Origin of the sequence: Dactylosporangium sp. NPDC051541 (genome assembly GCF_044454505.1) — a bacterium.
In the GTDB taxonomy this organism is placed as follows: Bacteria; Actinomycetota; Actinomycetes; order Mycobacteriales; family Micromonosporaceae; genus Dactylosporangium.
Window position 1 is genome coordinate 114,590 of sequence record NZ_JBITDU010000021.1, and the last position, 57,184, is coordinate 171,773.

The 57,184-nt window shown below is 69.9% G+C and carries 53 protein-coding genes (1 of these 53 only partly in view); 22 read left to right on the forward strand and 31 right to left on the reverse strand.

Going from position 1 to position 57,184, the window contains the following annotated elements; genetic code table 11:
• Together pulA and ACIA8L_RS49815 are read right to left on the reverse strand one after the other, a co-directional pair.
• Positions 1-2,919 carry the 5' portion of a pullulanase-type alpha-1,6-glucosidase gene (gene pulA, locus ACIA8L_RS49810; protein ID WP_395916284.1) on the reverse strand. Its footprint begins 2,841 nt before the window's first position, so the window shows 2,919 of its 5,760 coding nt (coding positions 1-2,919); the start codon lies at positions 2,917-2,919; the stop codon falls past the left edge of the window.
• Positions 2,920-2,988: 69 nt separating this feature from the next.
• Positions 2,989-3,438: a MarR family winged helix-turn-helix transcriptional regulator gene (locus ACIA8L_RS49815; protein WP_395916286.1), complete on the reverse strand. Its 450-nt coding sequence runs from the start codon at positions 3,436-3,438 to the stop codon at positions 2,989-2,991.
• 57 nt (positions 3,439-3,495) lie between these two features.
• On the opposite strand from ACIA8L_RS49815, the gene ACIA8L_RS49820 reads away from it, so the two are divergent.
• A complete protein-coding gene (locus ACIA8L_RS49820; protein ID WP_395916288.1) occupies positions 3,496-3,855 on the forward strand; it encodes an HAAS signaling domain-containing protein in 360 nt (119 codons plus the stop codon).
• A 40-nt stretch (positions 3,856-3,895) separates the two neighbouring features.
• On the opposite strand, the gene ggt is transcribed toward ACIA8L_RS49820, so the two are convergent.
• Together ggt and ACIA8L_RS49830 are read right to left on the reverse strand one after the other, a co-directional pair.
• A complete protein-coding gene (gene ggt / locus ACIA8L_RS49825; RefSeq protein WP_395916290.1) occupies positions 3,896-5,677 on the reverse strand; it encodes a gamma-glutamyltransferase in 1,782 nt (593 codons plus the stop codon).
• Between the two features lie 43 nt (positions 5,678-5,720).
• Positions 5,721-6,701, reverse strand: a complete 981-nt coding sequence (locus tag ACIA8L_RS49830; protein WP_395916291.1) for a GlxA family transcriptional regulator — start codon at positions 6,699-6,701, stop codon at positions 5,721-5,723.
• A 19-nt stretch (positions 6,702-6,720) separates the two neighbouring features.
• Here ACIA8L_RS49830 and ACIA8L_RS49835 point away from each other — a divergent pair, with 19 nt between their 5' ends.
• The gene (locus ACIA8L_RS49835) at positions 6,721-8,049 is read left to right on the forward strand and encodes an MFS transporter (RefSeq protein ID WP_395916294.1); all 1,329 of its coding nucleotides are present in this window, start codon (positions 6,721-6,723) and stop codon (positions 8,047-8,049) included.
• 172 nt (positions 8,050-8,221) lie between these two features.
• On the opposite strand, the gene ACIA8L_RS49840 is transcribed toward ACIA8L_RS49835, so the two are convergent.
• From ACIA8L_RS49840 to ACIA8L_RS49875, 8 genes are all read right to left on the reverse strand, one after another.
• Entirely contained in the window at positions 8,222-10,546 is a 2,325-nt protein-coding gene (locus ACIA8L_RS49840) for a hypothetical protein (RefSeq protein ID WP_395916296.1), read from the reverse strand.
• Between the two features lie 123 nt (positions 10,547-10,669).
• On the reverse strand, positions 10,670-12,229 hold the full coding sequence (locus ACIA8L_RS49845) for an aldehyde dehydrogenase family protein (protein ID WP_395916298.1): 1,560 nt from the start codon (positions 12,227-12,229) through the stop codon (positions 10,670-10,672).
• A gap of 53 nt (positions 12,230-12,282) precedes the next feature.
• Entirely contained in the window at positions 12,283-12,726 is a 444-nt protein-coding gene (locus ACIA8L_RS49850) for a T3SS (YopN, CesT) and YbjN peptide-binding chaperone 1 (protein ID WP_395916300.1), read from the reverse strand.
• A gap of 22 nt (positions 12,727-12,748) precedes the next feature.
• A complete protein-coding gene (locus ACIA8L_RS49855; protein ID WP_395916301.1) occupies positions 12,749-13,294 on the reverse strand; it encodes a hypothetical protein in 546 nt (181 codons plus the stop codon).
• Between the two features lie 401 nt (positions 13,295-13,695).
• Positions 13,696-15,723 carry a glycosyl hydrolase family 28-related protein gene (locus ACIA8L_RS49860; RefSeq protein ID WP_395916303.1) on the reverse strand — a complete coding sequence of 676 codons (2,028 nt, stop codon included), beginning with the start codon at positions 15,721-15,723 and terminating at the stop codon, positions 13,696-13,698.
• Between the two features lie 215 nt (positions 15,724-15,938).
• Entirely contained in the window at positions 15,939-17,210 is a 1,272-nt protein-coding gene (locus ACIA8L_RS49865; protein ID WP_395916305.1) for an adenosylmethionine--8-amino-7-oxononanoate transaminase, read from the reverse strand.
• A gap of 13 nt (positions 17,211-17,223) precedes the next feature.
• Positions 17,224-17,637, reverse strand: a complete 414-nt coding sequence (locus tag ACIA8L_RS49870) for a VOC family protein (RefSeq protein WP_395916307.1) — start codon at positions 17,635-17,637, stop codon at positions 17,224-17,226.
• Positions 17,638-17,724: 87 nt separating this feature from the next.
• Positions 17,725-18,717 (reverse strand): DUF5937 family protein, encoded by a 993-nt coding sequence (locus tag ACIA8L_RS49875; protein ID WP_395916308.1) that lies wholly within the window; start codon positions 18,715-18,717, stop codon positions 17,725-17,727.
• 66 nt (positions 18,718-18,783) lie between these two features.
• Here ACIA8L_RS49875 and ACIA8L_RS49880 point away from each other — a divergent pair, with 66 nt between their 5' ends.
• Positions 18,784-20,049 (forward strand): MFS transporter, encoded by a 1,266-nt coding sequence (locus tag ACIA8L_RS49880; RefSeq protein WP_395916309.1) that lies wholly within the window; start codon positions 18,784-18,786, stop codon positions 20,047-20,049.
• 25 nt (positions 20,050-20,074) lie between these two features.
• Here ACIA8L_RS49880 and ACIA8L_RS49885 read toward each other — a convergent pair whose 3' ends face one another.
• From ACIA8L_RS49885 to ACIA8L_RS49900, 4 genes are all read right to left on the reverse strand, one after another.
• Complete coding sequence (locus ACIA8L_RS49885; RefSeq protein WP_395916311.1) at positions 20,075-21,289, reverse strand: RNA polymerase sigma factor; 1,215 nt, start codon at positions 21,287-21,289, stop codon at positions 20,075-20,077.
• Between the two features lie 10 nt (positions 21,290-21,299).
• Positions 21,300-21,944, reverse strand: a complete 645-nt coding sequence (locus tag ACIA8L_RS49890) for a LysE family translocator (RefSeq protein ID WP_395916313.1) — start codon at positions 21,942-21,944, stop codon at positions 21,300-21,302.
• Between the two features lie 106 nt (positions 21,945-22,050).
• Positions 22,051-22,782, reverse strand: a complete 732-nt coding sequence (locus ACIA8L_RS49895) for a hypothetical protein (protein ID WP_395916314.1) — start codon at positions 22,780-22,782, stop codon at positions 22,051-22,053.
• A 14-nt stretch (positions 22,783-22,796) separates the two neighbouring features.
• Positions 22,797-23,339, reverse strand: coding sequence for a hypothetical protein (locus ACIA8L_RS49900; protein ID WP_395916315.1), 543 nt, complete (start codon positions 23,337-23,339; stop codon positions 22,797-22,799).
• 120 nt (positions 23,340-23,459) lie between these two features.
• Between ACIA8L_RS49900 and ACIA8L_RS49905 the strand changes: the two genes are divergently transcribed.
• Positions 23,460-23,939, forward strand: coding sequence for a hypothetical protein (locus tag ACIA8L_RS49905; RefSeq protein ID WP_395916317.1), 480 nt, complete (start codon positions 23,460-23,462; stop codon positions 23,937-23,939).
• 94 nt (positions 23,940-24,033) lie between these two features.
• Here the strand turns inward: ACIA8L_RS49905 and ACIA8L_RS49910 are convergent, their stop codons facing one another.
• From ACIA8L_RS49910 to ACIA8L_RS49945, 8 genes are all read right to left on the reverse strand, one after another.
• On the reverse strand, positions 24,034-24,810 hold the full coding sequence (locus ACIA8L_RS49910) for a DUF4142 domain-containing protein (RefSeq protein WP_395916319.1): 777 nt from the start codon (positions 24,808-24,810) through the stop codon (positions 24,034-24,036).
• Positions 24,811-24,926: 116 nt separating this feature from the next.
• Complete coding sequence (locus ACIA8L_RS49915; protein WP_395916320.1) at positions 24,927-25,574, reverse strand: hypothetical protein; 648 nt, start codon at positions 25,572-25,574, stop codon at positions 24,927-24,929.
• Between the two features lie 501 nt (positions 25,575-26,075).
• Positions 26,076-26,654, reverse strand: a complete 579-nt coding sequence (locus ACIA8L_RS49920) for a sigma-70 family RNA polymerase sigma factor (protein WP_395916321.1) — start codon at positions 26,652-26,654, stop codon at positions 26,076-26,078.
• Positions 26,655-26,667: 13 nt separating this feature from the next.
• Entirely contained in the window at positions 26,668-28,176 is a 1,509-nt protein-coding gene (locus ACIA8L_RS49925) for a ferredoxin (RefSeq protein ID WP_395916323.1), read from the reverse strand.
• Positions 28,173-29,705, reverse strand: coding sequence for a hypothetical protein (locus ACIA8L_RS49930; RefSeq protein WP_395916324.1), 1,533 nt, complete (start codon positions 29,703-29,705; stop codon positions 28,173-28,175). Before ACIA8L_RS49930 ends, ACIA8L_RS49925 begins: the two co-directional genes overlap by 4 nt.
• A gap of 471 nt (positions 29,706-30,176) precedes the next feature.
• Positions 30,177-32,477 carry a hypothetical protein gene (locus tag ACIA8L_RS49935; RefSeq protein ID WP_395916326.1) on the reverse strand — a complete coding sequence of 767 codons (2,301 nt, stop codon included), beginning with the start codon at positions 32,475-32,477 and terminating at the stop codon, positions 30,177-30,179.
• Positions 32,478-32,519: 42 nt separating this feature from the next.
• On the reverse strand, positions 32,520-32,960 hold the full coding sequence (locus ACIA8L_RS49940) for a MarR family winged helix-turn-helix transcriptional regulator (RefSeq protein ID WP_395916327.1): 441 nt from the start codon (positions 32,958-32,960) through the stop codon (positions 32,520-32,522).
• The gene (locus ACIA8L_RS49945) at positions 32,957-34,159 is read right to left on the reverse strand and encodes an FAD-dependent monooxygenase (protein WP_395916329.1); all 1,203 of its coding nucleotides are present in this window, start codon (positions 34,157-34,159) and stop codon (positions 32,957-32,959) included. Before ACIA8L_RS49945 ends, ACIA8L_RS49940 begins: the two co-directional genes overlap by 4 nt.
• An 81-nt stretch (positions 34,160-34,240) precedes the next feature.
• Between ACIA8L_RS49945 and ACIA8L_RS49950 the strand changes: the two genes are divergently transcribed.
• Positions 34,241-34,780: a TetR/AcrR family transcriptional regulator gene (locus ACIA8L_RS49950; RefSeq protein ID WP_395916331.1), complete on the forward strand. Its 540-nt coding sequence runs from the start codon at positions 34,241-34,243 to the stop codon at positions 34,778-34,780.
• 33 nt (positions 34,781-34,813) lie between these two features.
• On the opposite strand, the gene ACIA8L_RS49955 is transcribed toward ACIA8L_RS49950, so the two are convergent.
• Positions 34,814-35,836 carry a DUF1996 domain-containing protein gene (locus ACIA8L_RS49955; protein ID WP_395916333.1) on the reverse strand — a complete coding sequence of 341 codons (1,023 nt, stop codon included), beginning with the start codon at positions 35,834-35,836 and terminating at the stop codon, positions 34,814-34,816.
• A gap of 202 nt (positions 35,837-36,038) precedes the next feature.
• On the reverse strand, positions 36,039-37,499 hold the full coding sequence (locus ACIA8L_RS49960) for an FG-GAP repeat domain-containing protein (protein WP_395916335.1): 1,461 nt from the start codon (positions 37,497-37,499) through the stop codon (positions 36,039-36,041).
• Between the two features lie 147 nt (positions 37,500-37,646).
• Between ACIA8L_RS49960 and ACIA8L_RS49965 the strand changes: the two genes are divergently transcribed.
• From ACIA8L_RS49965 to cax, 4 genes are all read left to right on the forward strand, one after another.
• Complete coding sequence (locus tag ACIA8L_RS49965; RefSeq protein WP_395916337.1) at positions 37,647-38,156, forward strand: DinB family protein; 510 nt, start codon at positions 37,647-37,649, stop codon at positions 38,154-38,156.
• 75 nt (positions 38,157-38,231) lie between these two features.
• On the forward strand, positions 38,232-39,557 hold the full coding sequence (locus ACIA8L_RS49970; protein ID WP_395916339.1) for an NAD(P)/FAD-dependent oxidoreductase: 1,326 nt from the start codon (positions 38,232-38,234) through the stop codon (positions 39,555-39,557).
• Positions 39,558-39,731: 174 nt separating this feature from the next.
• Positions 39,732-40,943, forward strand: coding sequence for a reverse transcriptase family protein (locus tag ACIA8L_RS49975; RefSeq protein WP_395916341.1), 1,212 nt, complete (start codon positions 39,732-39,734; stop codon positions 40,941-40,943).
• Between the two features lie 21 nt (positions 40,944-40,964).
• Positions 40,965-42,047, forward strand: a complete 1,083-nt coding sequence (cax, locus tag ACIA8L_RS49980) for a calcium/proton exchanger (protein ID WP_395916343.1) — start codon at positions 40,965-40,967, stop codon at positions 42,045-42,047.
• Here the strand turns inward: cax and ACIA8L_RS49985 are convergent.
• On the reverse strand, positions 42,000-43,313 hold the full coding sequence (locus tag ACIA8L_RS49985; RefSeq protein WP_395916344.1) for a CehA/McbA family metallohydrolase: 1,314 nt from the start codon (positions 43,311-43,313) through the stop codon (positions 42,000-42,002). The two genes, cax and ACIA8L_RS49985, sit on opposite strands and share 48 nt — an antisense overlap.
• A gap of 98 nt (positions 43,314-43,411) precedes the next feature.
• On the opposite strand from ACIA8L_RS49985, the gene ACIA8L_RS49990 reads away from it, so the two are divergent.
• A complete protein-coding gene (locus ACIA8L_RS49990; RefSeq protein ID WP_395916346.1) occupies positions 43,412-44,299 on the forward strand; it encodes an expansin EXLX1 family cellulose-binding protein in 888 nt (295 codons plus the stop codon).
• Between the two features lie 44 nt (positions 44,300-44,343).
• Here ACIA8L_RS49990 and ACIA8L_RS49995 read toward each other — a convergent pair whose 3' ends face one another.
• Positions 44,344-44,961 carry a hypothetical protein gene (locus ACIA8L_RS49995; protein WP_395916348.1) on the reverse strand — a complete coding sequence of 206 codons (618 nt, stop codon included), beginning with the start codon at positions 44,959-44,961 and terminating at the stop codon, positions 44,344-44,346.
• Between the two features lie 27 nt (positions 44,962-44,988).
• On the opposite strand from ACIA8L_RS49995, the gene ACIA8L_RS50000 reads away from it, so the two are divergent.
• Together ACIA8L_RS50000 and ACIA8L_RS50005 are read left to right on the forward strand one after the other, a co-directional pair.
• Positions 44,989-45,432: a GyrI-like domain-containing protein gene (locus ACIA8L_RS50000; RefSeq protein WP_395916350.1), complete on the forward strand. Its 444-nt coding sequence runs from the start codon at positions 44,989-44,991 to the stop codon at positions 45,430-45,432.
• 161 nt (positions 45,433-45,593) lie between these two features.
• On the forward strand, positions 45,594-46,955 hold the full coding sequence (locus tag ACIA8L_RS50005) for a S8 family serine peptidase (protein WP_395916352.1): 1,362 nt from the start codon (positions 45,594-45,596) through the stop codon (positions 46,953-46,955).
• Positions 46,956-47,005: 50 nt separating this feature from the next.
• Here the strand turns inward: ACIA8L_RS50005 and ACIA8L_RS50010 are convergent, their stop codons facing one another.
• A complete protein-coding gene (locus ACIA8L_RS50010; RefSeq protein ID WP_395916354.1) occupies positions 47,006-47,143 on the reverse strand; it encodes a hypothetical protein in 138 nt (45 codons plus the stop codon).
• A 302-nt stretch (positions 47,144-47,445) separates the two neighbouring features.
• On the opposite strand from ACIA8L_RS50010, the gene ACIA8L_RS50015 reads away from it, so the two are divergent.
• The 5 genes from ACIA8L_RS50015 (at position 47,446) to ACIA8L_RS50035 (ending at position 50,625) form a co-directional block, all read left to right on the forward strand.
• On the forward strand, positions 47,446-47,949 hold the full coding sequence (locus ACIA8L_RS50015; RefSeq protein ID WP_395916356.1) for a SigE family RNA polymerase sigma factor: 504 nt from the start codon (positions 47,446-47,448) through the stop codon (positions 47,947-47,949).
• On the forward strand, positions 47,942-49,147 hold the full coding sequence (locus tag ACIA8L_RS50020) for a hypothetical protein (protein WP_395916358.1): 1,206 nt from the start codon (positions 47,942-47,944) through the stop codon (positions 49,145-49,147). The genes ACIA8L_RS50015 and ACIA8L_RS50020 overlap by 8 nt, the downstream gene beginning before the upstream one ends.
• Positions 49,148-49,209: 62 nt before the next feature.
• Positions 49,210-49,788: a dihydrofolate reductase family protein gene (locus ACIA8L_RS50025; RefSeq protein ID WP_395916360.1), complete on the forward strand. Its 579-nt coding sequence runs from the start codon at positions 49,210-49,212 to the stop codon at positions 49,786-49,788.
• Positions 49,789-49,947: 159 nt separating this feature from the next.
• Positions 49,948-50,130, forward strand: a complete 183-nt coding sequence (locus ACIA8L_RS50030) for a DUF4232 domain-containing protein (RefSeq protein ID WP_395916361.1) — start codon at positions 49,948-49,950, stop codon at positions 50,128-50,130.
• Between the two features lie 105 nt (positions 50,131-50,235).
• The gene (locus tag ACIA8L_RS50035; protein ID WP_395916363.1) at positions 50,236-50,625 is read left to right on the forward strand and encodes a DUF4232 domain-containing protein; all 390 of its coding nucleotides are present in this window, start codon (positions 50,236-50,238) and stop codon (positions 50,623-50,625) included.
• Positions 50,626-50,913: 288 nt separating this feature from the next.
• Here the strand turns inward: ACIA8L_RS50035 and ACIA8L_RS50040 are convergent, their stop codons facing one another.
• Entirely contained in the window at positions 50,914-51,267 is a 354-nt protein-coding gene (locus ACIA8L_RS50040) for a hypothetical protein (RefSeq protein ID WP_395916365.1), read from the reverse strand.
• Between the two features lie 93 nt (positions 51,268-51,360).
• On the opposite strand from ACIA8L_RS50040, the gene ACIA8L_RS50045 reads away from it, so the two are divergent.
• The gene (locus ACIA8L_RS50045; protein ID WP_395916366.1) at positions 51,361-52,239 is read left to right on the forward strand and encodes a helix-turn-helix domain-containing protein; all 879 of its coding nucleotides are present in this window, start codon (positions 51,361-51,363) and stop codon (positions 52,237-52,239) included.
• 62 nt (positions 52,240-52,301) lie between these two features.
• On the opposite strand, the gene ACIA8L_RS50050 is transcribed toward ACIA8L_RS50045, so the two are convergent.
• Entirely contained in the window at positions 52,302-52,502 is a 201-nt protein-coding gene (locus ACIA8L_RS50050; RefSeq protein WP_395916368.1) for a DUF397 domain-containing protein, read from the reverse strand.
• A gap of 108 nt (positions 52,503-52,610) precedes the next feature.
• Here ACIA8L_RS50050 and ACIA8L_RS50055 point away from each other — a divergent pair, with 108 nt between their 5' ends.
• The 4 genes from ACIA8L_RS50055 to ACIA8L_RS50070 all read left to right on the forward strand — a co-directional run bounded on the left by ACIA8L_RS50055 (position 52,611) and on the right by ACIA8L_RS50070 (position 57,139).
• On the forward strand, positions 52,611-53,555 hold the full coding sequence (locus tag ACIA8L_RS50055; RefSeq protein WP_395916370.1) for a BTAD domain-containing putative transcriptional regulator: 945 nt from the start codon (positions 52,611-52,613) through the stop codon (positions 53,553-53,555).
• A 188-nt stretch (positions 53,556-53,743) separates the two neighbouring features.
• The gene (locus ACIA8L_RS50060) at positions 53,744-55,753 is read left to right on the forward strand and encodes a hypothetical protein (protein ID WP_395916371.1); all 2,010 of its coding nucleotides are present in this window, start codon (positions 53,744-53,746) and stop codon (positions 55,751-55,753) included.
• A 40-nt stretch (positions 55,754-55,793) separates the two neighbouring features.
• Positions 55,794-56,690 carry a hypothetical protein gene (locus tag ACIA8L_RS50065; RefSeq protein WP_395916373.1) on the forward strand — a complete coding sequence of 299 codons (897 nt, stop codon included), beginning with the start codon at positions 55,794-55,796 and terminating at the stop codon, positions 56,688-56,690.
• Positions 56,687-57,139 (forward strand): hypothetical protein, encoded by a 453-nt coding sequence (locus ACIA8L_RS50070; RefSeq protein ID WP_395916375.1) that lies wholly within the window; start codon positions 56,687-56,689, stop codon positions 57,137-57,139. The genes ACIA8L_RS50065 and ACIA8L_RS50070 overlap by 4 nt, the downstream gene beginning before the upstream one ends.
• The last annotated feature ends 45 nt before the right edge of the window (positions 57,140-57,184 follow it).

A 57,184-nucleotide genomic window follows, 5' to 3' on the forward strand; every position in this document is an offset into this window, starting at 1 on the left:
CCAGTCGGTGCCGGTCGCGGCGCCGGTCCAGACGTGCAGCCCCCAGCCGTCGTAGTCGCCGGCCGGGCGCCGGTAGTGCAGCACCGCGGTGTGCTCGGCCGCGGCCCGGGTCGGGTGCACGGTCGCCTCGCCGGAGCGCACCCAGGCCTCACCCTGGGTGCTGGGCAGCACGGACTGGTCCGGGCCGGGGTCTTTCGTGTCGCCGTTGTGCACGATGAAGTTCACCGGTTTGCTCGGGTCGGAGACGGGGACGTGCCAGTAGGCGCCGAACGAGTCGGTGCCGTCCGGCGGGCGCGGGCTGGCCCAGTCGGTGGCGGTGCCGGCGGCGAGGCCATCGCCCCACAGGTGCAGGCCCCATCCGGTGTAGTTGCCGTCGGCCCGTCCATAGTGGACGGAAACACTGCCGGTGGCGGCCGCCTGGGAGGTGTAGATGGTCGCATCTCCTTGCTTGAGCCAGATCTCCGGATGTTTCGTCGGATCGAGCGAGCGGTCCGCCTCGACGTCCTTCACGCCGCTGCCGTCGACCACCAGGAACCCCATGTTGGTGGCCCCCGGCTTCAGCTTGACCCATGCGAAGCGCCCGTACGAGTCCTCTCCGGCAAATGGGGCGCCCTGCGGCCAGGTCATCGGGTCCTGAACGTCACCCCACGCGTACAGGCTCCAGTTGTCATACCCGCCGGCCGGCCGCTGGTAGTGCACGACCGCGTAGTCCGGGGCGGCGGCACTCGGCGGCGTGCCGACCTTCGTCGCGATTTTTGTTTCGCTGGTACGTCCTGAGGCGTCGCGAACAACCGCCTTGTACTCGAGCTTCGTGCCCGCCGCGAGCCCGTCGAGGTCGTGCGAGGCCGAGTACGGCGCGGCCTTGTCGGTGCCGAGCAGCTGCCAGGCGCCGTCGCCGACCTTGGCCGCGAACGTGACGGCGGACATCGGATCGCCGGTGACGCTGGCCTTGACCTGGGCCACGCCGGCCGGCGCGGGGTCGACCGACAGCGTGATCGTCGGCTTCGCCGTCGCCTTCTTGATCTGGCCGCGGGCCTTGAACACCACCGTCGTGAGCGCCGGGATGTTCACCTGCAGCGAGCCGTCCCCGGCGGTGGCCGCGATCGCCCCGGTCGACGGGTAGAGCTGGTCGAACGTCGTCGTGGCCATGTACGTCGGGATCGTGACCGTCTTCGTGCCCGGGCCGTTGTTGCTGGCCACGATGTATTCGACCCGCTGGTCGGGGTCGATGCGGGAGAAGGCGAAGACGTTCTGGTCGGCGTACCGCGTGACCTGCACGCCCTGGCGCAGGCCCGGGTTGCGCTCGCGCAGGTTCGCCAGGCCCGCGATGGTCCGGTAGATCGGGTGGTTCGGGTCGTAGTGCGCGGTGGCGTGGGTGGTGTCGGTGCCGAGGAGGTCGTCGTCCAGGTAGTCCGCCGTCTTCGTGGCGAACATGTCCTGCCGGGCGTCCTTGTCCCCGCCGGCGCCGGTGAAGCCCTGCTCGTCGCCCGAGTAGACGACGGGCTGGCCCCGGGTCAGGAACATCAGCTCGTGCCCGAGCTGGTCGCGGCGCAGGTGGGTGGCCGGGTCGGTGCCGCCGGTGGCGACGAAGTAGCCGATGCGGCCCATGTCGTGGTTGCCGAGGAACGTCGGGAGGTACTGCGCGCTCGTCCCCGGCGAGGTGTAGAGATCGTCCTGGGCGTACATGTCGGCGAGCTCCTGGCCCGAGCCGCTCCTGGCCACGAAGTCGGTCGCGGCCTGCTGGAACGGGAAGTCCAGGGTGGCCGGCAGCCGACCCTTGCGCACGTACTGCGAGTCGAACGCCGGGTTCGCGTCGTACACCTCGCCGAACATGAAGAAGTCGGGCTTGCCGGCCTTGGCCGCGGCCGCCTCGACGCCCTTGGTGAACTGGGGCCAGAACGGCATGTCGACGTGCTTCGTCGTGTCGATGCGGTACCCGTCGATCCCGCTGTCCTTGACCCAGTCCGAGTAGATCTTCGTCATGCCCTGCACGACCTCGGGCCGCTCGGTCCACAGGTCGTCCAGGCCGAAGAAGTCGCCGTACTCCGAGTTCTCCCCGCTGAACGTCGAGTCACCGCGGTTGTGATACATCGTCGGGTCGTTCAGCCACGCCGGCGTCTTCGCGGTCTTGTCGGCGTTCGTCGGGAACACCGGCGTATAGGGGAACGAGTTCAGATTGACCTGCGGGAATCCGTGCGTTCCGTCGGCATAGTTACGGTCGTCGAACTTGTTCCCGTTGGCGTCTTTGTACGGGTAGTCCGTCTTGTCGCGGTAGGAGTACTGGTTCTGCGTATACCGGATGATGTCGGCGGTGTGGTTCGTGATCACGTCGAGATAGATCTTGATCCCGCGGTCGTGCGCCTTCTTCGTCAGCACCTTCAGGTCGTCCCGGGTCCCGAAGTGCGGGTCGATCTGGGTGAAGTCGGTGATCCAGTACCCGTGGTAGCCGGCCGAGACGTCGGCCCCGCTGCCCTGCACCGGGTTGTTCTTGAACACCGGCGCGAGCCAGATCGCGGTGGTGCCCAGGCCCTGGATGTAGTCCAGCTTGTCGATGACGCCCTTGAGGTCGCCGCCGTGGTAGAAGCCCTTGTCCGTGGGGTCGTATCCGGTGCTCAGCCGGTCACCGGGCAGCCCGCCGGTGTTGTTGCGGGCGTCCCCGTCTGCGAACCGGTCGGCCAGCACGAAGTAGAACTGCTCGGCCCGCTGCGCCTTCTTGTTGCCATTGCCGTTGCCGTCGAGCAGGCCGTTGTCGAGCAGGCTCGCGATGGAGGGCTCGTTCGTCCACTCCGGCACCCCGGTCACGGAGTAGCTGGTCGGCTCCTGGGGCACGTCCGGTGTGCGGGGATTGTCCCCCGGCACCGCGGCCAGCACGGCGAGCGTGGTCAGGATGCCTAACGTCAGATGCTTTGCGGACGGCATGGCGGGCCTACCTCTCTGGCGAGGTGGGCACCGTATCGACCGATGGAGATCCTTACAAGCCTTGACAAACTAAGTTTTGAGGGTACTGCTTATCGCTTCACTGATCTGTTTGAGCTGCTCAACCTGTTGCGGCGTGAGTGGGTCGAACAAATGCGCCCGTACCGTCTCCACATGCCCCGGCGCCGCGGCGACGAGTGCCTCGAAGCCGTCGTCGGTGAGGTCGGCGAACTGGCCGCGCTTGTCGTCGTCGCAGTCGCGGCGCCTGACCCACCCGCGGGCCTCGAGCTTGGTGACGGCGTGCGACAGCCGGCTGCGCGAGGAGCGGGTCTTGACCGCCAGCTCACTCATCCGCAGCGAGCGGGCCGGGCTCTCGGAGAGCACGACCAGGATCTCGTAGTAGGCGTGCGGCATGCCGGCGTCGTGCTGCAGCTCGCGGTCGAGCCGGTCGATCAGCAGCGTGGTCGCGCTGTAGAAGGCGCGCCAGACGGCCTGCTCTTCCTCGTCGAGCCAGCGGGTCATGTCGTTTATTTTTGCACGAGCAGAAAGTTTGTTAGAGATTGTCGCGATGAGGCCCGCGTGAACACCTACGATGACCTGGTCAACGACTATCTCCGCGCCGTCGAGCAGGCACTCGCCGGCGTCCCTGCCAACCAGCGCGCGCAGCTGCTCGCCGGCCTCTCCGAGCACATCTCGGCCAAGCGGGCCGAGCTCGGGCCCGAGGGTGGCACCGAGGTCGAGGTCCGCTCCGTCCTGGACCTGCTGGGCGATCCGGCCGAGGTCGCCGAGGAGCTCGTCCGCGACGCCGAGCCCGTCCTGATCCAGCCGAAGGGCAAGCCGGCCGCGCTGCTGTGGGTCCTGATCACCATCGCCGCCGCGGCCAGCCTGTGCGTGCTCGGCGTCCTGGCGATCGGCCTGCTCGTGGTCCTGAACCGGTAGCCCCGGCCCCCTGCGCAACGGGAGCCGGGGCGCTCGTCGCCTAGCGGACGGTGCCGGCGGAACCGGTGCCGCGGCGGACCGGCTCGGCGCAGGCCAGGAGCTGGCCGTGGGGCAGGAACTCGATGGCCGTGGCCGCACCGATCTCGGCCATCGGGGTGAACGTGTGGCCGAGCGCGGCGAGGGCCGTCCCCTCCGGCGAGCTGATGAACGCCGGCTCCGCGGTCACCGACGCGGTGTTGCGCTGCGACGCCCGCGGTGCGGCCACCGCCTGCGGCAGCGTCATGCCGAGGTCGATCCGGTTGACCAGGATCTGCAGGACGGTCGTGATGATCGTCGATCCGCCGGGCGAGCCGACCGCGAGGAACGGCTTGCCGTGCTGCAGGACGATCGTCGGGGCCATCGAACTGCGCGGCCGCTTGCCGGGGCCGGGCAGGTTCGGGTCGGGCGCGGTGCCCTGGGTGGGCGTGAAGTTGAAGTCGGTCAGCTCGTTGTTGAGCAGGAAGCCGCGGCCGGGCACGACGATCGCGTTGCCGCCGATCTGCTCGATGGTGAGCGTGTACTCCACGACGTTGCCCCACTTGTCGGCGACCGTCAGGTTGGTCGTCGACTGGCCCTTGTCCGGGCTCGCGCCGCCGGTCGCCGTGGTGCAGTGCCGGTCGTAGCGCCCGTCCGGGTTGCCCGGGAGCACCGGCTTCGCCTGGGCCTTGGCCGGGTCGATCTGGCAGGCCCGCTCGCCCGCGAAGCCGTCGGTCAGCAGCGCGTCCAGGAGCCGGCGGGGCGTGTAGTCGCCGACGTAGCGATTGCGGTCGGCGAAGGACAGAGCGCTGGCTTCGAGGTACCGATGCAGCGCCTGGGTCTTGTCGAGTTTGGACAGGTCGGACCGCTCGAGGATGTTCAGCGACTCGCCGACGGTGGAGCCGCCGGACGACGGTGTGGCCATGCCGTAGACGTCGTAGCCGCGGTAGGAGATCTTCGTCGGGGCCGGGTTGCGCACGTCATAGGCGCGCAGGTCGTTCAGCGTCATGCCGCCGGGACGGATCTGGTACTGCCACGGCTGCCCCGGGTTCGCGGCGACCGGCGGGTGCTGCACGGTGCTCACGATGTCCCGGCCGACCTCGCCGTTGTAGAACACGCCGGTGCCGCGCCGCGCGACGAGGTCGTAGGTGGCGGCCAGGTCCGGGTTGCGCAGCGTGGTGCCGACCGCGGGCGGTGCGCCGCCGGGCAGGAACAGCTTCGCCGTCGGCTCGAACTGCGCGAACGCGGCCGCGTTGTCGGTGACCTGCTGGTTGAAGGTCGGGTCGACCAGGAAGCCGTCCCGGGCGACCTGGGCCGCGGGGCGCAGCGCCGAGGAGAGCGGGCGGCTGCCCCAGCGCCGGGCCGCCTCCTGCCAGGTGGCGAGGGACCCGGGCACACCGGCCGAAAGACCGCTGACGCGGGCCTCCTGGAACGGCAGGGCGGCGCCGGTGGCCGGGTCGACGAAGGCCTTCTCGCCCATCGAGCGCGGCGCGGTCTCCCGGCCGTCCAAGGTCGAGATACGGCCGGTGCGGGCGTCGTAGTACACGAAGAATCCGCCGCCGCCGATGCCGGACGAGAACGGCTCGGTCACGCCCAGGGTGGCCGCGACCGCGAGCGCGGCGTCGACCGCGTTCCCGCCGTCGCGCAGCACCTTGAGCCCGGCGGCCGTGGCGGTGGGGTCGACGCTGGCGACCGCGCCGCCGTAGCCGGTCGCGGTCGGTCCGTTGACCGCGGGAGCGCTCGCGGCCGCCGGTAAGGCGGGGATGAGCAGCGCCGGGGCCAGAACGAGTGGGATGAGCCTTCGCACAGTTGCCTCCCTGATGGGGATCGACGGCGATCGCTCCTCCTGCCTACCCGCCGTTGACCTCCGGCACAACCCGGAACGTGCGGCGGTATGCGCTCGGGGCGACGCCGATCGTGGCCTGCAGGTGCTGGCGCAGCCCGGCCGCGGTGCCCAGCCCGGAGCGGCGGGCGACCACCTCGACCGGCAGGTCGGTGCTCTCCAGCAGGGCCCGCGCATGGTCGACGCGCCGCTGCAGCAGCCAGCGCGCCGGGCTCACCCCGGTCTCCTCGCGAAACCGCCGGGTGAACGTGCGCACGCTCATATTCGCGTGCGCGGCCAGGTCCGGCAGCGACAACGGCGCATCCAACCGTTCGGCCGCCCACGAACGGGTGGCGGCGAGGGTGGCGTCGGCCGGCCGGGGCAGGGGCCGCTCGATGTACTGCGCCTGCCCGCCGTCCCGCCACGGCGGCACCACGCTGCGACGGGCCGCCCGGTTGGCCACCTCGCTGCCGAAGTCCGTGCGCACCACGTGCAGGCAGAGGTCGATGCCGGCCCCGACGCCGGCGCTGGTCAGCACGTCCCCGTCGTCGACGAACAGCACATCCGCGTCCAGCTTGACCTGCGGGAAGAACTCCCTGAACCGCTCCGCCCACCACCAGTGCGTGGTCGCCGGCCGCTCGTCCAGCAGCCCGGCCGCGGCGAGCACGAACGCGCCCGTGCAGATGGACATGACCCGCTTGCCGGCTTTGTGGGCCTTCTGCAGGGCGTCTCTTACCGCGGGGTCGACCGTGCCCCGCTCGACCGGGTCGCCGGCGTGAATCCCGGCCACGACTACGGTGTCCACCTGATCGAGCAGCTCAAGCCCGTGGTCGGGCATCACCTTGAAGCCTCCCGCCGTTTCGACCGGGCGGGCTCCAGGGCTACAGACCTGCGTCTTGTACTTCCGCTGCCCGGTCTCGTCTCTGGCTGTGCCGAAGATCTGGTTCGGCGTACCCAGGTCGAACGGCACCAGTCCGTCCATGACCAGGATGGCCACGCGATGCTTCATGGCTCAATTCTTGCGCATGATGGCTGTCGGGCCACTCGTCGGCGCGGGCCAGATCCGTTGCAATGGTCACGTGAAGAGACTGCACCCGGCCTGGCTCGTCGCCGCCGTCGCGTTCGTCGCCCTGGTCGGCGCCGCGGGCTTCCGCGCGACGCCGGGCGTGCTCATCCATCCGCTGCACGACGAGTTCGGCTGGTCGCTCGGCACCATCTCCCTGGCCGTCTCCATCAACCTGCTGCTCTTCGGCCTGACGGCGCCGTTCGCCGCGGCCCTCATGGAGCGCTTCGGCATCCGCCGGGTCGTCGCCTACGCGCTGCTGCTGGTCTCCGCGGGCAGCGGCCTGACGGTGTTCATGAAGCACAGCTGGGAGCTGATCGCGCTCTGGGGCGTGCTCGTCGGCCTCGGCACCGGCTCCATGGCTCTGGCCTTCGTGGCCACGATCACCGGCCGCTGGTTCGTCAAGCGCCGCGGCCTGATCACCGGCGTCCTGACCGCCGGCGGCGCGGCCGGCCAGCTCGTCTTCCTGCCGCTGCTGGCCCTGCTGACCGACGCGCACGGCTGGCGCACGGCCGCGCTCACCGTCGCCGGCGCCGCCCTGGCCGTGGTGCCGCTGGTCCTCTGGCGCCTCCGCGACCACCCCTACGACCTGGGCGTCACCGCCTACGGTGCCGACGGCGCGGTCACACCACCGCCCCCGGCCACGACCGGCGCGGCCCGCCGAGCCCTGGGCGCCCTGCGCACGGCCGCCCGCGTGCCCGCGTTCTGGCTGCTGGCGGGCGGCTTCGCGATCTGCGGCGCGACAACGAACGGCCTGATCGGCACCCACTTCATCCCCGCCGCCCACGACCACGGCATGGCCGAGCCGACGGCCGCGTCGCTGCTGGCCCTGATCGGCCTGTTCGACATCGCGGGCACCATCGCCTCCGGCTGGCTGACCGACCGGATGGACAGCCGGGTGCTCCTCGGCTGGTACTACGCCCTGCGCGGCCTGTCGCTGCTGGTCCTGCCCGTGCTGTTCGCGTCGACGGTCCGGCCCAGCATGCTCGTGTTCATCCTGTTCTACGGCCTGGACTGGGTGGCGACGGTACCGCCGACGGTCGCTCTTTGCCGTGAGTACTTCGGCTCCAGCGGCCCCGTCGTCTTCGGCTGGGTCTTCGCCTCCCACCAGTTCGGCGCCGCCATCGCCGCGACCGCGACGGGCCTGCTGCGCGACCGCCTGGGCAACTACGACCTGGCCTGGTACATCGCCGGCGCCCTGTCGATCAGCGCGGCCGCCTTGTCCCTGCTGCTCTTCAAGACCCGTCAGGCCGCACCGACCGCAACTCCCCAGGTCGCGGCGGCCGCCGCCTGACCCGCTTGAACACACGATCGGCCGGATCCGCTCCGGGATCCGGCCGATGTGTCGATCCAACCGATGTGTCCTCCGATAAGTCGGGCGCTCCGCGCCGCGACTTATCGGTTATTTCGTATTATTTCGCCTCACACGGTTTCCGCCCGTATTATCCGGCGTCGGCCGTGCGCCTTCAGCTCTGTCGCAGCGCACGACGCCGGCGGGTCGCGAACAGCAGCGCACCGCCGCCGAACACGGTCGCCAGCCCCAGCTGCAGCATCGCCACGATCGGAGCCCCGGTCACCGCGAGCCCGCTGCCACCGCTGCTGGCGGCGGCCACCGTGATCGCCATCTTCAGGCTGTGCGGCTGCCCGTTCGGCCCGACCCCCGCGGCGACGAGCGAGTGCGCGCCCACCACGAGGTCCGGCGGCACCCGCACCGGCTTGGTGAAGTTGCCCTGCGCGTCGGTGACCGCGGTGCCGAGCTCGATCGGCTGGGAGTACACGACGATCGTCGCCGTCGAGTAGGGCATGAAGCCCGTCCCGATCACCACGATGTCCTGCCCCGGCTCCGCCGTCTTGATGATCCCCTGGTCGGTGGTCAGCGTCAGGTCGGTGTCCGGCGGCGTGGCCGGAATGACCGGCGCGGTCGGCGTGACCTGATTGGACGGTCCGGCCTCGGCGGAGTCACCGAGCGGGTTGTTGGTGACGACCGTGATCGTGTATGTCACGCCCGCCGTCCCGCCCATGACGCACGACGTGGTGGCGGCCGAGCTCGTCATGCACTTGGCCGGCCCCGGCTTGGCATACGCCGTGTATCCGGTCACGCCACTGACATCGCCCGGCGCCGCCCAGCTCACGCTGATCGACGACACGCCGGCGGTCGCGGTGACCGACGACGGTGCCGGGATCGGCCCGCTGACCGTGAACGTGTGCGACACCTGCACCGCCGCGTCCCAGGTCGTGTTGCCGGCCTGGTCCGCGAGGATGGTGCACGGGCCCGCGCTGACCAACGTGACCGTGCTGCCGGAGACGGTGCACACGGGCAGGGTGGAGCTGGTGAACGTCACCGGCAGCCCCGAGACCGCCGCCGCGACGAGCCCGACCGTCCCCTTCGACACCGACCAGTTGGCCGGCGCGGTGAAGTCGATGGTCTGTGGCTTGAGCGAGACGTGCAGCGATGGCCCGCACTCCCCCTCGGTCCGCCGCTGCCCGTGCACCGCCCGGCGCTCGGCGCAGCCGCCGCTCATCCGGGCCTCGACACCGACCGGGTTCGCGATCACCGTGTCGTCGAGCGCGTAGTTGCCCGCGACCGAGCTGGTGATCGGCAACGTGATCGAGCAGTTGGCGGAGGCCCCGGTCAGCGACCCGCCGGCCAGCGTGAACGAGGTCGCGCCGGCCACCGCCGTGACCGTCCCCCCGCAGGTGTTGGTCACGCTGCTGCCGGTCCCGATGGTCACCCCGGTCGGCAGGTCGAGCCGAAACCCGAGCCCGCTGGACACCGCGGTCGGGTTCGCGTCGGTGCGGTCCAGCCCGACGTGCAGCGAGCTGGTCTCCATCACGATGATCTGCGACGGCGAGATGCTGGCTCCGACCCGCGGCGGCGCGGAGGTGACGGTCAGCGTCTGCGTGGTCTGACTGGCGGTGAGCCCGGTCAGGTTGCTGAACTGCGCCGACGTCATCTGATACGACCCGGACGCCTCGGCCAGGACCGGGAACGTGATCGTGCAGTCCTCCTGCACGTCGGGCATCGAAACGCCGGTCACGGTCAGCGTCGGGTCCCCCAGGCTGGTCGTGATACCGGTCGTGCTGCAGGTCGACACCTCACTGCCCTGGGCCCGCCACAGCGACCCACCACCGGGCAACGTGATCGTGAAGTCCATCCCGCTCACCGTGGAGCAGGTGATCCCCTTGTTGAGGGTCACCACCAGCGTCGTGGTGTCGTGATCGTCAACGGTCGCGTCACCCCAGACCGCCGACAGCGTGACCCCAACGCTCTCAGCACAGGCGAACGCGCGCGCATCACTCGTGCCCGCCGCCTGGCCCACGACGTCCGCCGCACCTTTGACGTCGCCCTTGACCGGCTGAGCGCCTTGGTCCTGCGAGACGTCCAGCCCCTTCTTGACGTCCAGGCCCTTCTTGACGTCCTTGCCCAGCGCGTCGCTCTTCGTATCCGCGCCGGCCTTGACCTTGACGTCCGCCTTGTTCCCGGTGTCCGCCTTACTCTTCGCGTCCGCCTTCTTCTTGGCGTCCGCCTTGCCCTTCACGTCCGCCACGCTCCCGGCGTCCGCCTTGCCTTTCACGTCCGCCATGTCCCCGGCGGCCGCCTTACCCTTCGCGTCCGCCTTCTTCTTGACGGCCGCCTTGCCTTTCAGGTCCGCCTTCTTCGCGGCGTGCGTGTCGCTCTTAGCGGCGACATGGCCGGTCCGGGCGCCGGCCGCGCCCTGGCCCGGCTTCGCCACCGCCGCGAAGCTCGTCTGTGGCACGGCCAGCACGCCGCAGGTGGCCAGCATCGCCACCGCAGCCCAGCGCGTCGGCCGTGCCCCTTTCTGCCGAAACATCCTTGGTTCCCCCCGTCCGGGGCGTCCGCATCGGCCTGAGCGCGGACCACCCCATCGGGGAATTTACGGCAAATATCCGATTTACTCCGGGTCGAGCCGATAATCCAGGTCCGGAGAAATGGTCAGCGTGTCCATCTGCGCCCGCTGCAGACGCCCCGAGTAGTCCCAGTTCATCGACTGCCACCGGGTGAACTGATCGAGCACCCACACCCCCGACTGCCGGCTGCCGTTGCCCGAACGCCCATTGCCCCCGAACGGGAGGTGCGCCTCCGCCCCCGACGTCGAGTTGTTGATGCTGACCATGCCCGCCCGGGTCCCGCGCCGGAACTCGAACGCCTTCCGCGGGTCGGTCGTATAGATCGCGGCCGACAGCCCATATCCGGGCGCGTCGGCGAGCTCGATGGCCTCCTCCAGCGTCGAATACCGCGTCACGCCCACCAGCGGCCCGAACGTCTCCTGCTGGAAGATCTTGTCCTCCGGCCGCACCCCGTGCACGAGGACCGGGTGGTAGAACAGCCCGGCCGCCGGGTCGCCGACGAACCCGGCCCGCGGGTTGTCCGCCGTGATCCGCCCCGTGCCCGACGAGCCGGAGACCCGGTGGTGGTCCTCGATCCAGTCCAGATAGTCGTCATACCGCTCGGCGAACCGCTCGCTCATCAGCGGCCCATAGAGCACCGACGGGTCCGCCGGGTCGCCGACAACCGCGCCCCGCACCGCGTCCTCCAGCCGCCGGGTGAACTCCTCGAGCACGCTGTCGTGGACGATCAGCGTGCCGAGCGAGGTGCAGCGCTGCCCCGCGGTGCCGAAGCCGGCGAAGAGCGCGCCGTGGACCGCGAGGTCGAGATCGGCGTCCTCGGTGATGACCATCGGGTTTTTGCCGCCGAGCTCCAGGCAGGCGCTCTGCAGGTGCCGGCCGGCCAACTCGCCGATGCGGGCGCCCACCTCGGACGAGCCCGTGAACCCGACCTTGTCGATCACCTGCTCCCGCAGTCCCGCCTCCAGCCCGGCGTATGTGGTCGCGCCGTCGCAATACACCACCTCGAAAACGCCTTCGGGGACGCCCGCGCGCCGGATCAGCTCCGCGAACGCCTCGGCGCACGCGGCCGCATACTCGGCCGGCTTCCACACGACGGCATTGCCGCACAGCAGCGCGGGCACGATGTACCAGCTCGGGACCGCCACCGGGAAGTTGCCCGCCGTCACGATCGCGGCCACGCCCACCGGCACCCGGAACGTGAACAGCTGCTTGTCGGGCATCTCGCTGGGCACGGTCTGCCCGTAGAGCCGCCGCCCCTCACCGAGGAAGAAGTCGCAGGTATCGACGATCTCCTGGACCTCGCCCCGGGCCTCGGCCAGCGTCTTGCCGACCTCGCGGGTGACCAGGGCGGAGAGGGCCTCGAAGTTGGCCTCGACCAGGCGGCCGAGGTTGGCCACGACCCGGCCGCGGACCGGCGCCGGCACGTCGGCCCAGGCCTTCTGCGCGCGCCGGGCCGAGCGGGCGGCGGCGACGAACGTGTCGGCATCGGCGAGCGCGACCTCGGCCACGACGTCGTCCAGGCGGGAGGGGTTGAGGGAGGAGACGCGGTTGCCGGTCGCCGCAACGGGTTGGCCGCCGACGGTCGAGGTGATGAGGCGCTTCATGGGTCCCATCTTGGACCCCGGGTCCGACAGATTCGGGGCGGGCGCGGCGATCGCTACGAAGCGTGGTCGGACGACTCCGCCGGGTCGAAGGCGAGCTGCCCGCCGAACTTGTCGCGCAGCCGCTCGTCGTAGTAGTCGGCCGTGTCGGCCACCCAGTCGCAGGCGTTGCTGAGCTCGATCGGGTCCAGCGTCGACGCCAGCATCTCCGCCGCCGCCAGCACGCTGCCGTCCCGCCAGAACAGCCGGATGAAGTTCAGCCGGCCGTTGAGCTCGTTGAGCTCCACCAGCAGCTCCGGCGTGCACTCCAGCTCGCGCAGCACCGGCGAGAACACCCGCACGAACGGCGGCTCGCTGGCGATCAGGCGCAGATACACCACTGCGGTCCCGCTGCGGATCGCGATCGGCTGCGTGACGAGATCCGCGGGGACCTCCGGTCCGCCGAGGTACTCCGTGACGAGCCCGTGCACCCTCGCCCGCAAGCCGTCGTCTATCGACACGCGTCCACGATACAAAAGGCTGTCACCCGCTCTTGCCTGGCCTTCCGGGCGGCAGGAACCCGCGCCGCCGGGCCTCTTTCACCCAGCGGTGGGCCGTGCTGACGGGCACGCCGTGCTGATCGGCCAGATCACAGGCCGGCCGCGGCGAGGCCTGCGCGTATTCGAGATACACGTCCGCGACCTGCCGGTAGAACACGTCGGGCCGCCCGCGCAGCCGCACCCCCTCGGGTGCCGCCCGCACGAACGCGAACGCGGGCTCGACCATCTCCCAGCCGATGTCGGCGGCGACCGGCGGCCCCGCGGGCGCCTCGCGAAGACTCACCACGGGAGCGGTACTGCCGGCAAAATCATCGGCCGCCAGTTGTGCATTGGCCGCCGCCTCGATCCGCCCGACCGGGATGGCCCGCAAGAGTTCCGCACTCGGCGTCCCGTCGATCCGCAGCCCGGTGAGCACCAGACGGCCGCCCGCCCCGACCGCGACGCGCACCAGCACGGTCCCGGCCAGCGGAGGCTCGTCCTGGCGCCATTCGTACCAGCCATCGGCGACTGGAAAGAGGCGGCCCCGCACGACGCCAGGCTAGCCACATTTCCTCAAATCAACAATTGCGCTCAGTTAGACGTCTAGATACGCTGATCTGGACCCACCAGCCAACAGGTGCTTTCGGGACCGGGGGGTCGGTCGTGCGCGCGGCATAAAACCAAGCTCACAACCGTGGCAGGCCGGTGGCATCGTCCGCGTCGAGATACGGGGGAACGGGGCGACGCGGACGATGGCCGCCGAGCGGGCCGTGTACAGGCACGGACCGCTCGGCGGCGTCCAACTCAAGAGCTGCGGTCGCGGGGTCTCGCCGGACCCCGCGACCGCTTCCTCTTTCCACCGACAAGACGCATGGACGTGAAACGCCCCCGCCGGTCCAATGACTCGACGGGGGCGCTTCGGCCTCAGTGCAGTACCACTAAAAAGGGCTTCTACCAGGGCTGTGGCGCCGGAGGCACCACGACCGGCGGGCGGTCGTCGCACGTGATCGTGTTCGGCAGCTCCCACGGCGCGAACCACGGACCCGTGGTGCCGCCGCCATCGTTGCCGCCCAGGTCGGTCAGGGAGAACTCCGAACCGGCCGGGGTGAAGTGGAACGATCCGCAGTTGTTCACGCCGACCGCACCCACGTTGCGGGCGTCGACGTTCTCGAAGGTCGCCGAGCCGGCCACCCGGGCCGAGACGACCGAGGTGCCAGTACCGTCGACCTTGATGTCCTTGAAGTGGACATTGGTGATCGAATACTGGTCCTTCACCGGGAAGTCGACGACCAGCATGATCGCGTTGTAGGTGTTGTCGAGGAAGTTGTCCCCCACGACCTGGATGTTGGCGTCCATGTTCTTCTCGAGCGCATACAGCCAGATCGCGCCCAGGCCGATGTTCCAGTTGAGCTCGTAGGTCCCGGCCCGGACCGTGGTGTTGTTCGTGACGTTGATCGTGCCGGCGAACGGCTGGGCGCCGAAGCGGGTGCCCAGGTGCAGCGCGCTGCCTTCCCGGATCGGGTCCGCGACGAGGTTGTTGGACACCGTGATGTCCTTGCCGCCGTAGATCGCGATGCCGTTGGCCAGCGTCGGGGTCTGCACGGTGTTGTGATCGAACGTGTTGTTGGCGTTCGTGGTCGTCTCCGCCCACATCGCCAGCGCGTCGTCGCCGGTGTTACGGAAGAAGCTGTTCGACACCGACGAGTTGGTGACGCCGGTGTGGAAGTTGACGCCGTCGGCGATCTGGTCGACGACCGTGGTGTTGGTGACCTTGGTGTTGTTCATCGGCCCGTCGAACCACAGGCCCACCTTCGTGTGCTGGATGTACAGCCCGTCGATGGTGGAGTCCGACAGCGCGCCGCCGATGCCGTTGACCTGATCGGTGTCGATGCGCTCGCGCACGTCACCGATGATCGAGAAGCCCGACAGGTGCACGTTGCGGCTGCCGCCGTCCGGCGCGTACTTGCCGTAGAACCCGACCCCGGTGTGGATCGACTTGTCCGGCGCGGGAGTGCTGAGCGCGACCTCGTGGCCCTTGATGATCGTGTACCACGAGCCGGCGCCCTCGACCGTCACGTTGTCGACGATGATGTGCCGGTTGACCTGGTACGTGCCCGGCGGGACGTACACCTTCAGATGCGTCCACTTGGCGAACGCGATCGCCATGTCGAACGCGTCCGCGGAGTCGCGCTTGCCGGTCGGGTCGGCGCCGAAGAACAGCACGTTCGACGCGATCAGGTTGACCTTCGGCGCGCCGACGACCTGCGAGTCGAGCAGGTCGATCGCGGTCCAGGCGGCCTTGCTGCCGGCCGGAACGCTCAGCCGGACCTTGTCGCCCGCCTTGTACGTCTTGCCGAGCAGCAGTCGCTGCTCGTCGTAGAAGTGGAAGGGCCGGAACGGCTTGGTGATCTGCGGCGTCGGCGTCGTGCCGGCCGGCACGCAGGCGCACTCCGTGATCCACCAATCGGGGTGCAGCAGGCCGGCGTTGGGGTCATTGCTGAAGGGGTACTGGTTGTAGAGCCACGAATACTGCGACGTCAACGTCATCGTCTGCTTGGACTTGCCGTTGACGGTCACATCCAGCGGGGCGGTGATGCCGCCGCCGTTCGCGGCGTCCGGGATGCTGTAGCGGACGTTGATCGCGTTCGCCGCGCTGGGCAGCGTGAACTCGACGTACTGCCCGGGCGCGAGCTTGACCGCGGACCGGCCGGAAGCCTCGGCCGGCAGCGTGTAAGCGGTGCGGTCCGGGCCGATGACCACCCCGTTGGTCGCGGCCTTTTCGGCCTCCTGCTCGGCGAAGCCGACGTTGGCGCCCCGGCCCGCGACCAGCGCGGGGTCCAGGCCCGCCCGCGTCACGGCCGGCGCCGCCGACGCGGCGAATGCGGTGGTGCCACCGGCGACGATGACCCCGAGGCCGACAGCGGCCGCGGTCGCCGCCGCGGACCACCGCGATGGTAATCCTGTGGTGCTCCGTGACATCGATTGACTCGTTTCTCTCGGGTAGGCGGCGCACCCAGATGCATCGAGTTGGCGGAACGTTCGAGCGGCGGTGTTGGGGTGCACCTCGACGCTCGAGGCGGGGTGGGGGCGGTCGCCATGAGGTGAGGTGACATTAGGGCGGCCGCACCTCCTTGCACAAGGTCTTGCGACATAATTGCGTAACACTGCCGCCTTCTTGCACAACGGGATGTCGGTTATGCCGCTTCCGCTGCCCCTACGACGGCCGCGCAGACGCGGGCCAGGTCGGCGTCATCGGTCACATACGGCGGCATCGTGTAGACCAGATCCCGGAACGGCCGCAGCCAGACCCCGAGCTCGACCGCGGCCTTCGTCGCCGCACCCATGTCGACGTCGTGGTCGAGCTGCACGACGCCGATCGCCCCCAGCACCCGCACATCCCGCACGCCCGGCACCGCCCGCGCCGGCTCCAACCCCGCCCGCAGTCCGGCTTCGATCCGCCGCACGTTGCCGGCCCAGTCCCCGCCGAGCAGCAGCTCGATCGACGCGTTGGCGACCGCCGACGACAACGGGTTGCCCATGAACGTCGGCCCGTGGGCCAGCACCGGCAGCTCCCCGCGGCTGATGCCCCGCGCCACCCGCGGCTGGCAGAGCGTCGCCCCCATCGACAGGTATCCGCCGGTCAACGCCTTGCCGACACACATCACGTCAGGCGCGACGCCCGCGTGATCGGCGGCGAACAACGCCCCGGTGCGCCCGAACCCGGTCGCGATCTCGTCGAAGACCAGCAGCACATCGTGCGCGTCCGCGAGTTCGCGCAGCGCGGAAAGGTACCGCGGACTATGAAATCGCATTCCACCGGCGCCCTGCACCACCGGTTCGACGATGATCCCGGCGATCTCGTCCCGGTGCTCGTGCAGCGTCTCGGCGATGAGGTCGACATACCCGGAGTCGTACTCGACCGGCGGCATCGGCACGAAGACCTGCTCGGGCAGCACACCGCGCCAGAGACTGTGCATCCCGCCGTCGGGGTCGGTCACCGACATGGGGTGGAAGGTGTCACCGTGGTAGCCGCCGCGCCAGGTGAGCATCCGGCGCCGCCCCGGCCGGCCCATCGAGCGGTGGTACTGCAGGCACATCTTCACCGCGACCTCGACCGACACCGAGCCGGAGTCGCACAGGAACACGTGGCGCAGCGGCGCGGGCGTGATGTCCACGAGCGTCTTCGCCAGCCGCACCGCGGGCTCGTGCGTCAGCCCGCCGAACATGACGTGGCTCATCCGCCCGAGCTGCTCGCGCACCGCCGCATCGAGGACCGGGTGTCGGTACCCGTGAATCGCCGCCCACCACGACGACATCCCGTCGACCAGCTCCCGCCCGTCGGCGAGCTGGAGCCGGACGCCCGATGCCGACGAGACCACCAGTGGCGGCTGCGTCGCCGGCATCGGAGCGTATGGGTGCCAGACATGCTCGCGGTCGAGCGCGACCAGGTCGTCCTCAGTCGACATGCCCTGACAGTAGTCAGCCCTGCGGCTGCGTGATGTTCACCATCCACTGGATGCCGAACTGGTCGGTGCAGGAGCCGAACTCGTCGCCCCACATCTGCTTCTCCAGCGGCATCGACACCTTGCCGCTGCTGGAGAGCTTCTCCCAGTAGCCCCGCAGCTCGGTCGCGTCGGTCCCGCTCAGGCTGATCGTGATGTGGTCACCCGGGTTGAGCGCCATGGTGGCCGGCGTGTCCGAAGCCATGATCGTGTATCCGCTCGGCGTCTCGAGCTGGCCGTGCATGATCTGCTCCGCGGTCGCGGCGTCGTCGGAGCCGTACTGGCCGAACGTATTGAGCCGTAGCTCACCGCCGAACACACCCTGGTAGAACTCCATCGCCTGTCGAGCGTTCCCCCGGAAGTTGATGTACGGGTTGAGCACCGAAGCCACAGCAAACTCCTTTGGTCGTGTGACGTGCGCGATTCACTGGCAGCCTAGTTCCGCCACCCGGCCCCGGCCCCGCTTTGCCGAGAAGGATCACGCCCAGGCCGCACCTTGGGCCGCGAGGGCGTCCCCGAGCGCCGTCCGCCGATACAGCACACTCCGCCCGGCCCGAGCGGAGTCCACCAGCCCGCATCGCCGCAGCACGGCCAGGTGATCCCCGACGGCGCCGACGGCCAGCCCGAGCCGCCCCGCCAGCTGCGTGGTGCTCCCCGGCTCCTCCAGTGCCAGCAGTACCCGGGCCCGGGACGGTCCGACCAGCTCACCCAGCGCGCCACCACCGACCGGTACCGGCTCCCACAGCGCCGCCACCCCTCGGGCCGGATACACGATCGCCCGCCGCCAGGGCGCCTCCGTGTACGCACCCACCCCCGGCCAGATCAACGCCGACGGCACCAGCAACAGCCCTTCCCCGTCCGACGGCACGACCCGTACATCACCGCTGCCGGAATCGGGCCGATCCGCCAGTTCGATGGCGCCGTCCCGCCATCGGACGCGCCGGTGCAGCCCCACGAACGCCGCCGCCCAGCCGCCCTCGCCGAGCCGCCCGGCGCGGTGCACCACATCGCTCTCACAGATCGCCCGCAGCTGCGGCCAGCCGGGCGCCAGCAGCTCCCGCCAGGCGACCTCCAGCGCCACGGCCAGCCGTTCGACCACGTTTTCGGACCGCAGCACCCGCAAGGCCTCCGCACCGACTCGCGGCCCCTGGGCCAGCGCCCGCTCGATCTCCCGCCGGGCCACGTCCAACGGTGTCGCCCGCACCGCGGCCAGATCAGCGGCGAAGGTCTGCTGCATACCGGTGGGCGGCGGCCCGACGAAGTCCGCCCCGTATCGGGCCGTGTGCAGCGCCACCACCGCGTCGAGCTCGGTCTCGGCACGCAGCCGCGCGTAGACGGGCCGCAGCCGCGCGAACGGCCCGAGCGGCGCCAGCCCGTTGAGCCGCCGCAGCAGGCCCCCGAGCTCGAACAGCGGCGAGACCGCGAACCGCGTCCGCAGCAGGTCCTCGGCGGCGACCTCGAGCCGGAACATGCCCCGACCTTACGTCCCTGGACGTAAGAGTCCCGTGGAGTCGCGACCACGGCCAGCCTGAACTTCATGACCACCTACACGGCGGTGCTGCGCGACCACACATTCCGCGTCCTGTTCGGCACCAGGACCCTGAGCATCCTGGCCGACACCCTGCGGATCGTCGCGCTGTCGCTGCTCGTCTACGCCGCCACCGACTCCCCGGCCCTGGCCGCCCTCGCATACGGCATCGGCTTCCTGCCCCAGCTGATCGGGGCCAGCGTCCTGGGCGCCCTGTCCGACCGGGTCCGCCCACGGCTGCTCATCGTGCTCGGCTACCTGGCCGAGGCGGCCGTGGCCGCGGTCCTGGCCACCGTTCACCTCCCGGTCTGGGCCGCGCTGGCGCTGGTTGCCGCGGCCGCGCTGCTCACGCCGGTCTTCATGGGCGCACAGAACGCGCTCATCGCCGAGACCCTCACCGGCGACGCCTACGTGCTGGGCCGCTCCCTGGCCAACGTCGCCTCATCGCTGGCCCAGCTGGTCGGCATGGCCGGCGCCGGTCTCGCCGTCGCCACGCTGGGCGGCCGCAACGCCATGCTCCTGGCCGCGCTCGGCCACGTCGTCGCCGCCGCCTGGACCCGGCTGGCCCTGCCCGACTTCCCGGCCCCCACGGCCGCCGGCCGCCGGCCCACGCCCAGGTCCGGTGGTCTGGCCGCGGTCAGCTGGCAGGGCAACGTGGCCCTCCTGCGCGACCGCACGGTACGCCGCCTGCTCCTCGTACAGTGGCTCCCGCCCGCGTTCATCACCGGCGCCGAGGCGCTCATGGTCCCCTACGCGGCCGAGCGCGGCTTCCCCATCGGCGCCGCCGGCTGGCTGCTGGCGGCGATCCCGGTCGGCATGGTCGCCGGCAACCTGATCGTCGGCCGGCTGCTCGCCCCCGCCCGCCGCGAACGGCTCGTCCCGACCCTGATCGCGCTGATGGGCCTGCCCTGCCTGGCCTTCGCCGCCCCGGCCGCCTGGGGCCTGTCCTGGCCGGTGCTGGCCGCAGCCCTGATCGTGGTCGGGACCGGCTTCGCGTTCGGCCTGGGCGTGCAGGCCGCGTTCCGGGACGCGCTGCCCGCCGACGGCCGCGGTCAGGCCTTCGGCCTGCTCAGCACCGGCCTGATGACCGCGCAGGGCCTGCTGCCCGCGCTGGCCGGCCTGCTCGCCGAGGCGCTGCCGGCCAGCCTGGTGATCGGCCTGCTCGGCGCGGCCACGCTCCTGGCCGCCGCGATCGCCACCGTGGGGCGGATCGGCTCCGGCGCGCCGTCGTACGCTGGTTCGTTGGCCGGGAAAAGTGTCGTACCTGGTGCCTAGACTCACGGCCGACAAACGCGTTGGTTCATAACTCAACAGGGATGGCAGCGGCCTTCCGCTCGAGGTATCGCTGCTCGGGAAGACTGGTGGTGCGCTTGGCGGCGAGGGCATACCACCGGCGGGCCTCCGCGTGCGATCCGGCCATCTCCAGCAGATGCGCACGCACCGCGGCCAAGCGGTGATGGCCGGCCATGCGGTCGTCGGTGTCGAGGGTGGCCAGCAGCTCCAGCCCCGCCTGCGGGCCCTTGACCATGGCGAGGGCAACGGCGTGGTTCAGGGTGATGACCGGGTTCGGGACGACCCTGGTCAGGAGCTGATACAGGGCGAGGATCTGCGGCCAGTCGGTCGCCGCGGCGTCGCCGGCCTCGTCGTGGACCGCGGCGATCGCGGCCTGGAGTTGATACGGGCCCGTCGGCCCCTGCGGCAGCGTGCGGGTGATGAGCTCGGTGCCCTCGTCGATCATCGGGCGCAGCCAGCGCGAGCGGTCCTGCTCGGCCAGCGGGACCAGGGTGCCGTCCGGGCGGGTGCGCGCCGGGCGGCGGGCGTCGGTCAGGAGCATGAGCGCCAGCAGGCCGGCCACCTCGCCGTCGGCCGGGAGCAGCCGGTGGACCTCGCGGGTCAGGCGGATCGCCTCGGCGGTGAGATCACCGCGCTGGAGGTCGGTGCCGGAGCTGGCGGTGTAGCCCTCATTGAAGATGAGGTAGAGGACGTGGAGCACGACCTCCAGGCGGGCGGCCCGCTCCGGCGCGGGCGGCGGGGCGAACCGGGCGCCCGCGGACTTGATTTTGGCCTTCCCGCGGCTGATGCGCTGGGCCATGGTGGCCTCGGGGACGAGGAAGGCGCTGGCGATCTCCGCGGTGGTGAGGCCGCCGACGGCGCGCAGGGTCAGGGCCAGCTGCGACGCCGGGGACAGGGCGGGGTGGCAGCACAGGAAGAGCAGGGTGAGAGTGTCGTCGTGGTCGGGCACCGCCTCGGACGGCTCGGGCTCGAGGGCGGCCACGGCCGCTTCCCGGCGCCGGCGAGCGTCGTCGGAGCGGAACTGGTCGGTCAGCCGCCGCACGGCGACCGTGATGAGCCAGCCGCGCGGATTGGCCGGCACACCGTCGGCGGGCCACTGCAGTGCGGCCGCGAGGAGGGCCTCCTGCACGGCGTCCTCGCAGGCGTCGAACTGCCCGTAGCGCCGGATCAGAATGCCCAGCACCTGCGGCGCGAGCGTGCGCAGCTCCTCCTCGACCGTCACATCACCATCTCTACACCACGACCGGCCGGGCCTTGTCGGTCGCCAGCTTCACCGCGATCAGCCCCAGCAGCGTGCCCGTGACGTACCGCTGCATCCGCAGCCACGTCGGCCGCCGCTCCAGGAAGGCCGCGATACTCCCGGCCGCGCACACGATCCCGGCGTTCACGAGCAGGCTGACGACGATCTGCACACCGCCGAGCAGGAACGCCTGGGCCACGAGATGGCCGGCGCGCACGTCGACGAACTGGGGGATGAGGGAGGCGTACATGATGGCGGCCTTGGGGTTGAGCAGGTTGGTCATCAGCCCCATCGTGAACAGCCGTCGGTTGGAGTCCGGCTCCAGCTCGACCGGCGCGAACACGGACGTGCCGCCGGGCCGGACCGCCTGCCAGGCGAGGTAGGCCAGGTATGCCGCCCCGGCCAGCTTGACCGTCGTGTACAGCGCGGGGACGGCGGCGAAGATCACGGACAGCCCGGTCGCGGCGAGCGCCAGGTAGACGAGGAAGCCGACCGCGACACCGCCGAGCGAGGTGATGCCGGCCCGGCGCCCCTGGGTGATGCTGCGCGAGACGAGGTACATCATGTTGGGCCCCGGCGTGAGCACCATCCCGAGCGCCACGAGCGCGACACCCACAACCGCACCAACAGAGATCATGTCCCCCACAATGCCCGCCTGGTGCCGCAGGCTGAACGGCCAATTCGCATCGACTGGCGGGGCCCGGACGAACCGCACCCCGCCGAACCGAGCGGGTGTCTAGGGCCTAGCGCCCGCGAGCCATGTTGATGACACCGCGGACGACCTGAATCACGCCCCAGATGATCGGGCCCCAGGCGACCACGTAGACGGGGATGTCCGCCACGTAGGTGCACACGGTGACGCCGACGCCGACCGCGATCCAGATCAGGCCGAAGATGATGTCCCGCTGGCCCTTCTGCGCCAGCGCGCTCTTGGCCTCGGTCCCCTGCTGCACCTGCATGTAGTGCGGCTGCCCGCCCGGCGCTCCCGGCACCCCGGGCGGCTGACCGTACGGCTGCTGCTGGCCGTAAGGCTGCTGTTGCCCGTAGGGCTGCTGTTGCCCGTAGGGCTGCTGCTGACCGTACGGCGGCTGGCCGTAAGCCGGCGGGGCGGAGTTCGGTGGCTGCCCATACGCGGGCGGGGCGGAGTTCGGCGGCTGGCCGTAGGACTGAGCGGGCGGGGCCGAGTCCGGCTGCGGGTAGGGCGGCGCCGAAGCGGGCTGCTGGCCGTAAGCCGGCGGAGCGGAGTTCGGCGGCTGGCCGTAAGCCGGTTGCTGGCCGTAGGACGGTTGCTGCCCGTAGGCCGGTTGCTGGCCATACGCGGGCTGCTGCCCGTGCGAGTCCGACGCCGGCGGTTGTCCGTAGGCGGGGGGCGCCGAGTAGGGCGGCTGGCCGTGCGGAGGTGTCGCCGGAGGCGGCTGCCCGTATGCGGGCGGCTGCTGCGGAGCGTTCGGGTCCGAGGGGTATCCAGGTTGCATAGCAGGGGTTCCTGTCAGGTGATCGGTCGGCCGTGGCGGCTCAGCGCCGCGATGAGGTGGTCCAGGAACTCGTCCCGCCCGTCGACGATGTCGATCGGGATCATGACGGGTGCGTTTCCCTGGAGCAGCAGGTTGTAGTGGCTCAGCTTGCCGGCCCCTTCGCCGCGCGTGCCGAGCACCGACTGCAGTCCGGTGGTCTCAGGCCACGAGTACGCCTGGACCTTCCCGTTGTGTCGGTAGATGAAGCCCTCGCTGAAGACAAAATACGAACGATTGCCCACAACCAGCTGCCGGATGGCGGTGACGAGAGCGCCGACCATGCCGAAGCAGAAGAACAGGCCGATGAATCGGACGATCGAGTACCAACCGCTGAAAATGCTGAGGCGACTGCCGAGCGCGCTCGTCGCTATCAGCAGGCCCAGGCACGCAATCGAGATCACCAGCCACAGAATGAACCGGTTGCGCGCGTTGGCCAGCTGCCGAAGGCTCACCAGCGGGCCGAACCCGCGAGCCAGTGCGGCCTGGCCGACATCGGCCGGCACCTCGCCGACAGGCAAGGTGTTACCCCCGTAGGTCACCGTGTCCTCCCCGTGTCCGGTAACCGGCGGCCCTTATGGGCCTAGCGCACGATAACAGTCGATGACGGGCCGCAAAACCGACGTGTTTAGGATCATCGGATGCTGTACGTCGTGTTCGACGACACAGGCCCTTACCTCGTCGGTCGCGATGATCCGGCCCGCGGGAAAAGCGCCGATCGGCGGGAATACGACGGCGTGATCGCCATCCGCCTCGACGGCGAACAAGCGGCCGGGCCGGACCTCTCCCGGGCCCGGTTGCTGACCGGGAGCGCGCTGGTGATCGTGGCCGGGGCCGGCCTCGCGGCCACCGCGCTGGTCCCTGCGCTGCTGGTGGTGCCGGTGGGAGTGGCGGTCGCGGCGTACCTCGGCCGGCGGCACAGCATCGCCGCGGCCGAGGTCGAGCGGCGCTGGGCGAGCCGTAACCGGTGGCTCGAGACGCGAGAAGCCCGGCTGCGAGTGCTGCGCGCCTTCAACGAAGGTGCCCAGGCCGCCCAGCTCTGGGAAGCCGCTGAAAACGGCGATAAGTCCGATATCTCCGAGCGTGAAGCACCCGGCATATCGGACAACAGTCACCTGTGACTGGGCTCGGCGCCGTCGAGGCCTTCCTTGCACTCGACGGCGCCGAGGTCTTCAGGGGGTTAGGGGAGTCTTCAGGGGTTGAGAAGAAGCGAGCTCAGAAAGCGGCCCGGCGCCGGCCCCGCGAGCCGCGGAACATGCGGAACGCGGCGATGGCACCGATGGCGACGGCCAGTCCGGCAACCGCCCAGATGGCATCCGGGTGGAAGGTCGCGTCGGGGGTTCCACTGGCCTTCGTCGCCGGATTGGCGGCGCTGACAGGCTCGGGAAGCGCCGCGAAGTTGACGTTGCCGATGCTCTCCAGCAGCGTCATGTGCTTCATGACGACGTTGACGGCGGTCTGGGCGAAGGTGCGGACGAGCTCGTTGCGGGTGCCGGCGCGAATCTGTGACACCAGCGCGAAAACCTTGCCATGGGCGGCCCGCAGGCGGTTCGAGAAGACGTCGTCGAACTGCTGCTGGGTCGTGGCCGCGCTCATCTCGTTGAGCCAGCCCTGCTGCTCATCGCTCGGTTTGTCCGGCAGCGGCACTCCCAGCTGCGCGGACGCCTGTCGCACCTGCGTGTCGAGGCCCTTGTGGTCGGTGGCCAGCTGGCGACCGACCTCCTTGAGGCGATCGTCACCGGACTTCGTCTGCGCCATGTTGCCGGCCGGGCCCTCCCAGAGGCCGGCCTGGCGCACCTTGACCAGGAACTCGCGATCGAGCGGGCCGAGCGGGCCGAAGCTGGTCATCGTGTAGCCCGCGGGCAGGGCCCCGCCGGTCGCCTGCGGACCGGTCGCGGCGACCTGCACGGGAGCCTTGGCGTTGTTGGCGGCCGGCACGTAGCCGGCCGGGTCCGCCGAGCCGGCCTGACCACCGGTCAGAGCAGCGCGCACGGAGGGCACAGCCATGCCGATGCCTGCGGCCACGACGATTGTCAGTAGCACCCAGGGCCACGTTCGGCGGCGTTGCCACGGCCGGGGTCCGGCGCCATCAGGCTCGACGGAGTACATCAGTAGCCGCCGGATCCGCCGTCACCGTTTGAGGTGGCCTCGGCCGAGGCGGCCGGCGGCTGCACCGCGGTGGGGGCGGGCGTGGGCAGGCAGGTCAGGTTCTTCTTGCCGGTGGGGTCCACGACGAACCAGACGCCGCCGACGTTCTGACCCTTCCAGGCACCCGGCTTCGGGTCGCCGATGTAGCGGTACACGGGCCAGCCGGCCAGCGTGATCTGGCGGGACCCGTCGGCGCGGGTGACGGTACCGACAACCGAGGCGTCGACACCGGAGAGGTCCGGGTTGCCGTCGGTGATCGCCGGCGGCCACACCTGCGCGCACTTGTCGACACAGTTGGACTTCGGCGGCTTGGCGGTGTCCTTGTCGAAGCGGTACAGGACGAAGCCGTCCTGGTCGGTGACAACCTTGCCCATCTTCGGGATCGACGCCGCCTTGAGCGTCGTGGTCAGCGGCACCGGCGGCGCGGTCGAAACCGGGGCGAGGCTCTCGCCGCCGACCTCGTTCAGGGCCGGGACCTGCTGCTGCGCCGCCACGTCGTTGGTGTTGTCGGTGTTCGCGCCGGGGGGCGCGCACGCGGTCAGGGCGGCCAGCGCGGCCGCCGCCGCGGCGCATCCCGCCACGGTGGCGGTGAGCCTGGTTGCTGCCACTGGATCCTCCTCGGTTGGCGTATTTCGTGTTCCGCCGAGTGGTACGTGGGGCGGGTGGGGCCGAGACTGAAGGGATCCACAGTGGACAAATTCACAAACATTGCTGTGAGTTTCTTCGAACCCTTGTGGCCTCGGCTCCGTACAACTGGGACGAAGCTCAGACGTTCTGACCTGCGGCGTTACTCGGAGGCCGGCAAATGCCCTGACGGGCGATAAGTCGGATATGTCGGGCGGAATGCTGGAGTGCGATGCGCCGTTGGGGCGCGGCGCGGTGGTGCCGGGCGGCGCGATGGTGCAGAGCGCGGCACGATGGTGCGAGGCGGTGCGGCCTACGTATCGATGCGACGAATGCTCGTGCTGTCGGTGCGACGAGCGATTGAGCTGTCGGTGCCGCGAGTGCGCCTGGCGTTGGTGTCGGTGTCGTTCGAACTGTTGATGCGGCGCCGGCGGACGGGTCGCTCGGCGGCGGGCAGGTGAACTGGCTCAAGGGGATGGCGGCGGTCAGCGGGTGGTGCCGTTGCGGGCGTCCAGGGCGGCTCGTAGGGAGCGGAGCGCGTAGTAGACGCGGGACTTCGCTGTGCCCAAAGGGAGGCCCAGCAGTTCGGCGACCTCGTTGACGGTTCGGTCGCGGAGGTAGGTCTCGACCAGGATTTCGCGGTGGGCGCGGGACAGGCTGCGCAGGGCGTCCATCACGACCATGTTGGCCAGGACGCGCTCGGTCTCGTCGGACTGGGTGGCCTCGGTCATCCAGAGTTCGTCGAGGTCCTGGCCGTAGGTTTCACCGACCCTCGCGCTCGCGCTGCGGTGCTCGTCGATGGCGATGCGCCTGGCCACCGTGAACAGCCACGGGCGCAGGGAGCCTACCGCGTTGTGATCGAAGCGGTCCGCGTTGCGCCAGGCCCGCAGGAGGGTCTCCTGCACGATGTCCTCGGCCCGCTGCCGGTCGCCGCCGGTCAGCCGGGCGACGAAGCGGAGCAGGGCGTCGGCGTGCTCGCGGTACAGCGCGACGAGCAGTTCGTCATCGGCATCGCGGGGTCCGGAGGCGTGCCGTTGAGTTCGGGAACCGTATGCCTCAATCATCAACGTCACCGTTTCACCGTTTCGGGGCAGCCATGCGGAGGGCGAGGGCCGGACACACCGCAACCGCTTGCGCGGCAACGTTTTCGAGTCGTACCGGCACTGGCGTATCGAGGAAGGCCGGATAGCCGTTGCCGTCCAGCTTGATGAGGTCCGGGGCCACGTCGGCGCACAGTCCGTGGCCGTCGCAGCGGGACCAGTCCACGTGCAGGCGCCGGGTGCTGAGCTCCTCGCGGGCCTCGGGCACCGGCAGCACCTTGGCGACCGGGCGTCCACAGTCGCCGGAGCGGGCGTGGCGGGCCAGGTCGTCGGCGAAGACTTCCAGAGCGGAGGTCGCGAAGCCGGCGGTACCGTCGGGATGACTGCACGCACCGCGCCCCTTGACGGCCGCCGCGGCCGCCCGGACCACGGCCGGGTCGCCGGCCCCCGAGTTGAGTCCGTCGACGGCCCGGGCCAGGTCCGGCAGGCCCAGCCGGCACGGGCCGCACTGGCCCGCCGACTCGGCCGCGAGGTACCGCACGACCCGCGCCACCTCGCCGACCGGGCACGTGTCCGGGCCGATCGGCAGGATGATCCCGGCGCCGAGCGCTCCGCCGACCGCGGTCATACCCTTGCGCGACACCATGGCCCGCGACGCGGCCGCCATGTCCAGCCAGCGGCCGTGGAAGCCGCCGGTGAGCACGGCCGGGCCGGCCGGCACGCCGCACAGGTCGAGCACCTCCTCCAGCGGGGTGCCGGTGGGGCACTCGACGACGGCCGGGTGGCGGGCGCTGCCGGTGACGCTGAGCAGGACCGTGCCCGGCTCCTTGTTCTCCGCGTCGCCGATCTCGCAGTAGCGCCGCGGCCCCATCCGGGCCGCGATGGCCAGCTGCGCGTAGGTCTCGGCGTTGGACAGCAGCGTCGGCTGCCCCTCCACGCCCCCCTCGGCGGCGCGGCGCTTGATGCCCGGCGGGATGTGCGGGAACCCGTTGATGCCCTGCACGAGTGCGCCGCCCTCACCGGAGATGAACCGGTGCGGTACTCGAACGACCCGGGCCGGCACCGGCATGTCCCGCTCGGCCAGGGCGTTGAGCAGCGAGCGCTCCCCCACCCCGTCGTCGGCGACACACAGGACGATCTCGACGGCCTTCAGCGCCCAGGCGACGAGCGCGGCACCGTCGAGGATGAGGTGCGGCGCGCGGGTCAGCAGGACCTTGTCCTTCCACGCCGCGGGCTCGCCCTCGGTCGCGTTGACCACGACGAACGGCGCGAGCATGCGCCGCTCGACGGCGTCGGCGACCGCCTTGATCTTCTTGTGGAACGGGAAGCCGGCGCCGCCGCGGCCGGTGAGCCGGATGTCCTCGCTGAGCTCGAGCATCGCGCGCAGCGAGAGCGGTCCGATCGGGCCGTGCACCTGCTGGTGGGCGCGGAGGTCGAGCCGCTCGGCCCGGTCCAGGCCGGCGGTGAGGCGGGCCGGACCAATCGAGAGGACGGTCGGGACCTGTGGCGCGGCAACGGCAGTACCGCCGCGGCTTCTCGAGCTCATCGCGCCTCGCCCCGGATCTGGTTCCAGAACGCGACATCGTCGTCATCGTCGTCGCGGTAGCGCCGGCCGCGGCGGCCGGTCCGCTCCTGCTCCCGCTCCTGCCGCAGCACCCGCCGGGTGTCGAGGTTGATCAGGGTCGGCGTGTCGTCGGCCGCGTAGAGGTCCGGCTCGACCTCCGGCTCCACGGCGGCGTGCGCGGCCCGGCGGGCGGCGAACCGGTCCCGCAGCGTCAGCGGCTCGTCGACCACGGGCTCGTTGTAGGACGGACGCTCGGCGTAGTCGGCGTAGGGGTCGTACTCGTCGAAGACCGGCGCCGACGCGACACCGCGGTAGGCGGGGACGGGCTCGTCGTAGTACTCGTCGGCGACGTACGGGTCCGGCTCGGCGAGGCGCTCGTCATACACCGGGCGCTCGTCATAGGCCGGCGGGGGCACGTCGTCCGAGAAGTGCGGGCGATCCTTGCCGAGGATCGGGCGCTCCTTGGTGGCGAAGCGCTCGCCGGCCGTGTAGACCGGGCGCTCCTTGGTGGAGAAGGTCGGGCGCTCGTCGCGGAGGATCGCGCGCTCGCGGGTCGAGAACGCCGGGCGCTCGGTGGCCGCGAACGGCTCGACGAAGCTCTCCTCGTAGGACGGGATCGCGGTCACCGGCGTGATGTCGACGGGAGCCGGCTCGCGGCGGTATTCGGCCCGCATGTCGCTCGGACCGTCCTGAGTGGACCAGGTCTGGTCGGCCGGCGGCGCGTCCCAGCGGAAGCGGCTGCCGAAGCGCGGCTGGCGGCGCTCGTAGCCGACCGGCTCCGACCGCACGGCCGCGATCTCGGTCGTGGTGCGGTCGGCGGCGAGCTTCTGCTGGCGGCGGTTGCGCTCGGCCGACAGCCGCAGTCCGAGCGCGGCGGTGGCGAGGAAGAGCAGCACCAGGTAGCTGGCCGTCACCCAGACCGCCGGCGGGCGACCGGCGTTGAGGCCGTGCCACATGGCGACGGGCCAGGAGAGGTAAGCGGTCGCGTGCAGGGGGCGCCACATCCACGGCCGGCCGGTCTGGGCGAAGCGGGCACGGACGATGCCGGTCCACATGACCATCACCATCAGGTAGGCCGCGATGGTGCCGGCCCCGACGGCGAACGGCGCGGTGGTGAACGGCACGAGCGCGCCGAAGACCCCGACGCGGGCGGCCGTCAGCTCGGTGCCGATGTGCAGGGCGAGGCAGGCGATGGCCACGATGCCGAGCGTGCGGTGCAGCGACTGGACCCAGACTCGGTGCCGGGCGACCAGGATGATGCGGTCGGTGGCGACGAGGCCGATGATGACCGTCAGCGACAGGGACACCAGGGTGAAGACGCCGCAGTAGAAGACGAGGAAGCTGAAGAGCTGGGCCAGCGTTTCGCGCCCGCCTCCGGTCGCAACACCGAGCAGCAGCAGCCCGGCCAGGACCGCGAGCGCGACGTTGCCCGCGGACGGCGGACCCCCCGGTGTGGATCGACCGCGCGGCGACTGGACCCCGTCGGAGCCCGACGGGTGCGGCTGAACCATTGCAGATCCTCAATCCTGTTGAGCTGGTTCCGGCGGTTTCCACCAACCGGCCAAACCAACGTAGGCAAGGCCTGAGGAATGGGTCAATTTAAGTTTCATCGAGCCCGGACAAGGGTGCGGAGCATGATCAACAGGCCGAATTCAAAGACTGTTAAAGTTCTTTATTGATCCACTAGCTCCAGCACTGAGCGCTCACCGGCCGTCCACCGTGGGTATTTGTCCGATTTGTGACTCGCCACCAGCACATGGTGCAACCGATAGGAATCGGCGTGACCAATCAACTTCGAACGGTAACCTTCTTCGATTTTGTGGGCTTTCTTAAGTAGCCTTTAGGGCTGCTTTCGGAAACCCTTGAGCCAGTGATTGATCTCGTCGTTCGGACCCACACAACCGGTGCGACACGGCACCCGCGAGGTTCGTACACACGTGCTATCCACAGCCTGTGGACGAACATGTGTACGACGGTGGAGATCAGATCCGGTAGACCGCGCAGGCTCCGGAGCGGAACATCAGCGTCGCGTAGCGTGACAGCTCCGGCGACGGCGGCATGATGTCGTCCTCGGTGAAGAGCCAGCGGACGTGGTACCGGTCGCGCAGGACGGCGATGGTCGCCGGGGACGGGTTGCTGAAGGCGTTGTCGTTGTCGGCCAGCAGCTGCGGGTCCCAATAGACGGTGTGCTCCTGCGGCACGCCCTGCAGGGCCTCCTGCTCGTGCGCGGCGGCGGTGTAGGCCCAGGACTCGACCAGGACCCGACGCTCGCTGTAGGCGGCGATGCCGAAGTGCCGGCGGTCGCAGGGCGAGTGGCCGCGGCGGCCCTCGTAGGCGCAGTGCATGTTGGTGGCGACGAGGTCGTTCGGGGACGAATGGTCGCGGAGCCAGCGGCCGGCTTCGAGGGTGCCCTGGGTGACGATCGGCCACAGGTCGGCCCGATCGCTCCAGCCGTTGGCGCGCCCGTCCTCGACCGCGTAGGCCACCTGCCGCACCGCGGTGGGCGCGGTGCAGCCCAGGAGAAACACCGCCATAAGGCCATACAAGACCGGCGTACGGCGCGCCAGCAAGAGCACTACAAGAGCGACGGCGGCCATCACGGCCCATGGCCACACGAGCGAAAGCGTTACAGCCGCCGCGTGACGTGAAGGCCCGATCACCGGCACCTCACCGCCCGTTGCAAAACGCAGTAAATACACCAAAACGCCACCGGCCGCGAAGGCCAGGAGTCCATAGCGCCACCGAAAAGAGCGAACTACCCCCCAAGCCGCCAACGCGGCCAGATACGGGCGCGCGCCCTGCAGGAAGAACCCCTCCGCCTGCCCGCCGGAGTGCCCGAACAGCACCAGAATCGAGAACCCGGCCAGGCCCAATCCCAGCAGCAGCAACGCATCCGAATGCAGGAGACGCCGCCGGAGACCGAAGGCGCCGCCCCAGATCGCCAGCCAGCCGAGGACGGTCAAAGCGAGGAGCACGAGCAGGCGGTACCCCCGCGGATCCTCTGTGTAATGCGTTGTGACCCCGGCCGGGTTGCGCCGCATGGCATCGAACGGCCCCAGACCCAGGCCCTGGCTCTTCCCGCCGAACAGCACGAGCTGCGCGAAGACCAGCCAGCCGAACACGACCGCCAATGCGGCGCCGGCCACCCGGTGCAGGCGGCGGTGCCGCACGAAGTGGACGGCGACCACGAGCAGCAGCGCGCAGAACAGTGTCGGCAGGAAGCTGGCCTTGGCCCCCATCACCGCCGCCGGCAGCAGCAGGAGCGCGATCCACCGGCGCCGATCGCCGCCGTGCTCGCGCAGGAGGTCGAGCAGGACGAGCATGAGCGGGACGAACAGCAGGGCGCCGAACGTCTGGGTCGGGCTGGTCCACAGGGTGAGCCGGAAGTTGGAGCCGTCCTCGGTCGCGTTGAAGCCGTAGTCGCGGTAGAAGAGGTCCTGGACCCAGCCGTACGGGTCCGGGGCGAGCGCGAAGAACGTGGCCAGCGCGGTGACCGCCCCCGCCGTCCACGAGCCGCCGACCCGCCGGCCGACGGCGGCCACGGCGACGACCAGCGCGTACATCACCGGGAGCATGGACAGCCGGGTCACCAGCACATAGGGCTCGATGCCGGTCGCCCAGCTGGTGGCGGCCATGTCGGCGTAGGCGAACCAGTGGTAGTAGATCGGCTCGCTCACCACCCACGGCGTGACCAGGCCCATGTGGTGCTTGAGCTCGCCGACCAGCGCGAGGTGGAAGGTCAGGTCGATGTCGGGCTTGCCGTAGCTGGGCCAGCCGAAGCCGTGGTGGCGGTAGTAGACCGTGCTCCAGAACAGCAGGACCAGGGCGATGCCGGCCAGGGTCCAGGAGTGCGCGGCCGGGGATCGTTCGGCGCACCGCCAGTACCCCCGGCGCAGGCTTTTGAAGAATGTGAAGGCACCGATGATCGCGACCGGGACCGCGAGGGCGGCCAGCGGGAAACCGAGCGCGCGGGCGGGCACGTAGGCGAGGACCTCGACGCCGTAGCCGACCGCCGTGCCCACCGCGAGGTCCTCGCCGAGCCCGCGGGAGCCGCGGTGGATGAGCCTCCAGAGCAGCAGGCCGGGCAGGGTGACGGCGAGCCCGACGTACACGGCGAACGCCAGATAGGTGACGAGGGAGACACCGTACGCGTGCAGGACGGCGCCGGTCGCGGCGAACACCAGGCCGGCCGGCCACCAGCCGGAGCTCCACCGCACCCGCAGGCGCCCACCGGCCCGCTCGGGGCGCGTGTCCGATCCGTCCCGTTCCGCCAGCAGGGCCATGAGAGGCTTTCCTACCGGGGTCGCGCGCTCGATGTCCGGCTTTTACGGCGCGTTCATCCTTTGGCGCGCGGCCACGCGGATCAGCACGGACTTGAACGCGGCGTAGGCCTCCGGGCCCACCTCCGCCGCGTGACCGGCCTCGATCTCGGCGAGGACGGCCCGCGACCGGGCGATGAAGTCCAGACCCTGCTCGGTGGGGACGACGAGCTTGGCCCGGCGGTCCTGCGGGTCGGGGCGCCGGGTGACGTACCCCAGCGCCTCCAACTCGTCCACCAGCGCCCCGATGACCTGCTTGTGCTGCCCCGACTGAGCGGCGAGGTCGGTGGCCCGGCGGCCGCCGGCGTCAAGGTAGGCCAGCACGGCACCGTGCCGGGGTCGCAGCCGCGGATGCCCCTGCTCGGCGAGGCGCCGGTAGAGCTCCTTCTGCAGCGCGAACAGCACCTGCGCGGAGAGGACGCCGAGATCGGTCGGTGTGGTGGTCACTGAGCCTGACTATAGGCCGGGCGCAGCTCGACGCCCTCGAGCATGGCGGCCGGCCCGCCACCGAACGACGTGAGCCGCTGCTGCAGCGCTCGGGGCAGCTTCGGGAGCACCTTCAACGCCTGCGCCATCGTCCACACCTGCAGCCCGCTGCGCGGAATCAGCGTCGCCAGGACCGACGGCCCGATCCTCCGGCTGCCGGCCACCGTCGCCACCATCGCCCGCTCATACGCCGGATACGCCACCGTGTGATCCCCGCCGGCCGCCGCCAGTTCGGTCGCCAGCACATACCCACCGACCAACGCGAGGCTGCTGCCGCCCCCGACCGCCGGCCCGGGCCCGTAGCCGGCGTCCCCGGCCAGCGTGACGCGCCCCCGCGACCAGCTGTCCAGCCGGATCTGACTGATCTCGTCGAAGTAGAAGTCGCTTGCCTCATCAAGGCTTTCCAGCAGCGTCGGTACTTCCCAGCCGAGCCCGTCCACAAGCGTCCGCAACACCCGCCGTTGCGCCGCGGGGTCCTTGTAGTCGTAGACGATCTCGGGGCTGCGCATGAGGAACGCGGCTCGGACCCGGCTCTTGTCGTTGGTCGGGTAGATGGCGACGGACCGGTCGACGGCGCTGTAGTTCAGGACCTGGTCCTCGAGGCCCATGACGTTCGGCAGCGTGTAGACGGCGAGATACGCGCCGAGGAAGTGCCGGTAGTTCCGCTCGTCCCCGAACACCAGCCGCCGGACGCCGGAGTGCAGCCCGTCCGCCCCCACGATCAGGTCGAACCGCTCCCGCGACCCGTCGCTGAACGACACCGAGTCGTCCTCGATCCCGGTGATGGTGCAGCCGAATTTGTACTCCACGTGCCGCGCGGTGGACTCGTGCAGAATCTGCGCCAGGTCGCCCCGCATGATCTCGATGTGCCGGTCGGAGACCCCGGCCAGCAGCTCCGCACCGTGAATGGTGACGTCCGGCTTGCCCGGCCGGATCAGGGTCATGAGGTCCGTCGCGGTCCGGCGGGCCCGGACGACGTCGCCGAGCCCCATCCGATCCACCACCTCGACGGCCGGCCCGAGCAGGTCGACCGGGTGCCCGCCGGTCCCGGTGCGCAGCGACTCGGTCCGCTCGACGACGGTCACTTCGAACCCGGCCCGGTGCAGCCAGTAGGCCACCACAGGCCCGGCGATGCTGGCCCCGCTGATCAGTACGCGCATCTCGCTTCCTCCCCCTCGCTCGTTTATTTACTTACCGGACGGTAAGCCCTTACCGCCCGGTAAGTCAACTAAGCTGTGGGGGTGCCAAGACCAAGGACGAGCGAAACCGCCGACCGCATCCGCGCGGCCGCGATGGACCTGATCGCCGAGAAGGGCGTGCAGCAGGCCAGCCTGCGCGAGATCGCCGAACGCGTGGGCATCACCAAACCGGCGCTGTACTACCACTTCGCGTCCCGCGAGGAGCTGCTGCGCGGCCTGGTCCAGCCCTTGGTCGACGAAATGGAAGAACTCCTGGCCGCGGAGGAGTCCGCCCACGAGGAAGACCCCCGCCGCCTCCTGGCCGACTACTTCGACGTCACCTACCGCCACCGAGCCATCACCAGCATGGTGATGACCGACCCGAGCGTCCTGGCCCACCTCAACCTCGCCGCCGAGGTGGACGGCTGGCGCCGCCGCTTGACAAGGTTGATGTACGGCCCGACCCCGACCATCGCCCAACAGGTCCGCGCAACGGTGGCGATCGGCGGCCTGGGCGACTGCACAGTTCTGCACCTCGACGCCACCCCGGCCGAAGTCCGCCAGGCCACCCTGGACGCCGCCTACGCCACGCTGGGCTTCTGACCCGCCCGGGGCGGGCGTCGGAAATCGGCGGCCCTACTGCTGGTAGCCGTTGTTGTCGCAGGTGCGGCGCTGGAGGAGGCAGTTCTTCGTGCGCTTGTTCATGGTGGTGGCGTCCCACATCACGAAGGCGTCGCCGTGCATGGAGGAGGCGCTTCGGCCCTGCTTGTCGGAGGACAGGTAGTAGCCCTCCGTCGTGCCTTTGGCGCCGTACTGGATGTCGAAGGTTATCGCCGGGATTTTGACCGGGTGGGTTTTCGGGCAGGTGTTGTTGGCGCCGAAGGCTACGTGGTCCTTGTGGTTCGGGCTGTCCAGGTTCTTGCCGTCCCAGCAGTCCGGGAAGGCCAGCATGAAGTGCAGGGTCGCGTCGCCGCCGCAGATGGGCCAGTTGCCGTTGGTGCTGCGGGCTATGCCGTCCAGGTCGCCGGGGCCGTAGAAGGCGCAGTAGAACTGGCCCTGCGAGCCGCGCGGGGTGGGGACGCTCTTCTTCGCGTCGCCGGCGATCATGCGCAGGCCGTTGGGCATCGGGAGCTGGCCGGTCGAGGTGTTCATGCGGGTGCGGTAGTACACGCGGAAGCCCGTCGTCTCGACCGGCTGGTTCGTGCCGGCCTCGTAGAGGGTCGGGACCCAGTATGCGGAGTGGTCCAGGGTCGGCTTGCAGCTCGTGGCCGTGAACTTGGTCAGGTCGGCCGGGGTGGTGCCGGCGTTCGTGGCCTTGTTGCCGACGAACGAGTGCATGTGAGAGGCGCCCGGCAGCCCCGGGAAGACGATCGGGTCGTCGGCGGCCGAGTGGCTGTACTGGCAGTCGGCCCGGAACTCCGCGAGGTTGCCGACCCCGGCGGGTACCGGGTCGGGTGACAGGGCCTGATAGGCGTCGACCTGGGCTTTCCACGCCGCGGGGTCGATGGGGACCCAACCGCCTACGGCCGCCGGGGCCTTGGTGGAGCCCGAAGCGGACGCCGCAGCAGCGGAGGCCGCCGGGGAGGAGAGCCCGGCCGCGCCGTCAGAAGGGAGGGGTGACGAGGACGAAAGAGCGCTCACCGGCTCGGCGGAGGGCACAGAGGCATCGTCACCGGACCGGAAGTACAGCGCCCCAGCCACCACCGCCAGTGCTAAAACCGCAGCACCACCGGCCAGAACACCCCGCGAAAGCCTCGTCGACACGGGCGGAATGGTAGATGGCTCCCGGCCACGGCCGGGAGCCATCTAAGCAGCACTTAAAGCAGCCCAAAGAGAGCGCTCTCCCAGCTTGAGCGGCGGCTCACGCCCCGGTCGGGATGGTCGTGGCCGGCAAGTCGTTGCCCCCGCCGTACTGGTGCGAGGCCAGGAGCTGCACTCCCCGGTGCGGCGACAGGATGTTCCACTGCCCGGTGGTGACCCGGAACAGCGCGAAGTCGGCGTATCCGTCCCCGTCGTAGTCACCGGTCAACGGAATGTCATCGCCGCCGCCGTACTGGTAGGAGGCGAACAGCTGCACCCCGCGGGCCACGGACTTGATGTTCCACTGCCCGGTTGTGGTCCGGAACAGCGCGATGTCGTCCTTGCCGTCGTTGTCGAAGTCACCGGCCATCGGAATGTCGTCGCCGCCGCCGTACGGGTACGACGCCACGATCTGCACGCCCCGGTGCAGCGACAGGATGTTCCACTGCCCCGTGGTCTTGCGGAAGAGCGCGATGTCCGAGTAACCGTCCCCGTCGAAGTCACCCGCGAGCGGCACGTCGTTGCCACCGCCGTAAACATACGAAGCCACGATCTGCACGCCCCGATGCACCGAGAAGATGTTCCACTGCCCCGTCGTGTGCCGGAACAAGGCGATATCGGTGTACCCGTCATTGTCGAAATCCCCGGTGAGCGGAGTGTCATCGCCGCCGCCGTACGGGTACGACGCCACGAGCTGCACGCCCCGCTTCACGCTCTTGATGTTCCACTGGCCCGTGGTCTTGCGGAACAGCGCGATATCGGCGTACCCGTCGGCGTCGAAGTCACCGGTGAGCTGGATGTCGTCACCGCCGCCGTACGGGTAGGAGCCGTACAGCTGCACATTGCGCGCGGCCGACTTGATGTTCCACTGCCCCGCGGACGGCCGGAACAGCGCGATGTCGCTCTTGCCGTCGGCGTCGAAGTCGTTGACGACCGTGCGAGGGCCGGAGCCGGCGTTCCACAGGGCCTCGGCGATGCGCTGACCGTCGGCCGCCTGCGGCTGGTACCGCTCCGGGTAGTCGGAGCGCTGCACGCCCTGGCAGATGTCGCCGATGACGCCGCTCATCCAGCCGGTGTCCCCATACTTGCGGATCATCGCGTCCAGGAACGCGTTGGTGGCCCACGTCGGATTGGTCCGCTGCGCGAACGTGCCCCAGGCGTTGATCTGCTGGAACAGCCCGACGCTGCTGTCGTCGCCGCCGTCGAGGTTGGAGATGCTGGACTCGACGATGGTGGTGGTCAGCGCGATCGTCGCGGCCCGCACGGGCAGGCCGCGGGCCTTCACGGCCTGGACCACCATTCGCGCGCAGGACACGTGGTAGGCGTTCATCTGCCCGTCCATCTTGGCCGTGAGCACGCCGTTGAGTTGGGTGGCCAGCTGGGCGTCGGCGGTCGTCTGGGTGTCGCAGGCGAGCGGGCTCAGCGCCAGCGCGTCGACGGAGGCGTTGGCGGCCGGGGAAGCGGCGAACAGACTGACGGCGGCAAGGGTAAAGGCAGAGGCCAGCAGGCGCTTGGCGAACATCGAGGGGTTCCTTTCGCCCGGGTACGTTGACAGGGCGAAACGCTATGAACGGGCGCTGCAGCGCCGCTGCAGTCCGGCTGTAGAAGCATTGCCGCGCGCTCGTGGGGTACCAGTGCGGCAGTCGTCATTTGAAAGGGGTGTCAACGGATGCGGGTGAACGATCTGCTGGCCGAGGGGTTTGGCCGGCTGCCGGACCTGGTGCGGGAGGCCGTCGACGGCCTGAGCGCCGAGCAGCTGCACTGGGCGCCGAAGCCCGGGGCCAACTCGATCGGCTGGCTCGTGTGGCACCTCACCCGGGTGCAGGACGACCACATCACCGACCTGCTGGACGGGGCGCAGCAGCTCTGGGTCACCGGGGACTTCGCGGCCAAGTTCGGGCTGAAGGCGCAGGCCGGCGACTCCGGCTACGGCCACGATGCGGACCAGGTCGACGCCGTCCGGCCGGAGTCGGCCGAGGCGCTGCTGGAGTACTTCGACGCCGTCCACGCCCGGACCCGCTCGTTCCTGGCCCACCTCAAGGACGACGACCTGGACCGGATCGTCGACGAGCGCTGGGACCCGCCGGTGTCGCTGGGTGTGCGGCTGGTGAGCATCCTCGACGACGACGTCCAGCACGCCGGCCAGGCCGCCTACGTGCGCGGCCTGCTGCCCCGGTGAAGCGACCTGAGTAACCGCACAGCAGGTAGTGCAGGACACACAGTCAGAGCGACCTAACGGTGGTGTACTTGATTTATGGACGAGCATGAGCAGCCGCGACACCGGGTGGTCGTCATCGGCGCCGGCTTCGGAGGCCTCTTCGCGACCAAGGCGCTGAAGAACGCCCCGGTTGACGTCACCCTGATCAACGGCACGGCCTACCACCTGTTCCAGCCGCTGCTGTATCAGGTGGCGACCGGCATCCTGTCGGAGGGCGAGATCGCCCCGCCGATCCGGGAGGTGCTGAAGCGCCAGAAGAACGCCAAGACGCTGCTCGGCACCGTCACCCACATCGACCCGGTGGCCAAGCGGGTCGACGTCGTCGCGCCCACCGTCGCCTACAGCGTCGAATACGACTCGCTGATCGTCGCGGCCGGCGCCTCCCAGTCCTACTTCGGCAAGAACGAGTTCGCCGAGTTCGCCCCGGGCATGAAGAGCATCGACGACGCGCTGGAGCTGCGCGGCCGGATCTTCGGCGCGTTCGAGCTGGCCGAGGTGCACACCGACCCGGCCGTGATCGAGCGGCTGCTGACCTTCGTCGTCGTCGGGGCCGGGGCGACCGGCGTTGAGATGGCCGGCCAGATCGCCGAGCTCGCGCACCGGCACCTGCCGGGGCAGTATCACAACATCGACCCCCGGCAGGCCCGCATCATCCTGGTCGACGCGCTGCCGACCGTGCTCTCCACGTTCGGCGACCACCTCTCCACCCAGGCCCTGCGCCAGCTGCACAAGCTCGGCGTCGAGGTCGAGCTGAGCACCAAGGTGGTCGACGTCGACGAGGACGGCATCGAGGTCGAGACCAGCAACGGGCGGCGGCGGATCGAGTCGACGACCAAGATCTGGGCGGCCGGGGTGGCCGCACCGGCGCTGTCGGTGCAGCTGGCCGAGGCGGCCGGGGCCGAGACCGACCGGGCCGGCCGGCTCAAGGTCAACCCGGACACCACCGTGCCCGGACACCCGGAGATCTACGCGGTCGGCGACATGATGTCGCTCGACCAGCTCCCCGGGGTCGCCCAGGTCGCGATCCAGAGCGGCCGGCACGCCGCCGGGCAGATCAAGAAGCGCCTGGCCGGGCAGGAGACCGGGCAGCCCTTCAAGTACTTCGACAAGGGCAGCCTGGCCACCGTCTCCCGGTTCTCGGCCGTGGCCAGCGTCGGCAAGTTCCACTTCGCCGGCCTGCTCGGCTGGCTGCTGTGGCTCGTGGTGCACCTGCTCTACCTGGTCGGCTTCAAGAACCGGGTGACCGCGGTGCTGCACTGGTTCGTGAGCTTCATCGGCCGCGGCCGCTCGGAGCGGGTCGCCACCTTCCAGCAGGTGTTCGCCCGCCGGGCGTTGCAGGAGTACCAGGGGAAACTGCCGTAAGGTAACGCCCGTGGCAGCGCGTCCCGAGCTGATCGCGGCTCGCCGTGATCGCTCCGGGGCAACCCCGGGGGCGCAGTTTTGAGCACCGCAGCACACCGCCGGCCCTCCGCCGCGCTTCGCGCGAGACCGGGCAGGCACGACCGGGCAACGTCGGGGCGCGCTGCCGCCCATGCTTTGGCGCTGTCGTTCCTGGCCGCGCCCGAATGGACTCGCACCGCGCTGTTGGAAGCCGGCACCGAGACCTTCGGGCGCCGCCGGCGTTTCCTCGACGCCGTTGTTTCAAGCGTTTTGCGGGGGTACTCCCACAAGCCCGCCGACCGCCCCAATGAGCTCGCCGGTTTCATCGCGGCGCACCTGCCCGCCCGGGTGCCGGCCCGCATTGTCTCGCGCCGGGTCGTGCCGACGCGGACCGTGCGAATGCGGTGGGACACGCCGGTGCTCGACGACCTCGCGGCCCTGGCGGACTTCCTGGAGCTGGACGGGGATCGCCTCGACTGGTTCGCGGACCGCCGGGAGCTGAACCGGAAGACGCGTTGTGAACCGCTCCGGCACTATCGGTACACCTGGATGGGCCGGCGTTTGATCGAAGCGCCGAAGCCGCTCCTGCGCGATTTGCAACGGCGACTCCTGGACGAGGTGCTCGGGCGCGTTCCGGTGCATCCGGCGGCGCACGGTTTCGTGCCGGGGCGGTCCGTTCACACATTCACCGCTCCGCATGCCGGTCAGCGGGTGGTCGTCCGGCTCGATCTCGCGCAGTTCTTCCCGAGCATTTCGGTGCGGCGGGTGTACGGACTGTTCCGTTCGATCGGCTACCCCGAGCCGGTCGCACACACCCTTGCCGCGCTGTGCACGACGAGCACACCGTTCGATGTTGCCCGGGGCTCCATTTTCCTGCGTACTCCGCACCTGCCGCAGGGCGCCCCGACGTCGCCCGCGCTGGCCAATCTGTGCACGTTCCGGCTCGACCGGCGGCTGGCCGGATTGGCGTTGTCGTTCGGGGCCGAATACACGCGCTATGCCGACGATCTCGCGTTTTCCGGTTCGTTCGAGGCGAGTGGATTGGTGCGTGCGGTTTCGGAGATCGCCGCGGACGAGGGTTTTCGCGTGCATCCGGCGAAGACCCGGGTGCGCGGGCGGGGCGATCAGCAGCGGCTGGCCGGGCTCGTCGTGAACGAGCGGCCCGGGGTGGCGCGGGCGGAGTACGACCGGCTGCGGGCGATCCTGCACGCCGCCGCCCGCGACGGCCTCGAGGTGGCCAATCGGGACGGACACCCCGATTTTCGTAATCACCTGCTCGGGCGGATCGCCTGGGTCGGCCACGGCCGTCCGGCGCGGGCCGCCAAACTGCGGGAACTTTACCGGGCGGCCGCCGCGACAGGCTTGTGATCGTCTGTCATATTCGACGACGTGACTGTCGAGGCCGCACCCCGTTCTTCAGTTTTCGTCCGCTCGGACTTCATGGTGTTCGGACTCTGCGCCGTGGCCGTCGGGGCGGCCGCAGTGACCCGCTACGCGGGTGTGCCGTCGGTGGTCGCGTTCATCGTCGCCGGCGCGGCCGTGGCCTGCCTCGCCTCGCTGGTCGGCCGCAGCGTCGAGCAGCTCGGCGACCGCTTCGGCGCCGGCGCCACCGGCGTGCTGCAGGGCGCGCTGGGCAACCTGCCGGAGCTGTTCATCGGCTTCTTCGCGCTCAAGGCGGGCCTGGTCTCGGTCGTCCAGTCGGCGATCATCGGCTCGATCCTGTCCAACATCCTGCTGGTCCTCGGCCTGGCGTTCGTCGCCGGCGGCCTGAAGCACGGCACGCAGAAGTTCAACTCCGAACGGGCCCGGACCACGATGGTCCTGATGGTGCTGGCCACGGGCGCGCTGGTGCTGCCGAGCCTGGCGCAGTACGTCCACACGCCGGCCGAGCCGCACGAGAAGACGCTCTCCATCTTCGTCGCGATCATCCTGCTCATCGTGTTCGCGCTCTCGCTGCCGGCCAGCCTCAAGCGCTCCGCCGACGCGGGGGCCGACGCCCACGTGGAGCCCCCGCGCTGGCCGGTCTGGCTGGCCGTGGCGATGCTGGCCGTGGCCAGCGGCTGCGCGGCCCTGGTGTCGGACTGGTTCGTCTACGCCCTCGAGCCCGCGATCGAGGCCCTCGGCATCTCCCAGGCGTTCGCGGGCCTGGTCATCGTGGCCATCGCCGGCAACGCGATCGAGAACGTCATCGGCATCAAGCTGGCCTGGAAGAACCAGTCGGACTACGCGCTGAGCGTCATCATCAACAGTCCGCTGCAGATCGCCCTGGTCCTGGCGCCCGCCCTGGTCCTGCTGTCGCTGCTCACGGCCACGACGCTGACCCTGGTCTTCGCCCCCATGCTGATCATGGCGGTGGCGATCACGGTGATCGCGGTCGCGTTCATCGTCTTCGACGGCGAGTCGACCTGGCTGGAGGGCGTCTGCCTAGTCGCGCTCTACGCCATCATCGGCGCCGTGTTCTGGTGGGGTTAGCCAGATCGGGTTGGACAGCGCCACCATTCTCCGGGTGTAGCGCTGTCTTACCTCGGCTCGTATGAACCTGTGCCCTCTTGTGTCCGCTTCGACGTGGCCCTCGCCCTTCGCGATCCGCCCGTTCTCCGTGATCAAGGACAGCGTCGTGTTGGGAGCGCCGGTGACGGTCGCTTCGGCGGTCCCGCCGTCCGCTCCGAGCTCCAGAGTGATGGCGCTCGACTCGGCGATGTAGGCCCGGCCGCGCTTCAGGCCCGCGATGAGCGCCTCCGGCGTCAGCCCGTCGGCGTGCACAGCCGTCTGCGGCCGCCCGACCGGCTGGTGCGGGGCGTGCGAGTCGCTGCCGCCAACGGCCACGATCCGCCGGCCGCGGCGCAGCTGCCGGTGCCAGATCCGCAGGGCGATCTCGTCGTCGACGTTCCAGGCCCCGTTCCACACCTCGATCGCGTCCACCGCCGCGAACCCGAACTCCCACGCACACCCCGGCATCGGCACCGCGGGGTGCGCGGCCACGACCAGCCCACCGGCCCGGCGGACCTGGGCCGCGTATTGCGGGAAGCGCCCGTCGCGGGGCCCGTAGCGCCAGTCCACCCAGTCGCTGGTGCCGAGGGCCAGCCAGTGCCCGTGCCGGGTGGTGACCTCCTCGCCCGGTATGACCAGCAGGCCCGCCGTTGGCTGCCGCCTCCAGGCCGCGTGCGCGGCGCTGGTGTTGTGCTCGGTGGAGGCGATGAAGTCCAGCCCGGCCGCGCGCGCCTCGGCGGCCAGCTCGCCCGGCTCCCGTACGCCGTCGGAGTGCACGGTGTGGAGGTGGAGGTCGCCCCGGAACCAGCCGGTCCGTTGATCGCCGGTTCGATCGCCCGGACCAAGCGCAAGTGCGACCGGCTCGTCCTCGCCGTGCTCGAGCGTGACCCGCGCGCGCCAGCGCATCCCGAGCGGGTTCAGCACCACCGGCCCGAACGCCAGCGACCAGCGCCCGGGCGTGATCGGCCCCGGGAGGTAGCCGGGGGTGGCGTCGCCGGCGGCCAGCGTGAACCGGTCCCGCGCCCCGCCCGACCAGCCACGAAACCCGTCCGGCCCGAAGATCCCCAGGTCCAGCACGTTGCGCGCGACCCCGAGCAGCGAAAACCGCTCGTGCCAGGTCCGCACGGTAATCCGGCGGACCCCCGGCGGCACGTCGACCGGCCGGTATGCCCACCGGTCGATCCCGGGCCCGAACCGCCCCCGGAAGTCCAGAACGGTCCGCTTGACCTCCCGTAGCGTCGTCGTCACTCAGACAGCCTCCCCGATCCGGGCCAACGCGGGGTTACGTTCTTAAGGTTTGCTTTGGTACCGCCCCCACCCGCACACCCGTCGGTACGCTGCGGCTCGTGACCGAGAGTGCGTGGTGGCGTTCGCGGAGGATGCTGATCGGGGCCGGAGCCGGCGTGGTGGTCGCCGGAGCCGCGACAGTGGCCCTGGTCGCCCAGGCCTCGGGTGCCGCGTGCGCGGCCACCGTCCAGTCGAGTGCCGGCCAGGCCACCTACTACGCGGCCGACGGCGGCGGCAACTGCAGCTTCGACAAGGTGTCTGACCCGCTGGTGGTCGCCTTGGGCAACGCCGAATACCAGTCCGGCGCCGCGTGCGGCGGCTACCTGGACGTGAAGGGCCCGAAGGGCAGCGTCCGCGTGAAAATCACCGACCGCTGCCCCGAATGCGCCGCCGGCCACATCGACCTGAGCCAACCGGCCTTCGCCAAGATCGGCACAATCAGCGACGGCATCATCAAGGTCACCTACACGCAGCCCACCAGCCCCGCCGTCCCCGGCCCGGTAACGGTCCGCGTGAAAGAGGGCGCGTCGCAGTACTGGCTGGCCTTGCGCTTCGACAACACCGGCAACCCGCTGAGCACCGCCGAGGTCCAGTCCGGCAGCACCTGGAAGCCGCTGACCCGCACGGACTACAACTACTGGATCGCCGAATCCGGCGCCGGCAAGGGCCCATTCACGGTCCGCATCACCGACACCGCCGGCCGCAAAACCACCCTGACCGGCGTCGCCTTGACGGTCGGCACCGTCCAACGCCCGGGCGCCTCGACCACGTCCGGCCCGACCACCGCAACGAAGACGACCACCGCGACCCGCACAACCGCACCCCCGTCGTCAGCGGCACCGTCACCGACGGCGGTCGATGTCCAGCCCGAACTCGCGACCGACTCGTCGCCGTCATCGGGCCCGGCGGCGGCCCCGGCCGCGAGCCCGTCCGCCAATAGCTGCTAGGGATCCGCGTTACCAGGGCGCTCTACCCGCGGGGGCGGGAGCGTTTACAGGTCCACGTACTCGAGCGGGACCGACGTGCGGAACTCGACCTGGGAATCGGGGTCCCACCGCTCCTCGTCCTCGGCCACCCGCTCGATCATCGCGAAGAACTCGGCCTCGACCCGGCGGAGGCCGGCGACCGTCGGCGTCAGGTCTCCGCGGCCCACGAAGCGAGCGCCGGTCGGGGCGACCTCCAGTGCCGCCATCCAGCCTTCGTCGTCGGGCTTCCAGAGGCTGCCGCCGGTCTCGGCCCAGAACAGGACGAGTGCTTCGCGGGCCGGCTCGGTGGCGGCGAACGCCAGGAGCGCCGCCTGGACCGCGGCCGGGTAGTAGCCCACGTCGAACAGGTAGGCCTCGACGGCTTCATCGCGGTACCGCAGAATTGTCGCGCTCGACGAGGTGCAGGCGTCCTCGACCCGCTCGCTCAGCCATTCGCGGACGGTCCGGCCCTCGGCGGCCTCGTCCCAATCTTCGGGGGCGGACTGGCCGTGCCAGTACCAGCCGTCGAACATCGCGTCCGGGTTGGCGATCGCCGACCGGCCCGGCAGGGGCGTGTCCAGCCACCGCTCGAACGCGGTGCGGCTCATCGGGACTCGCGCGGCTACGAGGAAGCTGTCCGACATCGGCGCAGTCTAGAGGAGGGGCTTCAGGTGCAGTACGACGTCAAGGTCCTGAATGCACAGGCCAGGCCGACGGCGGTGGTTCCGGCGATGACCACCTGGGATCGGTTCCCGGCGCTGTGGCCGGAGCTGTCGGGCGAAGTGTGGGCCTGTCTGCGCGCGGGCGGGATCACCGGCGGCTGTCGCAACGTCATGCTGTATCGGGATTCGGGGGGTGTCGCGCTGTCCGTGGAGGTCGGCGTCGAGCTGACCGCGGACTGCCCCCTGACCGGGCGGGTCGTCGCCTCGGCTCTGCCGGCCGGGCGGGCCGCGGTCACCGTGCACCGCGGCTCCTACGCCGAGCTCGGCGCCGCCCATGCCGCCGTGGCCGAATGGTGCGCGGCCCATGGTGAGCGAGCGGCCGGGGTGCGGTGGGAGGTCTACGGGCCCAACGAACCCGTGCCCTGGGTCGAGGTCGCCTGGTTGGTCGAGTAGACATCGTCACGTGATGGTGGCGGGATTATTCCGGGCCGATGTCTGATTTGGAAGGCCATAGATATTGAGAAAGGGTAACGAATAGGGTTCAAGCCATTCCGTGGCGGCGGGTTGACCGGTTCCGATGGGCTGGTCCTTGTTGGCCAGCACAAGAGGTGCCGATGAAGCTCATCTCCATCGTGTCCCGGGCCGCCGTCGCGACGGTCGTGACCACCACCGTGGCCGGCGTCGCCGCCGTGGCCGCGCCGGCGGCGGCAACGGCCGCGGTGCCCGCGTTCAAGCTCCGCCCGGCGATCACCGGGCATGTCGAAAGGGTCTCCCGGACCGCCCCGCTGTCGACGTCCGACTGCCTGACGCAGATCGGCATCCACTGCTACTCGCCGCTGCAGTACCGCACGGCGTACAACCTGAACCCGCTGTATGCACGCGGTGTCACGGGCAAGGGCCGCACGATCGTCATCGTCGACTCGTTCGGGTCGCCGACGATCCAGCACGACCTCGAGGTCTTCGACGCGCAGTTCGGCCTGCCGAACATCAACGTCCAGGTGGTGAAGGCGGGCAACGTGCCCGCGTTCGACCCGAACAACGCCGACCACGTCGGCTGGGCCCAGGAAACCACCCTCGACGTCGAGTACGCGCACGCGATCGCCCCCGACGCGAAGATCGTGCTCGTCGAGACCCCGGTCGCCGAGACCGAGGGCGTCACGGGCCTGCCCGAGATGATGAACGCCGAGAAGGCCCTCATCGACAAGGGCGTCGGCGACGTGATCTCCCAGAGCTTCGGCGCGACCGAGAACACGTTCCCCGGCTTCGACAAGGGCGACTTCCGCAGCATCCAGAACCTGCGGTACGCATTCACCGACGCCGCTCTGCACGGTGTCACGGTGCTGGCCGCCTCCGGCGACGCCGGCGCGACCGACTACCAGGCCAACGGCGAAGACCTTTACACGTTCCCGGTCAACTCCTGGCCCTCGTCGGACCCGTTGGTTACTTCCATCGGGGGTACTCAACTGAACCTGGACAACACCGGCAAGCGCGTCGCGGACGACGTCGTCTGGAACGACGGCTACGGCGCCGGTGGCGGCGGCCTGTCGCACGTCTTCCCGCGCCCGCTGTTCCAGGCCGGCGTGAAGAACGTGGTCGGCAACCACCGCGGCACGCCCGACATCTCGATGAGCGCGGCCGTCGACGGCGGCGCTTGGGTGTACTACTCGTTCGTCGGCGCCGACTCGCCGTGGCACATCTTCGGCGGGACCAGCGAGGCCACCCCGATCTTCGCGGGCATCGTGGCCCTGGCCGACCAGCAGGCCGGCCGCCGCCTGGGCGACCTCAACGCCGCCCTCTATCTGCTGGGCGCGGGCAGCACCCACACCCACCTGCCGACCGGCCTGGTCGACGTGACCTCGGGCGACAACAGCTTCGAGGGCGTCACCGGCTTCCCGGCCAAGCCCGGCTACGACCTGAGCACGGGCTGGGGCACCATCGACGCGAACAAGTTCGTTCCGGCGCTGGCGTTCCTGTAGCAGCTCACGAACCGAGTGGCCCCCGGCGCTGCCGGGGGCCACTTCGCGTTTTACTCGGACTTCGAGGGCGTCTGCGAGAGCGCGCTGCCGGCGGCCTTCTTGTCGGCCTTGGTCGCCTCGGGGTCGCGCAGCACCTCGCTGGCCGCCGAGGCCGCCTGCTCGCTGGTCTGCTTCGTGTTCTCCGCCATCACCGCTCCTTCGCCGTCGCCGGGCAAGATCCGTTGCCAGAAGTGGTGCCCCATTGACGGCCGGCTCAATCCCGCGTTTGGCAATTGTCGCGGGCTCAGGGCAGTACCAATGCGAAGGGCCGTTTCTGAGGAGGCGGCCCTTGCTTCATGCTCGTCGATGGATGTCGGCTGGGCGACACAGGTTCTCTGCAACCGTGCGGTGTGGCTCGGCGTGTTCTCGCCGTAACGGCCGGACACACCGGTCGCCATTGGGGAGGAAGGGCAGTGTGGTGACCTTGCTTGACGGGGGCGCACTCGGGAGGTTGTCCGACAGCGGACCACCGCGCAGCGTCGTTTTCGAGGAGTTCTACGCGGCGTACTTCCGGCCGCTGACCATCCAGTTGTTCGCGTATACGGGCGACATGGCCACCGCGCAGGACATGGTGCAGGAGGCGTTCTGCCGGGCGCTGGCCCGCTGGAAGCGGGTATCCACCATGGACGATCCGGCCGCCTGGGTGCGCCGGGTCGCCTGGAACCTGGCCACCAGCCGCTGGCGGCGGGCGCGGACGGCGATGCAGTTCGCGCAGCGGCAGCGCGAGGAGTATGCGGCGGCGCCGAGCCCGGACCGGGTGGCGCTGGCCCAGGCGCTGACCGCCCTGCCGGCCCAGCAGCGGCGCGCGGTGATCCTGCACTACCTGGCCGACCTGCCCATCAATGCCATCGCGCGCCAGGAAGGCGTGGCCGAGGGGACGGTCAAGTCCTGGCTGCACCGCGGGCGCGCGGTCCTGGCCGCTCAACTGACCGAGAAGGAGAACTACCGTGGCTGACTTCGATGACGAGCTGCTGACCGGCGCGTTCGCCGAGTTCCGCAATGAGGTCGCACCACACATCAAGCCCGCCGGTACCGTGGCCGCCCGCGAAACCGTGCACCGCCGGCACCGGGTGAAGATGCTGGCCGCGACCACCTTGGCGGTCTTGGCCATCGCCGCCCCGGTCGTCGCCTACGCGGCCGTCAGCGGCGACCCGCACGGCCCGCCGAACATGACCGCCGAGTCGGCCAGCCCCACGCCCAGCGAGGCACCCGTGCCCCCGTCGGCCGAGCCGAGCACGCCGGCCACGACCGCGAGCTCGCCGGCCGCCCCGGACGGCCGGATCAGCCAGGCCGACCTGAACAAGGCGACGCTGGACATCCCGGACTGGCCCGGCGGCCAGGACGCCCAGCAGCTCTGCCCGGACGGCAAGGTGAAGCTCACCGACAAGCCCGACATCCTGCGGTTGATCGGTGACCCGGTGTATGTGGACATCGACCACGACGGGGCGCAGGAGACGGTCGCGCTCCTGCGGTGCACCCCGCAGGGCGCCGACTTCCAGGTCCTGGCCTTCGACCGGGACGCCGGCGGCAAGATCGTCACGCTCGGGCGGGTCGTCGCCAGCCTCGGCCTCTCCGGCCGGGAGGGCACCGACATCATGACGATCTGGGCCGTCGCCGCCGGTGACAACGGCCAGGTCCGGGTCGACGTGGGCGAATACCGGCCGTGCTGCGGCATGGCGCAGGCGTCCCAGCACCAGTGGCGCACCTACGGCTGGAACGGCACCCGCTTCACCCAGACCGGCGGCCCGGCCACGTTCGGCGCCAACCCGCTCGTCACCGACCTCGTCATCACCGCCGACAAGGTGACGATGACCAAGGCGGCCGACGGCTCGCGGACCGGCACCATGAAGGTGAAGCTGCACAACGCGGCCAAGTTCGCCACGCCGGGCCGGCTGCAGTTCTCGCTGCGCATCGACCCGGCCTACCAGACGGACGCGGGCGCGGACTGCCAGCTCGGCACCGAGGACTCGCGCAGCTGCTGGCTGAGCGGTCTGGCCGCGGGGGCGGACCGGATCATCACCATCAAGCTCGCTCTGAGCTCCGGACAGCTCACCGCATGTGGTATTTATGCGAACGCCGTCAGCGATGGCGACGGGGCCTATCCGAGCCGCAAGCAGGATGGCGAGCTGACCGTGCAAATCGTCGACGCGTAAGTGTCGAACGGTGGCGGTCGTGTTCGTAGCTTCGGTGAGAGCTACGAACTAGGAGGACGAACATGACCGCCACCTACACCTTCGACGCCTTCTGCAGCCTCGACGGCTTCGGCACCGCCAGCAGCGGCTGGAGCGGGTACTGGGGCAAGCAGGGCCCCGAGCTGCTGGAGCACCGCCTGTCGCTGTACACCGGCGAGCAGCGGATGGTCTTCGGGGCCAACACCTACCGGGCGTTCGCGCAGATGCTGGCCGAGAGCACCGAGGACGCGGACGTCCGCGACCCCTGGGTGACCCGGATGCGCAACCTGCCGACCACGGTGGTGTCGAGCACCCTCGCCGCCCCGCTGGACTGGCCGGACGCCACCGTGGCGGCCGGCGACGGAGTCGAGGTCGTCGCCCGGCTCAAGGCCGAGTCGGACGTGCCGCTGCGCTCGCACGGCAGCCTGTCGCTGAACCGGGCCCTGATGGCCGCCGGCCTGGTCGACTTCGTGCAGGTCACCGTCTTCCCTGTGATCACCGGCCGGACCGGGACGGAGCCGATCTTCGCGGGCGCGGCCGACTTCGACCTGGAGCTGGTCTCGAGCCGCACGCTGGACGGCCGCACCCAGGAGCTGACCTACCGGCCGACGCTGCACGTCTAGGCATTCACTGCTGGGGACCGGTCGGTGGGCAACGAAGACGCGCGCCGCGACTTCTTCGCGGCAACCACGGCCGGCTCGCCGGCTGGGTGCGCCGGCAGGTCTACGACGACGAGACCGCCCACGACATCGCGGCCGACCCCGACCGCCGCGGCGACTTGCGTGCGATGCTCGAACCGTTACCCGAGCATCTACGCCCCCGGCAGCGGCGCGGCCGGCAACTGCTTCGAGTGGCTCGTATTCACCAACGTGTCCACCAAGTCCTGCACCCTGCATGGCTTCCCGGCCGTCTCCTGGGTCACCGGGGATCGGGCCAGCGGGTCAACGACCCCTCGGCACGCATGACGGACCTGACGCCGACCTGTTTCCCGCTGGCCCTCAGGCGCCGGCCACGCGACGCCGCAGCGCGCCCGCGCGGAGGGTTTCGAGCCCGAATGCCACGCGGTCGACGTGGCCGGCGGCTATCCACCCCCTTCACCGGCAACGTCATCACCAACCCGCTCCCAGCCGGCGCCCTCGCCGCTCACGTCGGCCCAATCCACCCGCTGGCACACGAACGATCTGCGAATAACCGCGCAGGGCAGTCCCGGCGGCGGTGCGGCGGGCACCAAATGGGGCTGGCTGGTCTTCACCAACGTCTCCAAGCGCACCTGCACCCTGTACGGCTACCCCGGCGTCTCCCGCCTGACCGCCCCGACCGGAACGCAGATCAACGCACCTCTGACCCGCGCACCGGACGAGACGGCCGCGGTGTTTACCGCGTGGTCCGAGCAGGCCTGTTCAGTCAACGGCACCAACGTGAGCGCGGTCTTCCCGATCGTCGCCGGCCTCAGCGAATGACATGAACTCGGAATGACGCGCACGGTTGGGCAAACCGTAGGCAGACTCGGCCAAGTTCACTGGACGAATTGGTTTCGACCCGTCACCGGAAGGTCGCCGAGGGTCCCGATTGCTATCAAGATTTCCTGACGAGGTGTGCACCGCATGCACCCTCAACAGCGGAGCCGTTCTCGATTCACAATCAGCCAAACTGATGCGGTGAACCGAGGCCCACACGACGCAAGCGGAGCGATGAGCAACCCGGCCGCAGGAGCGATGCACCCCTGCGACCGGGTCGTCACCGCAGCTTCACTTGGGCCAGATGGTGAACGCCCCGGCAACCAGTGCCGCCACGACAACCCCAATCGCCCCGATCGCGGCCGTGACGATCGACACGCGTCCACTGCGGCGAGGTGCCGGGGCGTCTCCGGCCGAAGACGTGGCCGTCGGTCCGGCTTTCGAGACCAGGCACTGCGTCGGCAGGGCTATCTGAACGGAGTCGGCCTGGACGACAAAAGCATGTTGACCATCAATGTGGATCACGGCTCGCCCATGGTGCCCCGGCTGCACGCCCACGTCTTCGGCCGGTCCACAGACCGAGCACCACGTGATCGATCCCTGGGCACGTCCAAGCCCTTGACAGCTTGCATCAATCTGGTTCATTGTGAATCGCTCCTACATTTGATTCATGATCGACGAATCACTTTGCATCGGTGGATGATGGCGGGACCTTGGTTCGTGAGTGATGGAGGGCTGGTGACCGAGCGCGCTTCGGGGTGGTCCCGCGACGATCGCCGTCGGCGATTGGCCGACGAGCTCAAACGTGCCCGCACCAGAGCGGGCATGTCTGGACGCGATCTCGGCCAGAAGATTGACATCAGCCAGTCCAAGATCTCTCGCATCGAAGCGGGCACAGCCGTGCCGTCTCTGCCCGAGGTTCGCCTGTGGGCCGACGCGGTGGACGCCACCGACGAGCTGCGAGAGATGTTGTTCGCACTCACCGATGCTGCGCATGGCAGTGTCCAGCGGTGGTGGCCCGAGCTCGCGACCCATGGTCATCTGCAGGATGAGATCGAGGCGACGGAGCGCGGCGCGGCCAGAATTCTGACCTTCCAGTCCTCTGTCGTCCCCGGCCTCCTGCAGACGGCCGACTACGCCAGGCGCATCTTCGAGCTGTTCGAGCAGGTGCCGTATGGTCCCGACGAACTCGCCCAGGCCCTCGCCGCCCGGCTCGACCGGCAACTGCTGCTGTTCGACGAGTCCAGGACGTTCCTGTTCCTCATCACCGAGGGGGCGCTGCGCTGGCGGCCCGGGCCGCCAATGCTGCTGGCTGCACAGCTGGACCGGATTAGCACGCTGAGCACCCTCGACAACGTCACCATCGGCCTGTTGCCGCTTGCGGCCCAGGCGGTGGTGCCCTACTCGCACGCGTTCACCATCTACGAACCGGCCGACGGCGAGCTCGACACCTTCGTCAGCGTGGAGATGATCCACGGGAACCTCCATCTTCGGCACGAGCCGGACATCGTCGCCTACCAGCGCCGGTGGACGGCGCTGGACAGCAACGCCGTATACGGCGAAGAAGCCCGTCGCCTGCTGCACGACCTGATCAGCGAAATGCGGACGGCGCGATGAACCATCGCTCACCGACCGGGCGCCGGGGCGGGATGAGGGGGCCACCCCGGCGCCCGCCCCCATTACGCGATGTCGAACTCGCCGCGCTTCACGCCGGCGATGAAGTCCCTCCACTCACTCCCCGTGAACGCCAGCACCGCCTCGTCCGGGCTCTTCGAATCCCGCACCAGCACCAGGTTGGCCAGCGTCGCAACCTCGACACAGGCGCCCCCGCCCTCGCAGGCGGTCCGGAACTGCGGCATCGTCGTCTTCTGCTCGTACATTTCGACCTCTTTCCCTAGTGGGTGGCGTCTGTCGCCGAGGTCGAATTAACGCGCCAATTCATGTGCCCTTCTCCGCGATTCTCTCGATGAGATCTGGAGGTTTTCTGCATGCCAATCGACATCCGTGTTCTAGGCCCCATCCGGCTGCTCAGCGACGGCCGCGAAGTACGCCTCGGCGATCGTAAGCAGCGGTTGATGCTGGCCATCCTCGCGATCGAGAACCGGCTTCTGGAGAAGCCTCAACTGATCGGGCGGCTTTGGGATGAGGACAAGGATCCCGAACATGCCGTGCGTCAATTGCACAGCTACGCGAACCGCATTCGCGCAGCTCTCAACGACGCCGGCCTCGACGGCGCCACGGTGCTGACCACCGTTCATGACGTCGGCTACCGGCTCGACATCGACCGGAACTGGGTCGACTACCACCGGTTCCTCGATCTCAAGGGCCAAGCCGAGGCCGCGGCCGCACGGCGCGATCCGGCTCATGCGGCTCGATTTGGTCGCCGCGCGCTGGCCGAGTGGGGCGGCGCGGCGGGCCTGCTCGGCGGCACCCCACTGGAGACGGACGCGCACCAACTGCGGGGCCGAATCCGCGCTATGCAGATGGAGCACCGAGCGATGCTCATGCTAACCCTGCAGGCAGAAATGGACTGTGGCCAACACCGGAAGCTGATCCCGGAAATGGATCGCCTTGCCGCTGATAATTACGCATCGGACGATCAGGAATTGGCTCGCTTGCGGATGCTCGCACATTTCCGAGCAGGTCAGACGAAGGAGGCGATCGCCGTGTACGAACGACTCGAAGACGTGCTCGAAGAAAAGACCGGCAGCAAGCCCGACGAGGAGACGAGGGAAATGCAGCGCCGCATCAAGAAGGACGACGAGACGCTGAAGCGCTCGGACGCCATGCCCGACCCTGACGCCGATCCAGAGGAGGACACCGAGCCTGCTCGGGGCGCCGCTAAATCGATCACCTACCAGACGGGGGCCAACGCACGCGCGTTCACCGCGCACCGAGACCTGATCTACAACGAGGGGTCCGAAACGACATGAGTGGAACTCCGGACGACGTCGAGGCGCCGGAGCCGGAAGATGCCGCCCCGGAGCCCGACGTCGATCTCGACGAGGCAGAGCCCGCGCCGCCGGCCGGTGAGGCACCGCTACACGTAGCGGACGGCGGGGCCGGATCGCCAAGCGCCCGGCCAACTGCTGAACCGGAGGCAGAGCCCCAGCCCGGACGGTTGGAGGACGCCGACCCGGAAGAGGGTGCCGACAGCACCGACGAGAAGGCTGCGCAGGCCGACCGGCAGCAAGGCATCCGCAACCTCAGCGTGATGACCGGTGATCGGGCGCGGCACTTCCAAGGCGAGCAGATCAGCATCTTCGGTGGCGAAACGTCCGTGGTGCCGCGCTCCGGCGAGGTGCCGGGCAACGTGCTCGAGAAACTCGCGTCGGTGTATGTCGATCCGCCGTGTGCTCAGCGGATGCTCGATGCACTACGTGAGTCAAGCATCCAGTGTCTGGTCGGAGCGGCCGGCTCTGGGCGGACCACTGCCGCGATCGCCATCGCAGCACGGCACATCCAGGCCAGTGGCCGCACCCCGCGCGGCAACGTCCACATTATGGCGACGTCCAGCGGCCTGCCGGGCGTGGATGCTTCGGTCGTACCCGAGGGAAAGGCTGTCGTCCTGGTGCTGCCACCGGACGAGCCGGCACCCGACATCGGGTGGTTCGGGCCGATCGGCTCGGATCTCACGCGTCGGGGCAGCGTGCTCATCGTCGTCAGCGCGAACGAGCCGACGGGCTCGGCGACGCTCCGCGCCGACTGGACTGTCGCCTACCGGCCGCCGGACTTGGAGGCGGTCTTCCGCCGGCACTTGCGCGCCCGGCTGCCGCACCGCCTGGATGCGCTCGCGGCCCTGCCCAACGTCCAGGTGGCACTGCGGCAATGTCAAGTGCCACGGGATGCCGCGATGCTGGCCGCCGACGTCCTCGCGGATGTGGACAACGGCCTGCCCGACCGCGACGTACTCGGCGGGGAACCGACGGCCAAGCTGGTCGAGGCGCAGAAGGAGCTCAACGAGGGCGAGTTGTGGCACCGCATCCTGCTCGTCGCCACGACGGTCATGTCCGATCTCTCGGCCGGGACCGTCGTTCGGGAGGCCAAGCGACTCGCCGAACTGCACAAGCCCAACGGCGTCCAGACCGATGTGCCGAAGGTCGACTGGTTCAACGGGCCGGAGCAGTGGTCGGCCTGCGTCGACCTTGTCGGCGACCATGCCGGCGACGGCGCGGGGCGAACCTTCCGCCTGGCCCACCCCAAGCTGGCGATCCTCCTCCTGAAAGTGGTGTGGCAGGACCATGTCGGCGAGCGAGATGTCCTCCTGGCCTGGCTGCGCGGACTCGGGGTACATCCGACGCACCGGGTGCGCATCAAGGCCGCGCAGGCCGCCGCGCAGCTCGCGTGCTACGACTTCGACGTCATGGTCCGCGAAGTGCTCCAGGTCTGGGCACTGGACGGCGGCTTCCGGGCCCGGCAGTCGTGCGCGGTCGCGCTGGAGGCCTTGGCGCTCGCCGCCGAGGGTCGCTTCGCTCGGCGGGTCCGCGGACTGGTGCATGGCTGGGCTCACAGCAACAACGTCCAGCTGCTCGCCGCCGCTGTGGCCGCCTACGGCACTTTCCTCGGCGCCAAGGACCCCGATGAGGCGCTGGCGCGCATGCAGGAGATCATCGGCGGCCGGGTCCGCCGATGGGACGGCCGCCGCGACGCCAGCATCGACCGGGTAGAGGGCGAGCTGGCCAACATCGTTCGCAAGGCACTCCTCGATGTGTTCGCGGCCGGCGCCCAGGAAAAGGTCGTGCAGACCCTGGCTACCTGGGCTACCTTGCCCCATTGGCGTTGGCGCCGGGCGGCCGCGCGTTCGCTGCTCGACCTCGCCCGCAAAGACGGCGCCAGCCGTTGGCCGCTGCTCGTGGAACTGACGAGCGTCCAGGACGATCTCTACTCCGACCTGCTGGCTCTCTGGCGCAACGCACTGAATGCCGCCCAGCGTGACGAGGCCGGCTGGGAAGCCCTCCGGCGCTGGTGCGAACGGGCCGACGAATTGAGTGGAGATGCGGAAGCCGCTGAGCCGGCCGCACTCGTTCAGAAGCTTCTGGCCGACATCCGCGCCGGCGATCCCAAACTGGCCGAGAACCTCGACTTCCACCAGCGCATCTGGGCATTCCGCGAGAGCAAGCGCCGCCCGTAGCCTGCCAGTCCTCCTCAATCGCCCCTCAAGGAGAACACCCATGACCGATGCGAACACACATGTCGATCCCTCCAAACCCCGCCGGGGCAGGCTGCGCCGCTGGGTGGGTCGAGTTCTGCGCAACCTCATCGGCGAGCCGCCCACCGTCATCACGAGCGCGCCGCCGATAGTCCTGCCGGTGAGCCGGACCGTCAACCGCGTCCGGACCGTCACGTTCACGACGCCCGCCAAGGGCGACTCGTACGAGTTCACCGTCAACGTCGACCTCTGCTTCTGTGCGACGGGTGCTGCCGCCGCAGAGCGGCTCGACGCCAAGCTCGACGGCCGGCTGCCCGACCTCATCGCCGAGGTGAAGGCGGCTGCGCGCCCAATCGCCCGAGAGTTCCCGCCATTCCGTCCCGGCGTGGCCGAACCGCGTGTCGCCCGTGCGATCCAGCAGGCCACTGAGGCCGCGCTGGCCGGCGTGCCGGATGAGGACGGCGTGTATCTCACCTGCAGCGCCCGGTCCCGGGTCGACATGCCGGAGGAGGTCCGGCAATTGCAGCGGCTCGCGCTTGCCGAGCAGGTCAAGTTCGAGTCGCGATACGAGCAGAGTGAGCAGTCGGCACAGCGCCTCGGCGAACTCCGCGAGGTGTGGAGCAAGTTCATCCGGGACGGACTCCCCAGCTGGGTGACGCCGTACGCATTGGCCATGGCCCAGCAGCCGGCCCAGGTCGCGCCGCTGCTCTTCAAGCTCCGCGACGACCGCAAGGCCGAGGCGGCGAAGCTCGTCGACGCCGTCGCCGCGGTCGCAGCCGGCCACGAGCGAATGGACCTGCTGGAGTTCGCGCTGGCTACCGACAGCGCGCTGAGCAAGACCTACGAGCTTCTCGGCATCGCCGCGCCGCCGGACGGCAGCGATTCCCTGTTCGACGGCGACGAGGAGGTTGCATCGTGAGACGAATCCTGCTGCTGATGCTGCTGATCCTGGTCCTGGCCACCAGCGGCTGCTCGATTCTGATCGGCGATGACTCCAGTACCGCCCAGGATGCCAAGCGACCCCCGGCTGAGCGGTGCGACAGTCTGATGAAGAAGCCCGCGACCGGAGTAAAGATCTCTGGCGCCACGGTGCTGCTGGCCGACGACTCCGCTTCGAGCTACACGCGCCCGAATACGGACCACCATCAGGACTGGCTCGACGCCCTATCGGCGCACCTGCCGGGCAACGGGTCCGACCTCGTCGCCATGGGCTTCTTCGGCGGAGCGGTCGACTGGAAGGTCACGAAGGTAACTCCCGGCAAGAGCACCGACTCGTCTCGTACCCGAAATGACCTCCAGGACGCGCAGTCCTGCCTAATACTGCAACGGCGGGTCGTGTCCTACGGCGGTTCGAGTCGTTTGCGGTAATGAGCGGCTCGGGCCTGTGCTTGCCTGCGTCTACGCCATCGTGAC

Bases quoted from the DNA above. Each gene is read 5' to 3' on its own strand.
- ACIA8L_RS49815 (WP_395916286.1), bottom strand. From the start codon at position 3,438: ATGACCCGCTGGCTCGACGAGGAAGAGCAGGCCGTCTGGCGCGCCTTC.
- ACIA8L_RS49830 (WP_395916291.1), bottom strand. From the start codon at position 6,701: ATGAAGCATCGCGTGGCCATCCTGGTCATGGACGGACTGGTGCCGTTC.
- ACIA8L_RS49835 (WP_395916294.1), top strand. From the start codon at position 6,721: ATGGCTGTCGGGCCACTCGTCGGCGCGGGCCAGATCCGTTGCAATGGT.
- ACIA8L_RS49845 (WP_395916298.1), bottom strand. From the start codon at position 12,229: ATGAAGCGCCTCATCACCTCGACCGTCGGCGGCCAACCCGTTGCGGCG.
- ACIA8L_RS49860 (WP_395916303.1), bottom strand. From the start codon at position 15,723: ATGTCACGGAGCACCACAGGATTACCATCGCGGTGGTCCGCGGCGGCG.
- ACIA8L_RS49865 (WP_395916305.1), bottom strand. From the start codon at position 17,210: ATGTCGACTGAGGACGACCTGGTCGCGCTCGACCGCGAGCATGTCTGG.
- ACIA8L_RS49875 (WP_395916308.1), bottom strand. From the start codon at position 18,717: ATGTTCCGGCTCGAGGTCGCCGCCGAGGACCTGCTGCGGACGCGGTTC.
- ACIA8L_RS49880 (WP_395916309.1), top strand. From the start codon at position 18,784: ATGACCACCTACACGGCGGTGCTGCGCGACCACACATTCCGCGTCCTG.
- ACIA8L_RS49890 (WP_395916313.1), bottom strand. From the start codon at position 21,944: ATGATCTCTGTTGGTGCGGTTGTGGGTGTCGCGCTCGTGGCGCTCGGG.
- ACIA8L_RS49895 (WP_395916314.1), bottom strand. From the start codon at position 22,782: ATGCAACCTGGATACCCCTCGGACCCGAACGCTCCGCAGCAGCCGCCC.
- ACIA8L_RS49905 (WP_395916317.1), top strand. From the start codon at position 23,460: ATGCTGTACGTCGTGTTCGACGACACAGGCCCTTACCTCGTCGGTCGC.
- ACIA8L_RS49920 (WP_395916321.1), bottom strand. From the start codon at position 26,654: ATGATTGAGGCATACGGTTCCCGAACTCAACGGCACGCCTCCGGACCC.
- ACIA8L_RS49925 (WP_395916323.1), bottom strand. From the start codon at position 28,176: ATGAGCTCGAGAAGCCGCGGCGGTACTGCCGTTGCCGCGCCACAGGTC.
- ACIA8L_RS49930 (WP_395916324.1), bottom strand. From the start codon at position 29,705: ATGGTTCAGCCGCACCCGTCGGGCTCCGACGGGGTCCAGTCGCCGCGC.
- ACIA8L_RS49935 (WP_395916326.1), bottom strand. From the start codon at position 32,477: ATGGCCCTGCTGGCGGAACGGGACGGATCGGACACGCGCCCCGAGCGG.
- ACIA8L_RS49945 (WP_395916329.1), bottom strand. From the start codon at position 34,159: ATGCGCGTACTGATCAGCGGGGCCAGCATCGCCGGGCCTGTGGTGGCC.
- ACIA8L_RS49960 (WP_395916335.1), bottom strand. From the start codon at position 37,499: ATGTTCGCCAAGCGCCTGCTGGCCTCTGCCTTTACCCTTGCCGCCGTC.
- ACIA8L_RS49965 (WP_395916337.1), top strand. From the start codon at position 37,647: ATGCGGGTGAACGATCTGCTGGCCGAGGGGTTTGGCCGGCTGCCGGAC.
- ACIA8L_RS49970 (WP_395916339.1), top strand. From the start codon at position 38,232: ATGGACGAGCATGAGCAGCCGCGACACCGGGTGGTCGTCATCGGCGCC.
- ACIA8L_RS49995 (WP_395916348.1), bottom strand. From the start codon at position 44,961: ATGTCGGACAGCTTCCTCGTAGCCGCGCGAGTCCCGATGAGCCGCACC.
- ACIA8L_RS50005 (WP_395916352.1), top strand. From the start codon at position 45,594: ATGAAGCTCATCTCCATCGTGTCCCGGGCCGCCGTCGCGACGGTCGTG.
- ACIA8L_RS50010 (WP_395916354.1), bottom strand. From the start codon at position 47,143: ATGGCGGAGAACACGAAGCAGACCAGCGAGCAGGCGGCCTCGGCGGCC.
- ACIA8L_RS50025 (WP_395916360.1), top strand. From the start codon at position 49,210: ATGACCGCCACCTACACCTTCGACGCCTTCTGCAGCCTCGACGGCTTC.
- ACIA8L_RS50040 (WP_395916365.1), bottom strand. From the start codon at position 51,267: ATGAACCAGATTGATGCAAGCTGTCAAGGGCTTGGACGTGCCCAGGGA.
- ACIA8L_RS50050 (WP_395916368.1), bottom strand. From the start codon at position 52,502: ATGTACGAGCAGAAGACGACGATGCCGCAGTTCCGGACCGCCTGCGAG.
- ACIA8L_RS50055 (WP_395916370.1), top strand. From the start codon at position 52,611: ATGCCAATCGACATCCGTGTTCTAGGCCCCATCCGGCTGCTCAGCGAC.
- ACIA8L_RS50065 (WP_395916373.1), top strand. From the start codon at position 55,794: ATGACCGATGCGAACACACATGTCGATCCCTCCAAACCCCGCCGGGGC.